The following is a 57017-nucleotide window of genomic DNA, read 5'->3' on the forward strand; positions in this document are numbered from 1 at the left end:
CCGCCGTGGCGCGCGCCGGGGGCCGGTTCGTCGCGAACGACTGCAAGCTGTCCGAGGACTCGCGCCTGTGGCTCGTCACCGGGCCGAACATGGGCGGCAAGTCCACCTTCCTGCGCCAGAACGCGCTGATCGCGGTGCTGGCGCAGGCGGGAAGCTATGTCCCCGCCACCCGCGCGACGCTGGGGCTGGTCGACCGGCTGTTCAGCCGCGTCGGCGCGTCGGACAATCTCGCCCGCGGCCGCTCGACCTTCATGGTCGAGATGGTCGAGACCGCCGCCATCCTGGCGCAGGCCACGCCGCGCAGCTTCGTGATCCTCGACGAGGTCGGCCGCGGGACCTCCACCTATGACGGGCTCGCCATCGCCTGGGCGGTGGTGGAGGCGATCCACGAGGACAATCGCTGCCGCTGCCTGTTCGCGACGCATTATCACGAACTGACCCGGCTCGCCGAGCGCTGCGACGCGCTGACGCTCCACCATGTCCGCGCGCGCGAATGGAAGGGCGAGCTGGTGCTGCTCCACGAGGTGGCGGAGGGGCCGGCCGACCGCAGCTACGGCATCGCCGTCGCGCGGCTGGCCGGCATGCCGCCCGCGACGGTGAAGCGCGCCAAGGCGGTGCTCGACAAGCTGGAAGCCGGCCGCGCCAAGACCGGCGGACTGGCAGCGGGGCTCGACGAGCTGCCCCTCTTCGCCGCCGCCGCGCATGCCGAGGAGGAAAAGGTCGATACGCTGCGCCACGCGCTCGACACGCTCGATATCGACGCGCTCAGCCCGCGCGAGGCGCTCGACCAGCTCTATCGGCTCAAGCAGCTCGCCGCCGAATAGCCCGGCGCCCCAAATGAAAGAGGCCGCCGGACCCCAGCCAAGGGATCCGGCGACCTCCGACATGGTCAGCGGCCGGAAGCTCCAGCACGGGAGACCATGCGGGCCGCAGAGCCTGGAAGCGGACGGGCGTTGACTGGAGGGGGATACCTCCCGCCCGGCGCGCGGACGGCGATGGGCCGTCCGGCCTCAGCTCAGCGGCGCGTCTCCCGAACGAACTGAACCGACCTCATTGCTGAACCATGAGACATCGGATCACCTCCTTTCGCTGGTTGAAGAGCCATGTGCCACCCGGGGCACGACTCGAGAGTGAATCAAGCCGAGTCGCAGAACAAGTCTTGTTCTTTCCCCTATTCGGTGCGATTCTCACGACCCTCGCCGAAACCGGCCGCGCCGCCCCTTTCGCGGCGTTGCAGCACGCGCCCGGCGGCGTCAGCCCCGGCAATCCTCGATCACCCTCGACACCTCGGCCCAGGCCGGGATCACCAGCCGCGGCGCGCCCGCGGTTTCGATCACGAACCGCCCGCGGCTGAACGCCATCGCGTCGAGCAGCGGGTCGCGCACGTCGAATTCGGCCACCCAATAGGCGGGGGTGCCGCTGCCTGCCACCGCCGCCACCGCGCGCACGACGCTGCTCGTCCGGATCGACAGCGTAGCCGAGGCCGCAGGCACCGCCGCGCCGGGCAGCCGCGACAGATAGACGCGCCGCCGCGCGACGTCGCAACGCAGCATCGCCTGCGCCGCGGTTCCGCCGACGCCGAACAGCGCCAGGCTGCCGCGCGCGTCGCGGCGGTACGACCAGTCGCCCGGCGTCAACGGCCAGTCACGCCAGTCGCTCGAAGGCGCCGGCGCGGGCGGCGGGGTGACGACGGGCACCGGCACCGGACGGGCGGGGATCGGGGGTGCGGCGGTCGGCACTGCGGTACATGCCCCGAGCACGGCCGACAGCGCCGACAGCAGCGCGGCGGAACGGCGGGCGGGAAGGGAAACGGGCGATCGGCGCAACATCCGCGCCTTATGGGCGAACTGGCCGATCGGCTCAACCGCGGCTCAGGCGGCCCGGCGCGCGCCCAGCACCCTTTGCGCCTGCGGATAGAGTTCGCGCTCCTCGGCTTCGATTCGCGCCGCGATCAGCCCCAGCGTCGCGCGCGTCGCCGCGCCGAAACCCGCCCAGTCATGCGCGATCCGCCCGATCGGCCAGTCGGCGACATAGTCGCGGAACGCCTGCGCGACCTGGCCGAAATCCTCGTCGCAACGCAACGCGATCCCGCTCGCCACCGCGTCGCCCGATCCCATCAGCGGCTGATAGACTTGGCGCTGCTCGCGCACGCAATGATCGTGAAGCAACTGGACGAAACGCCAGCGCAGCGCCGCGACCGCCGCCGGATCGGGCACCGGCGCGCTCACGACATGACGCAGATAGGCCGCATGATCCGCCAATTCGCGATGTTCATCGCTCAACTCGACGATCAGCTGCATACGCGATACCCTACCATCGGCCTATCGCAGCACAGGCGCCACGCAATTACTCTACGCGAATCTCCGAAATATTCCAGAAAAACACGCACCCGAAACGGCGCTGCAATGAATTAACCATCTATTATCGTTAATGCGGCCGACCGCGTGCCATCCGGGTTTTCTGAACCTTGCCGTATCTGGTCTTGCGCGTCCCCGGCTTTCCTTCGTTCGAACGACCCATGACTGGCGCCTTGCGCTCGGCGTCTGGCAGGCCGAGCTCCTCGGCCTCGAGCGCGCGGATCTCGTCGCGCAGCCGGCCCGCCTCCTCGAACTCCAGGTTCGCGGCGGCATCGCGCATCTTCTTCTCCAGCTCCTCGATGTACGCGCGCAGGTTGTGGCCCACCATGTGCGGCCGATCGGCGTCGATCTCCACCGTCACCTGGTCCTTCGACGCGACGTGCGCGATGATGTCGCCGATATTCTTCTTCACCGTCTCCGGCGTGATGCCGTGTTCGGCATTGTACGCCAGCTGCTTCTCGCGGCGCCGGCTGGTCTCGCCCAGCGCGCGCTCCATGCTCCCTGTCATCCGGTCGGCATAGAGGATCACGCGCCCGTCCACGTTGCGCGCGGCGCGGCCGATCGTCTGGATCAGCGAGGTCTCGGACCGCAGAAAGCCTTCCTTGTCGGCATCGAGGATCGCCACCAGCCCGCATTCGGGGATGTCGAGCCCCTCGCGCAGCAGGTTGATGCCGATCAGCACGTCGTACACGCCCATGCGCAGGTCGCGGATCAGCTCGATGCGCTCCAGCGTCTCGACGTCGCTGTGCATATAGCGGACCTTGATCCCCGCCTCGTGCATATACTCGGTCAGGTCCTCGGCCATGCGCTTGGTCAGCGTGGTGACGAGCGTGCGATAGCCCTTGGCGGCGGTCGCCTTGCACTCCTGGATCAGGTCCTGCACCTGCTCCTCGACCGGACGGATCTCCACCGGCGGGTCGACCAGCCCGGTCGGGCGGATCACCTGCTCGACGAACACGCCGCCGGTCTGCTCCATCTCCCACCCGCCGGGCGTCGCCGAAACGCACACCGTCTGCGGCCGCATCGCGTCCCATTCGTTGAAGCGCAGCGGCCGGTTGTCGATACAGCTCGGCAGGCGGAAACCATATTCGGCGAGCGTGATCTTCCGCCGATGGTCGCCGCGCGCCATGCCGTTGATCTGGCCGATCGTCTGGTGGCTCTCGTCGACGAAGAGCAGCGCGTTCTCGGGCAGATATTCGAACAGCGTGGGCGGCGGCTCGCCGGGCAGGCGGCCGGTGAGGAAGCGGCTGTAATTCTCGATGCCCGCGCAACTGCCCGTGGCCGCGATCATCTCCAGGTCGAAATTGGTCCGCTGCTCGAGCCGCTGCAGCTCCAGCAGCTTGCCCTCGGCCTCCAGCTCCTTCAGCCGCTCGGCAAGTTCGTGGCGGATCGCCTCCATCGCCTGCTTCAGCGTCGGCCCCGGCGTCACATAGTGGCTGTTGGCATAGACGCGGACATAATCGAGGCTCGCCACCTTCTTGCCGGTCAGCGGATCGAACTCGACGATCTCCTCGATCTCGTCGCCGAAGAAGCTGATCCGCCAGGCGGTATCCTCATAGTGCGACGGGAACAGCTCGAGATTATCGCCCCGCACCCGAAACGCGCCGCGCCCGAAGGCTGCATCGTTGCGCTTGTACTGGAGCGCCACCAGCTTGCGGATGATCTCGCGCTGGTCGACCACCTGCCCCTTCTTCAGGTCGAAGATCATCGCCGAATAGGTCTCGACCGAGCCGATACCATAGAGGCACGAGACCGAGGCAACGATGATCACGTCGTCGCGCTCCAGCAGCGAGCGGGTCGCCGCGTGGCGCATCCGGTCGATCGCCTCGTTGATCGAGCTTTCCTTCTCGATGTAGGTGTCCGAGCGCGGCACATAGGCCTCGGGCTGGTAATAGTCGTAATAGCTGACGAAATACTCGACCGCGTTCTCGGGAAAGAAGCTCTTGAACTCGCCATAGAGCTGCGCGGCGAGGATCTTGTTGGGCGCGAGGATCAGCGCCGGGCGCTGCAGCTCCTCGATCACCTTGGCCATCGTATAGGTCTTGCCCGATCCGGTGACGCCGAGCAGCACCTGGTCGCGCTCACCCGCGCGCGCCTGCTCGACCAGTTCGGGGATCGCGAAGCGCTGGTCGCCCGAGGGTTCATAGTCCGAGACGAGCTTGAATCGCTTGCCCCCCTCGGCCTTGTCGGGCCGCTGCGGGCGGTGCGGAACGAAACTCTGGCCGGTTTCCGGCTCGGCGAGGCTGGTGCGAATCTGGATTGCCATCGCCGACAATATGGGGTGTGAGCGCAGCCGCGAAAAGCATTTGGGGAAAGCCGTTGATGCGCCGTTCGATCCTGATTGCCCTGGCCGCACTTCCGGGGCTCGCGCTGGCCGGTTGCCAGTCGGCGGCCGAGCGCCGCGCCGCCCAGACCGGCGAGATCGATGTCGCCAACGCCTCGACCGACGAGGTCGCCGGCCTGATCAAGGCGGCGCAGTCGCACGCGCCGATGCAGCCGGGTAAGTGGCGCTTCCGTTCGGACGTGCTCGCCGCCGATCTTTCGGGGCTGCCCGAGGCGCAGCGCGCGCCCACCCAGGCCGCGCTCGAAAAGCAGAAGATCGACCGGACGAGCTGCCGCACCGCCAAGGAACTCAAGCCCGTCGATCTCGACGCGCTCACCCGCGTCGCGGGAACGTGCACCTTCGAACGCTATACGGCGCGCGGCGGGCGCATCGACGCGCGGCTCGCCTGCACCCAGGGCGCGACGACGACGCGGATCGGGCTTCAGGGGACCAGCGGCACGACCGGCTTCGACGTCGCGATCGACCAGCAGACGGGCCAGCCCGGCACCCCCGGCGCAATGTCGATCCGGATGCGCGCCCGCGGCGAACGCGTCGGCGACTGCGGCTGATCCGGGAGGCGGTTCGGGGCTGATCCGGACGGCGGTCAGCCGCCGGTGACGCGGCGATAGGCGATCCGCCACATCACCAGCGCGATCGCCGCCGCAAGCAGCGCGAGCAGCGCCGCGTTGCCCAGCGTCGCCGCCGTCCGCACGATCCAGTCGCGCGTGTCGATCAGCGGCGCGCTGCCCAGCCCCTGCACGCCCGCCAGCAGCACGAACAGCGGCACCGCCCCCACCAGCGCGGCATGCCACGGCCGGCGCAGCCCGGCCAGGTGCATCACCAGCCAGATCGGCCCGCCAAAGGCCGTCATCCCGATCGCGACGAAAACGCTGCCGATCGCCCAGCTCAGCACCAGCGCCATCGGCGAATGCTGCCCGCCCCACGCGGTCAGCACCGCGACGATCAGCCCGCCCAGCAGGCTGCCGGCGCCCAGCGCCAGCCCGACGCGGTCGATGCTCGTGTCATAAAGGCGCGTCGCAGACAGCGCGCGGTCGTTCATGGCGGGCGCGGCCCCTCCCCAATCGGCCGCGTGGTGCTTAGGCGAGCCGCCGCCTCGCCTCAAGTTCCCGCCGCGCGCCGCCCCACCCGTTTTGATACGGAGGGACGCGGGTCGTTACGCCTGCGTCACGCGCGCACGGCAATCGGCGCACGACGGCAATCAGCGCAGCCCGGCAAAGCGCCCCGCCCGCCCGCATGCCGCGATCGCGGCCAGGTCGGGCGGCGTCGGCCGCCGCGCAGCGTCGATCGCGGGCACGTCGAACCCCGCACCGATCCGGTGCGCGGCAAAGCGCTGGCCGTCGGTCCGCGCGCAGACCAGCATCGCCGCAAGCAGCCGCGGCGGCGTCTCATAGCCTTCCCACGACAGGCGGAACGTTCCCCAATGGATCGGCAGCGCCTCGGGCTGGCCCAGCCCCTGCCACACGCGGATCGCGTCATACGGGCCGACATGGCTGTCGATCCCCATCTGGCCCGGGCGAAAGCGGAACGCGCCGATCGGCAGCGCGGCAAAGCGCACCGGCCCCAGCGCGGCGGCCTCGGCGGGCCAGCGCAGGTCGCCCGCGCCGGTATCGCCGGCAAAGAAGAAATTCCCCCCGGGCAGCCGCACGACGAAGCTCGACCACAATGCGCGGTTGCGGTCGGTGAACCAGCGGCTGCTCCAATGGTGGTTGCGCGTCACCGCCACCTCGATCCCCGGCCGCACCGCCAGCTGCTGCCCCCAGTCGAGCGCGCGTGCGGGCACGCCCGCCTGCGCGATGACGTGGTCGTTGCCCAGCGCGGTGACGATCCGCGGCCGGTCGCGCTTCCACAGCGCCTTCAGCGTCGCCAGGTCCATATGGTCGTAATGATTGTGGCTCACCAGCACCAGGTCGATCGGCGGCAGGTCGGCGATCCGCACCCCGGGCGCCGCGACGCGACGCGGGCCGATCCCGAACGGGCCGGCGCGGTCGCTCCACACCGGGTCGGTCAGGATGTTGAGGCCCTGCGTCTGCACCAGCACGGTCGCATGGCCGATCCAGGTGACGTGCATCCGGTCGCCCGCCACCCGCGCGGGGGGCCGCGTCGGCGTCACCGGCACCGTCTCGGGCCAGGTCGGGCGCTCGCGATCGCCGAACAGGAACCGCGCCGCCATGTTCGCCCGCCCGCCGGTCCCGCGCGCGCCGCCATTGTCCTCGCCGTCGGGATTGAAGAAGCGCGCGCCGTCGTAATGCGCGCTTTCCGGCCCGCGATAATAGATGCGGTCGAGGAAGAACGGCACCACCGTCGCGGCAAGGCAAATCAGGACGACCAGCCACAGCAGGGCGGCACCGAGCAGGCGGATCAGACGCATCGCTGCTTGATTGCGGATGACGGCGCCGCGATCAAGCCGGTCGCGCGGCCGTGCCGGTGCGGTTGCGCCGGAGCGGTGGTGCGCGCCGTCGCGCCGGGCGGTGCGCGAGACGCTTGATCACGCCGCCGCGGCTTCCTAACGCCTGGGGCATGACCGAACGCGCCGCCGACCTGCCCGACACGCCCCTCGACGCCGCCGCCGAGCTCGAACGCCTCGCCGCCGCGATCGCGCACCACAACCGCCTCTATCACAGCGAGGACGCGCCCGAGATCAGCGACGCCGATTTCGACGCGCTCGTCCGGCGCAACGCCGCGATCGAGGCCGCTTTTCCCGATCTCGTCCGCGCCGACTCCCCCTCGCGCCAGGTCGGCGCCGCACCCGCGGGGCATCTCGCCAAGGTCGCGCATGCGCAGCCGATGTTCAGCCTCGACAACGGCTTTTCGGACGAGGACATCGCCGACTTCCTCGGCCGCGTCCGCCGCTTCCTCAAGCTGGCCGACGACGCGCCCGTCGAACTCACCGCCGAACCCAAGATCGACGGCCTGTCCTGCTCGCTTCGTTATGAGGACGGCGTGCTCGTCCAGGCGCTCACGCGCGGCGACGGCCGGGTGGGCGAGGACGTGACCGCCAATGTCCGCACGATTGCCGACATTCCGGCGCGGATCGCCGGCGCCCCCGCGGTCTGCGAGGTGCGCGGCGAGGTCTATATGGCCAAGGCCGATTTCGCCGCGCTCAATGCCCGGCTGCTCGCCGAGGCCGAGGCGGCGGGCAAGGAGGCGCGCCGCTTCGCCAATCCGCGCAACGCCGCGGCGGGCTCGCTCCGGCAAAAGGACGCCGCGGTCACCGCCACGCGCACGCTGCGCTTCCTCGCCTGGGGCTGGGGCGAGCTCAGCGAACCGCTCGCCGAGACCCAGTTCGCCGCGATCGCGCGCATCCGCGACTGGGGCTTCCCCGTCTCCGACCTGTTCGTCCACGCCGCCACGCTCGACGATGCGCTTGCCCAGTATCGCGCGATCGAGGCGCGCCGCGCCGACCTGCCGTTCGACATCGACGGGGTGGTCTACAAGGTCGACCGGCTCGATTGGCAGGCGCGGCTCGGCTATGTCGGCCGCGCACCCCGCTGGGGGCTCGCGCACAAATTCCCCGCCGAGCGCGCGCAGACGACGCTCGAGGCGATCGACATCCAGGTCGGCCGCACCGGCAAGCTCACCCCCGTCGCACGGCTCGCGCCGGTGACGGTGGGCGGCGTCGTGGTCAGCAACGCCACGCTCCACAATGCCGACGAGATCGCGCGGCTGGGCGTGCGCCCCGGCGACCGCGTCGTGCTCCAGCGCGCCGGCGACGTGATTCCGCAGATCGTCGAGAACCTCACCCGCGACGCGCCGCGGCCCGACTGGCACTTCCCCACCCACTGCCCGATCTGCCAGTCCGAAGCGGTGGCCGAGGAGGGCGAGGTCGATGTCCGCTGCACCGGCGGGCTGATCTGCCCGGCGCAGCGGCTCGAACGGCTCAAGCATTTCGTCAGCCGCGGCGCGCTCGACATCGACGGACTGGGCGAGAAAACGCTGATCGAGCTGCTCGACCTCGGCTGGATCGTCGAACCGGCCGACATCTTCCGCCTCGGTCGCTACCGCGACGATCTGCTCGGGCGCGAGGGCTGGCAGGAAAAGTCGGTCGACGGCCTCATCGCCGCGATCGAGGCCAAGCGCGCGCCCGATGCCGCCCGGCTGCTGTTCGGCCTCGGCATCCGCCACGTCGGCGCGATCACCGCGCGCGACCTGCTCAAGCGCTATGTCACCCTCCCCGAGATCGAGGCGCTCGCCGACGCGCTGATCGCGTTGCGCGACGCCACGCCGCCCGCGCTGGGGGAGACCGAGGCGAAGCACCGCACCCGGCTCGACAAGGCGATCGCCGAACGCATCGGCGTCGAGAATGTCGGCGCCGCGGTGGGCCACGCGCTCGCCGACTTCTTCCACGAACCGCACAACCGCAGCGTCTGGGCCGACCTGCTGCGCGAAGTGTCGCCGCCGCCCTTCGTCGTCGAATCGCGCGACTCGGAAGTCACGGGCAAGACGCTGGTTTTCACCGGCACGCTCGAAACGCTCAGCCGCGACGAGGCCAAGGCCCAGGCCGAACGCCTCGGCGCACGCGTTGCCGGGTCGGTATCGTCCCGGACCGACCTGGTGATCGCCGGCCCGGGCGCCGGCTCCAAGCTCAAAAAGGCCGCCGAGCTGGGCATCCGCGTCATCACCGAAGCCGAATGGCAGGCGATCGTCACCGCCGCCCGGTGATGCTTTTTTGCAACGCGGCGAAACTGAATCGCAGGTTAACAGGGGGTCGCCACAACACCCCTGTTGACTGTCATCCAAACGCAATAATTAGCTCGCATGGGCGGCCGGGACGGTGAATGCACCGCGTTGCCGCGTGCAAAACTGAGCACTCCAAAGGGGACTACCTTAACCAATGCGCACGATGCTTTATGCTGGTGTGGCTGCAGCCGCGCTTGTGATTCCTGCCGCCGCCATGGCGCAGCAGACGACTTCCACCATCCAGGGTACGGTGACCGCCGACGGCGTTCCCGTGGCCGGCGCCCAGGTGACGATCACGCACGTCCCCTCGGGCACCAAGACCACCACGGTGACGAACTCGGACGGCGGCTTCAGCTCGTCGGGTCTCCGCGTCGGCGGCCCGTTCACCGTCGAGGTGACCTCGGCGAGCGGTAACACCAGCGTCACCGACGTGTTCACCGTCGTCGGCCAGCCCTATAACCTGCCGATCGAGATGAGCAGCAGCGCATCGGGCGACATCGTCGTCACCGCCAGCCGCATCCGCGGCGCGGGCGTGAGCTCGGACGGTCCGCAGAGCGTGTTCAACCGCGAGGACATCCGCAAGGTCGCGTCGATCAACCGCGACATCCGCGACATCGAACGCCGCGATCCGTTCGCCACGCTCGACCTCAGCAACAGCCGCGCCGTTTCGTTCGCGGGCGTCAACCCGCGCTTCAACCGTTTCACGATCAACGGCGTGACCGTCGGCGACACCTTCGGCCTCAACCCCGACGCCAGCCCGACCGGCCGCGGCCCGATCCCGTTCGACGCCATCGCGCAGGTCTCGGTTTCGATCGCACCGTATGACTTCCGCCAGAGCGGCTTCCAGGGCGGCGCGATCGACTCGGTCCTGCTGTCGGGCAGCAACAGCTTCCACGGCACGGGCTTCTATTCGCAGAGCCGTGACAACTGGCAGGGCAAGCGGATCGGCAGCACCCGCTTCGTCGTTCCCGACTATAACAGCGAAACCTATGGCGCGACCCTCTCGGGTCCGATCATCAAGGACAAGCTGTTCTTCATGATCTCGGGCGAACGCAACACCGATCCCCGTCCCTTCTCGACCTCGTCGATCAGCCAGATCCCGAACCTGACCGCCAGCGCGGTGTCGGCGATCCAGGCGACTGCGAAGAGCGTTTACAAGTACGACACCGGCGACGTCCTCTCGGTGAACAACCAGAAGGACGAAAAGGTCGTCGCGCGCATCGACTGGAACGTCACCGACGGCCAGCGCCTCTCGCTGTCGTACATCAACGCCTATGACAGCTCGACCAGCCTTCAGAACACCAGCACGTCGAACACCGGCCCGACGCTGGGCCTGGCGTCGAACGCGTACACGCTGACCGAACTGCTGCGCGCCGGCATCGTTCAGCTGAACTCGGACTGGAGCGACAAGTTCTCGACCGAAGCCCGACTGATCTATCGCTACACCAAGCGTGGCCAGGATCCGGTGCTCGGCCGCGGCTTCGGCCAGTTCGGCGTCTGCCTCGACCCGACCGGCGCCACGACGCCGGGCGGCGCTGCGAACACCACCAACAACACCACCTGCAGCACCGGCACGCCGCGCGTGTTCTTCGGTCCGGACGTCAGCCGTCAGACCAACGAGCTGTTCTTCGACACCTGGGCAGGCTCGCTGCTCGGCCGCTACACGGCCGGCAACCACCAGATCCAGGCGCTGTTCGAGTTCGCCGAGAACCGCACCTACAACAACTTCCTTCAGAACAGCTCCGGCTCGTTCTATTTCGACTCGCTCGCCGACTTCCAGGCGGGCCGTGCCAGCCAGCTGACCGTCGCGCTCCCGCTCAACGGCCAGGCAGACGGCGCTGCCGCCAACTTCCACTATGACCAGTGGTCGTTCGGTCTGCAGGACGAATGGAAGGTCAACGACGAACTGACCGTCACGGCCGCTGTGCGCTATGACCTCTACGGCATGCGCGACAAGCCGGCGCTCAACCCCTATTTCACGTCGCGCTACGGCTTCTCGAACCTCAAGACGTACAAGGGCCTGGACAACTTCCAGCCGCGCCTGAGCTTCGACTATCGCCCGATGAGCAACCTGAAGTTCCGCGGCGGCGTGGGCATCTTCGGCGGCGGTTCGCCCGACATCTATCTGTCGAACAGCTTCTCGAACACGATCCTCGCCAACCAGGTTTCGATCATCCGCAACGGCAATGGCGACACCTGCACCAACGGCGTGCCGAACGCGATCTGCACCGCAGCACTCAACGGCGTCGCCGGCTCGTCGATCCCGTCGTCGGTGACGCAGTATGTCACCAACGCCACCAACGGCGGCACCGTGGCGGCGACGCGCACGGGCGCGCTTGATCCCAACTTCAAGCTGCCCTCGTCGTGGAAGGCGACGCTGTCGGCCGACTATTCGGTCTTCGGGATCGATTTCGGTGCAGACTATATCTTCACCCGTACCCGCAACGCGGTGGTGTTCCAGGACATCCGCTCGGTTGCGGTCGGTACGCTGCCCGATGGTCGTCCGCGCTACAACGGCGCGATCAGCTTCGGCGACAACAACTACGACATCCTGCTGACCAACACTTCGAAGGGCCGCAGCCACATCTTCGACGTGCGCTTCAGCAAGACGTTCGACTGGGGCCTGTCGTTCGGCGGCAGCTACACCTGGCAGGACGTCAAGGACGTGTCGAACGCGACCTCGTCGACGATCAACTCGAACTACGGCAACCAGGTCGTGTCCGACCCGAACTGGCCGGCCTATGGCACGTCGAGCGATCAGACCAAGTGGGCGTTCAAGTACAATGTCGGCTTCGACCACGCCTTCTTCGGCGACTACAAGACGACGATCCAGCTGTTCGGCGAAACCCGCGCGGGACGCCCGTACAGCTTCACGATGCAGGACAACAACAGCAACCGTTCGCCGGTGTTCGGTACGCTGAACAACGTCGGCAGCAATGCCCGCGAACTGCTGTACGTCCCGACCGGCACCAACGACCCGCTGGTGAGCTATGACTCGGCGGCGACCCAGACGGCGCTGGATGGCCTCATCAACGCGACGCGCCTGAAGGACTTCCGTGGCCGTATCGCGCCGAAGAACATCGCCCGCGCCCGTGCCTTCACCCGCATCGACCTGCATCTCGAGCAGGAAATCCCGACCTTCGTCGGCAAGTCGCGCATCTCGGTCTTCGCCGACATCGAGAACCTGCCGAACCTGATCAACCACAACTGGGGCGGCCTGCGTCAGCTCGGCTTCCCGTACCAGTCGGCGGTCGTCCAGGTGCAGTGCCTCAGCGCGGCGGTCCCGACGGGTTCGGCGCCGGGCTCGGCGAACCCTGCGGGCGGCACGTTCGCTCCGGTCAACACCGCGCCGACCCAGACCTGCGCCCAGTACCGCTATTCGTCGTACAAGAACCCGAACGACTCGGTCGTCTCGACGTCGAACTCGCTGTACCTGATCCGCATCGGCGCGCGCTTCACCTTCTGATCCGCGCCGAACTGACAGTCCTTGATGTGCCGGGCGGCCCAACCGCCCGGCACTTTTTTTACGCCCCCCGCCCCCCGCCGCCGCGCGCATCGCAACCCTCTTTGCCGCCCCCCGGCGGCGATGGTAGAGGGCAAGGCGTGCCGACTCCTGCTCCTCCCGCGCGGCTGATGCCGCAGCCGAACGACAAGCCGGGCTTTCTCTCGCGCCCCTTTTTCGAAGACAAGGCGCGTGCCTTCTGGATCCTCCAGGCCTCGGGCTGGACGGGCTATCTGCTGCTGCGCGCGGTCGTCAGCATCTCGAACGGCTTCAATCTCGACGGCATCATCGCGGTCATCATCGAGGCGATCGTGGGCTATTGCCTCACGCTGCTGCTCTCGACGCTGTACGGCGTGTATCGCCAGATGCCGCGGATCACGGGCATCCTGCTCACGCTGGCGACGCTCGCCTCGGCGACGATCGTCTATTCGACGCTCGATGCCTTCACCTACTCGTTCATCAAGAATGCCGAGCCGGGGATCACGCTGCCGCTCGTGGTGGGCACGGTGTTCATCAACTTCACCGTGCTTGCGGGCTGGTCGGCGCTCTATTTCGGGATCAACTTCTACCTGATCGTCGAGCGCCAGATCGACCAGATGCAGGTGCTCGAGAACCAGGCGAGCCATGCCCAGCTCGCGATGCTGCGCTATCAGCTCAACCCGCACTTCCTGTTCAACACGCTCAACTCGATCTCGACGCTCGTGCTCCTCAAGCAGACCGAGCGCGCCAACGTCATGCTGTCGCGGCTGTCGTCGTTCCTGCGCTACACGCTGGCGAACGAGCCCACCGCGCACGTCACGCTCGCGCAGGAGGTCGAGACGCTCAAGCTCTATCTCGAGATCGAGAAGATGCGATTCGAGGAGCGGCTGCGCCCGCATTTCGACATTGATTTGCGCTGCGCCAAGGCGCGGCTGCCGTCGCTGCTGCTCCAACCGCTCGTCGAAAACGCGATCAAATATGCCGTGACCCCGCAGGAGGAGGGGGCCGACATCACCGTCACCGCTCGGCTCGTCGGCGATAGGGTGCAGATCGCCGTATCCGACACGGGCCCAGGATTGATCGAAGCAAAGCCGCGGCCGACGCTCTCCACCGGCGTGGGGCTCGCCAATATCCGGGAACGGCTGGCGCAGGCTTTCGGGCCTGACCATCGTTTCGAGACGCGAACGAAACCCGGGGAAGGTTTCAGCGTTGAGATCGAGATACCGTTCCAGCTTGAGGAACCGAACCGAGAGGCCGCATGACCATCCGCACCATCCTCGTTGACGATGAACCCCTGGCAATTCAGGGGTTGGAGCTGCGGCTCCAGGCCCATGAGGATGTCGAAATCATCGACAAATGCTCAAACGGCCGCGAGGCCATCCGCTCGATCAAGACGCACAAGCCCGACCTCGTCTTCCTCGACATCCAGATGCCCGGCTTCGACGGCTTCTCGGTCGTCCAGGGGCTGATGGAGGTCGAACCGCCGCTGTTCGTCTTCGTCACCGCCTATTCGGACCATGCGATCCGCGCGTTCGAGGCGCAGGCGGTCGACTATCTGATGAAGCCGGTCGAGGACGCGCGCCTCGCCGACACGCTCGATCGCGTCCGCCAGCGGCTCGCGCAGAAGCGCGGGGTCGAGGAGGTCGAGAAGCTCAAGGAAGTGCTGGCCGAGGTCGCGCCCGACGCGGTCGAGGAACTGGGCACCGCCGAAGCGCCCGAGGTCGCCGCCAACCGCTTCGAAAAGCTCATCAACATCAAGGATCGCGGCCAGATCTTCCGCGTCGACGTCGACACGATCGAACGGATCGACGCGGCGGGCGACTATATGGTGATCTACACCGGCGAGAATAATCTCGTCCTGCGCGAGACGATGAAGGACCTGGAAAAACGCCTCGACCCGCGCCGTTTCCAGCGCGTCCACCGTTCGACGATCGTCAATCTCGACCTGGTGCGCCAGGTCAAGCCGCACACCAACGGCGAATGTTTCCTCGTGCTCGATTCGGGCGCGCAGGTGAAGGTATCGCGTTCGTATCGCGACGTCGTGGCACGCTTCGTCCACTGATCGCGTTGTCGGCCGCTGCGTCGCCGGGCTGACCGGCGAACGCGGCGCCCGGCGTCCGGTCCGCCCGCCGCGGACCTCCTGCAAAAAAGCGGAAATATCCCCGCACCCGGCGCCGCGCTCCTTCTAAAAAGGGGAGATGCAACCGGATGCAGCGCCCCGGCGACGGGGCCGACGAACGGCGTTCGGCCCCGCCGTGCTCGCACAGCTCATGCTCGTCCTCGCCGCCGGCGCGCTCGCCTTCGCGCCTGCCGAACACGGGCCGATGCTGCTCGTGCCGCTGGGACCGATCGCCGCGCCGCTCGATGCCGACGCGCTCGGCATCGGCGCCGCGCGCGCCGGCCCCGGCCCGCTGCCGGGCTCCTTCTATGCGGTCGGCGAACGCTGGCCGCTGGTCGGGGCGGCGCTGCGTCACGGATTTTTGCCAATCAACGGCCGGCCGCGCCTGTGCGCACCGGCACAAAAGGGTGCGCAATGAACCAGGTTTCACTCGAGATGCTGCGCCGCACCGGCATGCGCCTGCTGGCGGTGCTGATGGCGGCGATGATGATCGCCTCGCTCGCAGGCGCGCTGTTCGTTCAGGTCGACAATCAGGCGGTGGCGATCCTGCTCACGCTCGCGCTGCCCGCCTATCCCCTGTGGGTCGCCGCGCACGGGCGCACCGATGCCCAGGCGCGGATGGTGGTCAGCACCGCGGTCGTCGCCCAGCCGGCGCTGATGCTGTTCCTGTTCCAGGGTCAGCTCTGGCAGACCGATCTGCACATGCTGTTCTTCGCGGCGCTCGCGGCCAGCGCGGTGCTGTGCGACTGGCGCGCGCTCATCGCCGCCGCCGGCGTGGTCGCGGTGCATCACCTCGTGCTCGGCATGGCGATGCCGCAATGGGTGTTCCTCAACGGCGGCAGCTTCGCGCGCATCCTGCTCCATGCGGTGATCCTGATCGCCGAAACCGTCGCGCTCGTTTACCTCACGCACGCGATGGCGGCGCTGCTCGACGCGCTCCAGCGCGAATCGGACGAACGCGCCGCCGCCGAACATGCGACCGCCCAGTCGCGCGCGGCGCAGGCCGCCGAGCTCGAATCGGTCGTCTCGACGATCGGCGACAGCCTCGGCGCGCTTGCCGCGGGCGACCTCACCTTCTCGCTGCGCGGCCGGTTGCCCGCGGCCTATTCGGTGCTCGAGGCGCATTTCGAAACCACGCTCGCCCGGCTGCGCGAGCTGCTCGGCGCGGTCAGCGAAAGCGCCCGCGCGATCCGCACCGGCGCGACCGAGATCAGCGCCGCGTCGGAGGATCTGGCGCGCCGCACCGAAACCACCGCGCACCGGCTCGACGAGACCAACCAGGCGACGGTGCGGATGGACGGCCAGCTCAAGACGACGGCGGGCGCCGCCGAAACGCTCGTCGCGCGCGCCGACGAGGCGATCGGGACGGTGCGCGAAAGCCGCGCGGTCGCCGATGTCGTCGTCCAGGCGATGCGTCGCGTCGCCGAAAGCGCGCGCGGGATCGACACGGTGATCGAGGGCGTCGACAAGATCGCGTTCCAGACGCGCGTGCTCGCGATGAACGCCGCGGTCGAGGCCGGTCGTGCGGGTGAGGCGGGCCGCGGCTTCGCCGTCGTCGCCGACCTCGTCTCGGCACTCGCGATGCGCGCCGAGGAAGAGGCGAAGCGCGCCCGCGAACAGCTCACCGTCACCCAGGGCGATATCGGCCATGCGGTCGAGGCGGTCGGCAATGTCGATACCGCGCTCGATTCGATCGCGCACAATGTCGGCGAGGTGCATCGCGAACTCGGCGCGATCGCCCAGGCCAATCAGGAACAGGCGTCGGCGATCGGCGCGATCAGCGGCAACGTCGCCGCGGTCGATCAGGCGACGCAGCAGAATGCGGCGATGGTCGAACAGGCATCGGCAACCGCGCGCACGCTGATGCACGAGGTCGAGGCGCTGGTGTCGCGCGCCGAACGCTTCCAGGTCGAACCTGCCGCGGCGGCCGCGCGCGTTCCGCAACGCCTCGCGGCCTGATCGCGCAACGCCCGGCCCGTCACGGCGCGCGGCGGCGTCGTCGGCGGACGGGGCGGGCGGGCGCCGGTTGGCGGCCCGCGGCGCCGGGGGATCAGCCCTCGGCGCCCTCGTCGGTGGCGGCGGCGTCGGCGGCGTGTTCGAACCATGCCTCGACCGGGCCGTTCAGCTTGACGGTCAGCGGCTGGCCCTTGCGATCCACCTTCTTGCCCAGCGCGACGCGCACCCAGCCTTCGGAAATGCAATATTCCTCGACATCGTGCCGCTCCGCGCCCTTGAAGCGGATGCCGACGCCGCGCTGGAGCAGCGCTTCGTCATAAAAGGGGCTCTTCGGGTTGACCGACAGGCGGTCGGGAGGGGTATCGCTCATGCCCCGCGCCTTTGCCGCCAACGCGCGCCGCTGGCAAGTCGCACATCGCCCCGCCGCGCCCGCTGCGCCTGCGCGCGGCGCCACCAGCCGCATTGAAATCGGGGGGCGGGTGCGGGTATCGCTCGCGGCGATGCAATACTGGATCCTGCGCTCCGAACCCGATGTCTATGGCTGGGACGATCTCATCCGCGAGGGTGCGACCGAATGGAACGGGGTGCGCAACTATACCGCGCGCAACTTCCTCAAGACGATGCAGCCGGGCGACCAGGCGATCTTCTACCATTCGAACAAGGAAAAGGCCGCGGTCGGCGTGATGGAAATCACGCGCGCGTGGCAACCCGACGGCGACGACGGCAAATGGGCCAGCGTCTCGGTGCGCCCCGTCGCCCGGCTCGTGCGCGCGGTGCCGCTCGCCGACATCAAGGCCGAACCCCGGCTCGCGACGCTCGAAATGCTGCGTCAGTCGCGGCTGTCGGTCACGCCGGTCCGCGCCGAGGAATGGGCGGTGCTGCTCGAAATGGCGGGCGGGCTCGCCGACTGATCGCGGCGGACCCGCGCCGGCGCGGCCTTGCGGGCATGGGCACGATCCCCATATGTTCCGGACCGCTCTTTGACGCCGTCCGTTTCCTCCGAACGCGCGCCTGCGTGCGCCGCGCCGCTTGGCCGGCTCACGCGCGGAGACCCTAAACTTCATAAACTTCGCCGCATTCGCGCCCGAAAAGCTTCAGGGGCCGCGCCCCCGCCCGCAAGCCGCGAAAAAGGCGCCGGGGCCTGCGCCCCGACGCCTTTTCGATCCGCTCACGTTGCCGGACGCCGCGCGGCGCCCCGGCCTCAATGGCGGAAGTGGCGCATCCCCGTGAACACCATCGCCAGCCCGGCCGCATCGGCGGCGGCGATGACTTCCTCGTCGCGGATCGACCCGCCCGGCTGGATCACCGCGGTGGCCCCCGCCTCGACCGCGGCGAGCAGCCCGTCGGCAAAGGGGAAGAACGCGTCCGACGCCACCGCCGAACCGATCGTCCGCGGCGTCGTCCATCCGGCCTTTTCGGCGGCGTCCTTCGCCTTCCACGCCGCGATGCGTGCGCTTTCCAGCCGGTTCATCTGGCCCGCGCCGATCCCGGCGGTGCTGCCGTCCTTGGCATAGACGATCGCGTTCGACTTGACGTGCTTGGCCACCGTCCACGCGAACAGGCAGTCGGCAAGCTCCTGCTCGGTCGGCGCGCGCTTGGTGACGACCTTCAGCTGGTCGCGCGTCACGCGGCCATTGTCGCGCGACTGGACGAGCATCCCGCCCGCGATCGACTTGAGCATCAGCCCGGGCCGCGCCGGATCGGGCAGCTCGCCCGTCAGCAGCAGGCGCAGGTTCTTCTTCGCCGCGAACACCGCGCGCGCGTCTTCATCGGCATCGGGCGCCGCGACGACTTCGGTAAAGATGCCCGCGATCGCCTCGGCGGTCTCGCGGTCGAGCTTGCGGTTGACCGCGATGATGCCGCCGAACGCCGATACCGAATCGCACGCCAGCGCCGCCTGATAGGCTTCGAGCAGCGTCGCGCCGGTCGCCACGCCGCACGGATTGGCGTGCTTGACGATCACCACGGTCGGCGGGCCGTCGCGGAACTCGCTGACCAGCTCCAGCGCCGCGTCGGCGTCGTTATAGTTGTTGTAGCTCAGTTCCTTGCCCTGAAGCTGCTCGGCCTGGGCGATGCCGCGCGCGCCGCCCTGCGGCAGGTAGAGCGCGGCCGACTGGTGCGGGTTCTCGCCATAGCGCAGCGTCTGGGCGCGGGTGAGCGCGACGGGCAGCGTGGCGGGAAACGCCTCGCCCTGGTCGGCAAAGGCGAACCAGCTCGCGATCGCCGCGTCATAGGCGGCGGTGGCGGCATAGGCCTTGGCGGCGAGCCGGCGGCGGTCGGCCAGCGTCGTCGTGCCGGTCATCACCAGCGCATAGTCGGCCGGGTCGGTGACGATCGCGACCGAATCGTGGTTCTTGGCCGCCGAACGGACCATCGAAGGCCCGCCGATGTCGATATTCTCGATGATCTCGTCGCGCTCGGCGCCGCGCGCCACGGTCTGCTGGAACGGATAGAGGTTGACGACCACCAGATCGATCGCGCCGATCCCGTGCGCTGCCATCGCCGCGACATGCTCGGCATTGTCGCGCACCGCCAGTAACCCGCCATGGACGATCGGGTGCAGCGTCTTGACGCGCCCGTCCATCATCTCCGGAAAGCCGGTGAGGTCCGAAATGTCGCGCACCGTAAGCCCCGCATTGCGGAGCGCGGTGGCGGTGCCCCCGGTCGAAACGAGTTCGACTCCGAGCGCGGCGAGCGCCTGTCCGAGTTCGACGATCCCGGTCTTGTCAGAGACCGAGAGAAGGGCGCGCTTGATCGTTACCTGGTCCATGGCCCGCCCCCATCCCGAATCGGCGCGGCCACGGCAAGTCCAAAGTGCGTCGGTCCCGCATGCGCGGGCGTCACTTGCCGCGGTGGAAGATCCAGCTCACCGTGGCGCCGCCCGGCGGAGTCTCGCCGTTGATGACAAGCTGCTGGCTGACCAGCGGCTGGCCGTCGGGGTCGATCCACAGGCTTTCCTCGATCGCCAGCGTGCCGCCGCGCGCGCGGAACTGCCACAGTTGCCCGCTCGCCGTGCGAAGGATCGCCGCCTGGCCGTCGGCGGTCGGCGTCGCTTCGACCCCGGGATGCAGGTGGAAGCGCGCGGCAAAGGGCTGGCTGCCCTTTTGGCGGCGCTTGCCGACCGGCAACAGCATGTCCTCGCCGCGCAGGTCGCGCCCGTCGTGCGACAGCGCGAGCAACCGGCGATGGACGAAGCCGAACCGCCGGGCATAGCCGTCGTGGCTGGCCTCGATCCGGCTGGCATTGTCGGCCTCGACGCGCGAGACCTCGACCTCGGTGACGCCGCGCCCCAGCGTGCCGTCGGCATGGATCGCGGTCGAATTGGTGTCGTGCAGCACCAGCGTCGAATGCGCGGCACTCGCCCGCAGCGCCTTGGCAAGCGCCGCCGGCATCCGCGCATCGGCGGCACGCCCGCCGCCGCAGTTGACAACGATCCGGTCGGGACCGTCGGAAAGCTCGAACGCCAGCGTCGAGGCGCAGCCCCCGGCGATCAGCCGCGCCAGCGGCGGCGGCGCGCCGTCGAGGACGGCGACCGTCTTGGCGGCAGACAGCCGCTGATAGCCCCATTCGCGCGACTGCTTGAGCGGCCGGGTACGCACGCCGCTGGCCTCGACGATCTGGCCGATCCGCTCGGCATCGAGCGGTGCGGCGCCCTGCCAGCTCGAAAGCCCGTGATCGGCATGGCACAGCCCCAGCAGCGCGCTCACCAGCCGCGTGCGCGTCGCCTCGATGAACTCGGGGAGTTCGGCGCGCCGCGCGGCATAGGTTTCCGCGACGAGCGTGAGCAGCTGGATCGCCTCGACCTGCGCATCGGGTGCGCGCGAGACGACGCCCCCTTCCTCGAACACCGACTGCTCGATCGCGCGGCGCAGCACGGCTTCATGGGCGGACCGGCGCGCGTCGCCGCCCGGCAGCACCAGCCCAGCCACCACCACCCCGGCCGCCGCGGCCAGCCGCGGGGCACCGATCGGGGCCCGCTCCCAGCTCCGGTCGAGATGCCGCGCGGTCCGGGCGAGCGCGTGCATCAGCGACGAACGATAGACCAGGTCGCTGCTCGAAAGGATCAACGGCGCGTGCGCCGTCCAGGCGAGCAGCCGCCGGCCGCAATATTCGGGCCGCCACGCCGCCTCGCTGACCTTTTCGCCGTGCACGGCGAGCCAGCGCTGCATGATTGCCTCGGCGATCGGCACCCCGACCGCACGCGTGGTCACGCTCGACAGGTCGCGAAGCCAGCCGAAGCCCTGAAGATAATCGTCGAAGCGCGCCGACCAGTCGGGCCGCGCGAAATCGAGCGTCGCGAGGATCCGCTCTTCGCCCTGGTGCCAGATCACGCCGTCGAGCAGCGCGTTGCCGCCCTCGAGGTCGCCGAGGAAGGGGTCGTCGGGAACCGCGATCAGCTTCAGCGGGTGGCGGCCGCGCAGCCGCATCGCCGGCAGCGGCGTCAACCAGGCGAGCCGTTCGAAATGGCGCGCCAGCCGCTCGGCAAGGCTGATGCCCCGCTCGCCGGCGACGCGGATCAGCCGCTTGCCTTCCTCGACCCCGTCGGCGGCGGGGCCGCGGGCGTTATCGGTCATCCGGCACGCAGTGCGGCGATATTGTCGGCATAACAGTCGGGGCCGCCCTGGAAGGTCGCGGTCCCGGCCACCAGCGCATCGGCGCCCGCGGCGATCACCTGCGGCGCGGTCGTGCGGTCGACACCGCCGTCGACCTCGAGGTCGATCGCGCGCCCGGTGGCTTCGATCATCCGGCGCAGCGTCGCGATCTTGGGAAGCTGGCTGGCGATGAACTTCTGTCCGCCAAAGCCCGGGTTGACGCTCATCACCAGGATCAGGTCGACAAGGTCGAGCACATGCGCGACCGCATCGACCGGCGTGGCCGGGTTGAGCACGACGCCGGCACGCTTGCCGAGCGCGCGGATCGTCTGAAGCGTGCGGTGCAGATGCGGCCCGGCCTCGGGGTGAACCGAAATCGTATCCGCGCCCGCATCGGCAAAGGCGGCGAGCAGCGGATCGACCGGAGCGATCATCAGATGGACGTCGAACGGCTTGGCGGTGTGCGGGCGCAGCGCCTTGATCACCGCCGGGCCGATGGTGATGTTGGGAACGAAATGGCCGTCCATCACGTCGACATGGATCCAGTCGGCACCCGCGGCGTCGATGGCACGGATTTCCTCGCCAAGCCGGGCAAAATCGGCCGAAAGGATCGAAGGGGCGATGCGGACCTGAGACATGGCCTCCGTCCTTACGCACCGCGCGAATCACGCGCAACGGGTGGGTGACGAATCGTCGCCGCCGGACATCCGAATGACGCGTCCGGCGGCGAGGTTGAGCGCCTCAGAAGGTGCCGGGGGCCTCACGCTGCACCGGCGCCGGTCGCGTCGGCATCAGCAACACGCGCTCGGCAAAGCTGAGCTTGGTCGACTGCGCCGAACGGCCGCCCGCCTCGGCGGCGCTTGCCGTGATCGGCGTGCAGCTGCGCCCGGCAAGGAAGTCGAGCGCGCTCCTGACCGAAGCCTCGCGCGGGTCGCCGAGCGGATAACCGAGATCGTCCACCGCCTGGCAGCTCGCCTCGACCTTGTTCGCCAGGCCGTTGTAATAGTCACCGACGCGCGCCGCATTCTGGAGCGAAAAGGCGATGACGCGCAGCCGGTCGTCGCACGCACTGCGATCGATCGCGATCTGTCCGACCGGCTTGCCATAGGTGTTGGTGCCGATCAGCGCGGCGTTGCTGTGCAGATAGGGGACGAACGCGTTGATGACGAGTTCGCTCGCCGAAGCCGACGCGCCGGTGCCGATGAACGCGATGCGGGTCGGGGCGATCGACTGGGGCAGCGCCTGGAAGCTGTGGCTGCTGTTCTCGCTGGTCTTTTCGGGGCGGAACGAGACATAGTCGAAAATGTCGCCGGCGCTGCGGCCGCCGCTCATCAGGTCGCCCATCAGTTCGGCGATCGAAAGCAGCCCGCCGCCATTGTAGCGCAGGTCGACGATCACCTGGGTCACGCCATTGGCGCGGAAATTGGCGAATGCGTCGCGCAGCTGCGGGTCGGCTGTGGAAATGAAGGTGCGCAGGTTGACATAGCCAACCTTGGTCCCGCCATTGTCGAGGATGCGCGCGCCATAGCGGTTCGAGACCGGGCTGATCGCGTAATCGGCCTTGGCGAGGTTGACGTCGCGCGTGCCCGTGGCGTCGGTGATGCGCAGCACGCGCGTCGTTCCCACCGTCGACGGCCCCAGCGCGTTGGTGACGCCGTCGAGCCCCTCGCGCGACACGATGTCGCTGACGGTGCGCATCGTTCCGGCGCTGGTGCCGATCGCGACGATTTCGGCACCGCGGTCGACCCCGGCCCGAAGCGCCGGCGTGTCCTCATAGCTTTCGATCACGAAGACGCGGCGGCCGGTCGCGTCCGAGGCGAGGCGGAAGCCGAAGCCGGCGCTGGCGCCCGAATTGTAATAGGCATTCTCTTCGGCGATCGAGGTCAGATAGGTGAAGTAGCGATCCTTGTTCTGCCCCCGCGCCGTAGCGGTGAGCGAATCGAGATAGTCGCTGACGTTCGAATAGGCGCCCGGATTGGGATTGGCGGGAAGCGTATCGGGGAAGAGATACCATTCGCGCATCTGCGCGGTGACCCAGTCCTGGCGTTCGCGCAGCGTACAGCCGGCGGTGGGCGTCGGCGTTGCGGTGCCGCCGGGCGTATTCGAACCGCCCGTACCGCCGGGAACAGCCGTATTGCCACTGCTGCCGCCGCCCCCGCTGCACGCGGAAAGGACCATGGCGAGGCTGGTCAATACACCCAAAGACTTGCGCATCACGGATGATATCCCTCTGTTTTACTTGAGGCTAGCACAGCCGCGAAGGCGATGTCATCCCATGGGATCGGCGGGCAGCGCCCAGTCGATCGGCGGTTGGCCGATGCTTTCGAGAAAGGCGTTCGCCTTTGAAAAATGGCGGCAGCCGAAGAAGCCCGAATGCGCCGACAAGGGCGAGGGATGCGGGGCCTTGAGCACCAGATGGCGGCCGCCGCGGTCGATCGAATCGACGAAAGCGGCCTTTTTCTGCGCGTAGCTGCCCCAGAGCATGAACACGACGGGTTCGGGGCGGGCGTTGACGAGGCGGATCACGGCGTCGGTGAAGCGTTCCCAGCCGCGGCCCTGGTGCGAGGCGGCGGCGCCCATCCGGACGGTGAGGACCGAATTGAGGAGGAGAACCCCCTGGCGGGCCCAGGGTTCGAGGAAGCCGTGGCGCGCCGGGGGTATGCCAAGATCGGCCTGCAACTCCTTGTAGATATTGACCAGGCTCGGCGGGATACGGGTGCCGGGGCGCACCGAGAAGCACAGCCCGTGCGCCTGGCCCTCGCCATGATAGGGATCCTGGCCGAGGATCACCACGCGCACCCGGTCGAGCGGGGTCAGGTCGAGCGCGCGAAACCACTCGCTTCCGGCCGGAAATATCCGTTTTCCCTCGCTTTTTTCGGCCAGCAGGAAGGAACGCAGCGCCGCCATGTACGGGCTGTCGAATTCGTCCTGGAGCGGCGCGCGCCAGCTCGGATGCAGCTTGATCTCGCCCATCGGCCCGTCTTTTCGCAAGCCGCGAGGGCTGTCAACGGCGGCACGAAAGCCGCATTCCGCGCGCAATCGGCGCCGTTCGGCGGCAATCGGGCGACGAAAACCGCCATGAACGCGCGCAATCGCGCCGTTCGGCGGAACGCGGTGACGGCGTAGGAAATCGCCCCCCGCGCCTCAATCCTTCACATGCTCGGGCTTGCCCTTGCGACGGGTGTGGGCGAGCGATTCGAGTTCCTTTTCGCTCATCGAATCGACCATCTGCTTCGAGGCGCCCCTGAGCTTGCCGCGCGGGGTGTCCCCCCGCTTGGCGGACAGGGCGGCCCCGGCGGCCTTTTGCTGGGCGGCGGATCTGGCGGGCATGGCACAACTCCTTGAACGGACTTGACTTGCCGCAACCAACCCCGATGCTGGGCGCCGCGTTCCCGCCCGTCCGCCCGGCGGGGGCACGTTCCCGTCCAGTCGAGCCGCAAGGAGCCGGCAATCCATGCACGTCCACCACGACCCGGCCGCCGAGGCCGCGCCGCAGATCGCCTTTGACGATTTCCTCGCCGTCGACATCCGCGTCGGCACGATCGTCGAGGCGCTGCCCTTTCCCGAGGCGCGCAAGCCCGCCTATCGGCTGGCGATCGATTTCGGCCCGGTGATCGGCATCAAGCGGTCGTCGGCGCAGATCACCGAGAATTACACGCTGGAGGAACTGCCCGGCCGCCAGGTGGCCGCGGTCGTCAACTTCCCGCCGCGCCAGATCGGCAAGACGATGTCCGAGGTGCTGACGCTGGGCTTTCCCGACGCCGAGGGCAAGGTCGTGCTGGTGCAGCCGTCGCAGCCGGTGCCCAACGGCGGCCGGCTGTTCTAGCGCCGAGACGGTCCCGCGCGCGCCGATCCGCACGCGCGGGGCGGGTCAGGCCGGGTCTTCGGGGCGCGGCATGCGGCGGAAGAGCGCGCGGTCGGCGGGGCCGAAGCCGAAGCGGATCATCACGAACAGATAGGTGACGAGGATCGCCGGGATGCCGAACGCCAGTTCGGCCCATTCGTAGCGCGGCGCGAGCGTGGTGAAGGCCGCGCCGACGAGCGCGGCGATCGCGATCGCGGCGAAGAAGCTGGGCCGCACCGTCGCCACCGCCGCGCCGAGCAGCCGGCGGAGCAGCAGCGCCTTGGCCGCCGACCCGATCGTGAGCGACACCGCGAGCGCAAGCGCCGGCCCCGCCGCCTGCCACGGTTCGGGCCAGCCGAAGCCACGCGCGGCGAACACGAACCCGAAGCTGAGCGCCACCTGGAGCATCAGCACCGCGACCGAGATGACGAGGTTGCGATGCCGCGCGATATAGACGAGCGCGCTTTCGCACACCGCGCCGGTCGACGCGAACATCTCTGCCGCGAGCAGCACGCACAGCGCCCCCGCGCCGACGACGAATTCGGGGCCGAGCAGCCCCATGATCCCCTCCGCCGGAATCGCGAACACGACGAACAGCCCCGCCTGGGCGCTGGTGATCCAGAAGCCGACCTGGCGCACCTGGCGCGCCACCGCCTTGCGGTCGCCGACCGCAAGGCTCTGGGTGATGACCGGGCCGAGGATCGGGTCGAAGCTGGACTTGAGCCGTTGCGGCACCGAGGCGACCTGCTGCGCCATGTAATAGACGCCGACCACCCCCGGCGCGAAGAGCAGCCCGAGGATGAAGCGATCGACGTTGCGCGTCGCCCATTCGATCGCATCGGCCCCCGCGAGCGGCGCGTTGCGGCGCGCGAGCGCGGCGATGTCGGCCGGGCGCGGGCGCCAGCCGTGCGGCAGCCCGAATTCGCGGACGAAGGGCACGAGCGAGGCGATCAGCGCCGCCGTCATCGACACGACATAGGCGATGATGAGCCCGTCGCGCGACGAGACATAGCTGAACAGCCACGCGCCGATGCTGATCGTCCAGGGTTCGATCACCGCGCGCGCCGTCACCGCCGCGCCGATATTGTGGCGATAGGCGAGCGCCGAGAGCGCGACGTCGGACGCCGCCGTGGCGAAGATGACGAGCGGCAGCAGCCGTTCGAGCCCCATCACCTCGCTGTTGGGATACATCGCCTGGGGAAAGAGGATGAGCACCGCGCTGGCGACGAGCGAGCCGAGGAACGCGACCACCATCGCGTCCCACACGACATGCGCGTGCGGCCGGTCGGTCGCGGCGAGCGCCTGCGCCAGCCCGCGCTTGAGCCCCAGCGTCGCGATCAGCGCGGCGAATTCGATCACCAGCACGACGATCGCGTAGCGGCCGACGATTTCCGGCCCATAGGCGCGCCCGGCGATGAACAGGAAGGGCAGCCGCGCCGCGAGGCGAAGGATGAACCCGAGGATGTTGGTGCGCCCGCCCTTGGCGAGCGTGTGGATATCCTGCCCCTCGCTCACGGACGCACGCACTCCCGCCGCGCCGCCGACCCGACGATCAATGCGCCGCCCCCCAACTGGGACCGACGCCGATTTCGACCGCGAGCGGCACGCTGAGCCGGACCGCGGGTTCGGCCGCGCCGGCCATCACCGCCTCGATGATCGGGCGCGCGCGCGCGACATCGCCCTCGGGCAGTTCGAACACGAGTTCGTCATGCACCTGGAGCAGCATGCGGACGTCGGGCAGCCCGGCTTCGGCCAGCGCCGGCCCCATGCGCACCATCGCGCGCTTGATGATGTCGGCGCTGGTCCCCTGGATCGGCGCGTTGATCGCGGCGCGCTCGCTGCCCGCGCGTTCGTTGGGATTGGACGATTTGAGCCGCGGGAAATGCGTTTTGCGCCCGAACAGCGTCGTGGTGTAGCCGCGTTCCTTGGCCTCGCGCAGCGTGTCGGCGATGTAGCGGTTGATCCCCGGAAAGCGTTCGAAATAGCGGTTGATCATCGCCTGCGCCTCGTCGGGCGTGACGTCGAGCCGCCCCGCCAGTCCCCAGCGCGAGATGCCGTAGAGGATCGCGAAGTTGATCGTCTTGGCGCGGCCGCGCGTGTCGCGGTTGACCTCGCCGAACAATTCCATCGCGGTCATGCTGTGGATGTCGTCGCCGCGCGCGAACGCCTCGCGCAGCGCGGGAACGTCGGCGATGTGCGCCGCCAGCCGCAGCTCGATCTGCGAATAGTCGGCGGCGAGGATGACATTGCCCGGCTCCGCCACGAAGGCGTCGCGGATCTGGCGCCCCACCTCGGTCCGGATCGGGATGTTCTGGAGGTTGGGATCGGTCGACGACAGCCGCCCGGTCTGCGCGCCGGTGAGGCTGTAGCTGGTGTGGACGCGGCCGGTATCGGGATTGATCTGGGCCTGGAGCGCGTCGGTATAGGTCGATTTGAGCTTGGTGAGCTGGCGCCATTCGAGCACCTTTTCGGCCATCACCCGCCCCGGCGAATCGCGGTCGGCGGCAATGCGTTCGAGCTCGTTGACGTCGGTCGAATAGACGCCCGACTTGCCCTTGCGCCCGCCCTTGATCCCCATTTTCTCGAACAGCACGTCGCCGAGCTGCTTGGGGCTGCCGATGGTGAAGGCGAAGCCGGCGATTTCGTGGATCTGCGCCTCGAGCGCGGCGATCTGGCCCGAAAAGCTTTCGGACAGCCGGGCGAGCGCGGCGGCATCGACCTTGACGCCCGCGCGCTCCATGCCCGCGATCACGCCGACGAGCGGACGGTCGACCATCTCGTACACCGTCGTCACCGATTCGAACGCCAGCCGCGGCTTGAACCGGCGCCACAGCCGCAGCGTGACATCGGCATCCTCGGCCGCGTAGCGCGTCGCGGCGCGCAGATCGACCTCGTGGAAGCCGAGCGCCTTCTTGCCGGTGCCGACCACGTCCTTGAACGCGATGCAGGCGTGCGACAGGTGCGTCGCGGCGAGTTCGTCCATGCCGTGCCCGTGCAGCCCGGCATCGAGATCGAAGCTCATCACGATCGTGTCGTCATACGGCGCGACCGCGATGCCGCGCTGACCCAGCACGGTCATGTCGTATTTGAGGTTGTGCCCGATCTTGAGCACCGCCGGATCCTCGAGCAGCGGCTTGAGCCGCGCGAGCACGGCGTCGGGATCGAGCTGTTCGGGGCGTTCGGCGAACATGTCGGTCGAGACATGCGCGAGCGGGATGTAGCAGGCGCGGTTGGGCGCGAGCGCGAGGCTGACGCCGCACAGCCCGGCGCGCATCGCGTCGAGCTCGGTCGTTTCGGTATCGACCGCGACGAAGCCCTGCCGCGTCGCATCGGCGATCCAGCGATCGAGCGCGTCGAGCGTGACGACGGTTTCATAGCCGTCATGGTCGCACGGCGGATCGTCGGGGAGCGCGACCGGCTGGGGGCTTTCGACCGGCGCGTCGGCGACGCTCGACAGGCGGTTGACGAGCGACTTGAAGCCGTGATGTTCGAGAAAGGCGCGCAGCGGCGCCTCCGGGATGCCCTGAAGCACCATTTCCTCGAGCGGGTGCGGCAGCGGCACGTCGCAGGCGAGCGTGACGAGCCGGCGCGACAGCCGCGCGAGATCGGCATTGGCGATCAGGTTCTCGCGCATCTTGGACGGCTTCATCGTCGGGGCGGCGGCGAGCACCCCCTCGACCGTGCCATATTCCTGGATGAGCTTGGCCGCCGTCTTCGGCCCGATGCCGGGGACGCCGGGGACGTTGTCGACGCTGTCGCCCATCAGCGCGAGCACCTCGCCGAGCTTGTCGGGGCCGACGCCGAACTTCTCGACCACCGCCTCGGCACCGAGGCGGCGGTTGTTCATCGTGTCGTAGAGGTCGAGCCCCGGCTCGATCAACTGCATCAGATCCTTGTCCGAGCTGACGACGGTGACGAGCCAGCCCTGGGCGAGCGCGGCCTTGGCATAGGAGGCGATCAGATCGTCGGCCTCCCACCCCGCCTCCTCGATGCAGGGCAGCGAGAAGGCGCGCGTGGCGTCGCGGATCATCGGGAACTGGGGGACCAGATCCTCGGGCGGCGGCGGCCGGTTGGCCTTGTAGCGATCGTAGAGATCGTTGCGGAAGGTCTTGGACGATTTGTCGAGGATGACCGCCATGTGCGTCGGCCCGTCGGCCTTGTGCAGCGCATCGGCGAGCTTCCACAGCATCGTCGTATAGCCATAGACGGCGCCCACCGGCTCGCCGTGCCGGTTGGTGAGCGGCGGAAGCCGGTGATAGGCCCGGAAGATATAACCCGAGCCGTCGACCAGATAGAGGTGGTTGGGCATCGCGCCGGGCTTAGCAGCGCGATGCGCGGCGGGCGAGAGGGCTTGTCGCCCCCGCGCGCAGGGCGGCGGCGATCAGCGCGTCAGGACGAATGGTTGGCGACGACCGCGCCGACGACGCGCTGCATCAGCGCCTGACGTTCGGGGATCGGGCGGCGGGTGTCGCCGATCATCACCACCACGGCATAGGAGCGGCCGTCGGGCGCGGTGAGCACGCCGACGTCGTTATAGCCCGCGGTGCGCGCGCCGAGATCCTGCCCGGTGCCGGTCTTGTGCCCGAAGAACCAGCCCGGCGGCACCGCGCCGCGCAGCCGCTGGCGCCCGGTGTGCGAGCTCTGCATCGTCGCGATCAGCCAGGCGGTCGACCCCGCCGAGAGCAGCTCGCCACGCTTGAGCCGGGCGAGCGCCTGGGCGATCGCGACCGGCGCCGCGCCGTCGGGCGGATCCTTGACATAGGCGTCGAGCGCGGCGCGCCGCACCTCGGGCGCGAGGCGGGCGCGGGCGACGGCAAAGGCGTTGCCCATCGAATATTCGGGTTTCCACACCAGCCCGGCGGTGCCGGCCTGGAGCAGCTTTTCGCCCGGGCCGAAGCGGATCGCGCCGAGCTGCTTGCGCGCGATGAAGGCGCGGACCGCATCGGGGCCGCCGACGAGGCGCAGCAGCTTGTCGTTGCAGGTATTGTCGCTCATCGTCAGCGCGCGGCGCATGATCTCGCCCACGGTGCTGGTATAGCCGCGATCGTCGCGGACGAGCGCCGCCACCGGCTGATGGAACAGCGTGAAATCGGCGCGGGTGATGGTGAGCGGATCGTCGAGCCGCAGCTCGCCGCGATCGACCGCGTCGAGCACGGTGAGCGCGACCCACAGCTTGCTGACGCTCTGTTGCGGCAGGCGGCGCTGTGCGCTCGCGGCGGTGGCGACCCAGCCGTCGTCGATGCTGACCACCGCGACGCCGAACACGCCGTCGAAACCGCGCGTCGCGGCATCGAGCCCGGTGACGAGGCCCGCCGGGGCGGGCGGAGCGGGACGCGCCGCGGCGAAGGCCGGGAGCGGGAGCAGCGCGGCATAGGTGGGGGCGGGCAGATAGGCGGCGAGTCGCGCATCCTCGTGCACCGCACATCCGAGCAGAAGCGCGGGCCCGAGCCCCGCGACGGTCAACGCGCGCTCAATCGGCGAGAAACCCACGACTTTATTCACTGCACCCGGCCTTTTGCCCATGCCCTGAAGCATGGGCCGCAGGGCACGGCGGAACAAACCCGCGACGCGGCAAATGCGACGAACGATCCCGCAAATGCGACGAACGGCGCAACGCCCGCGCCCCGGACAAGGATCGCGCGCCGCACGGTCACGGCACCAGCACCGTGTCGGCGGCGACGCCGTGCGTTTCGGGATAGTCGAGCGTGTAGTGGAGCCCGCGGCTTTCCTTGCGGTGCAGCGCCGAGCGGACGATCAGGTCGGCGCTTTCGAGCAGGTTGCGCAGCTCGATCAGGTCGGGCGTGACGCGGAAATGGCCGTAATAGTCGTTCACTTCCTCGCGCAGCATCTTGATGCGGTGCGCGGCGCGCTCGAGCCGCTTGGTGGTGCGGACGATGCCGACATAGTTCCACATGAAGCGGCGGATCTCGGTCCAGTTCTGCTTGATGACGACTTCCTCGTCCGAATCGGCGACGCGGCTTTCGTCCCACGGGCGGATCGCCGGCGGCGGCGCGAGATCGCCCCAGTTGGCCGCGATGTGGTTCGCCGCCGCCTCGCCGAACACGAAACATTCGAGCAGCGAGTTCGAGGCGAGGCGATTGGCGCCGTGGAGCCCCGACTGGCTGACCTCGCCCGCGGCATAGAGGTGCGGCAGGTCGGTGCGGCCGTCGCGGTCGATCACCACGCCGCCGCAGGTATAATGCTGGGCGGGGACGACGGGAATCGGTTCCTTCGTCATGTCGATGTCGAGATCGAGCAGCCGCGCGTGGATCGTCGGGAAATGCTGGCGGACGAAATCGGCGCCCATGTGGCTGATGTCGAGATGGACATAATCGAGCCCCAGCCGCTTGATCTCGTGGTCGATCGCGCGCGCCACGATGTCGCGCGGGGCCAGTTCGGCGCGCGGGTCGAAATCGGGCATGAAGCGGTGGCCGCTGCCCGGGATGCGCAGATGCCCGCCCTCGCCGCGGACCGCCTCGGTAATCAGGAAGTTCTTGACCTCGAGATCGTAGAGGCAGGTCGGGTGGAACTGCATGAACTCCATGTTCGAGACGCGGGCGCCCGCGCGCCACGCCATCGCGATGCCGTCGCCCGTCGCGCCGCGCGGCGCGGTGGAGAAGAGATAGGTGCGCCCCGCCCCGCCCGTCGCCAGCACCGTCGCGCGCGCGGTGAACAGCTCGACGCGGTTGGTGCGGCGGTTGAAGGCATAGACGCCCCAGACATTGCCCGCGCCCGAATAGCGGCGTTCGTGGCGGCTGGTGGCGAGGTCGATCACCACCATGTCGGGCACCAGCGTGATGTTCGGATGCGCCTGGGCCGCGCGGAGCAGCGCGGTCTGGACCGCAAGCCCGGTCGCGTCGTCGACATGGACGATGCGGCGGTGGCTGTGCCCGCCCTCGCGCGTCAGGTGGAGCGCCTTGCCCTCGGTGTTGAACGGCACGCCGAGCCGGACGAGCCGCTCGATCGCGGCGGGCGCGTTTTCGACGACCATCTCGACCGTCGCGCGGTCGTTGAGGCCGACGCCCGCGATCATCGTGTCCTCGATATGGCTTTCGAAGGTGTCGCCTTCCTCGAGCACCGCGGCGATGCCGCCCTGTGCCCAGGCGGTCGAACCCTCGGCAAAGCCGCCCTTGGCGAGCACCGTCACGCGGAAACGCGCGGCGAGGTTGAGCGCGGCGGTGAGCCCGGCGGCGCCCGAACCGATGACGAGGACGTCGCTGCGATGATCAGTGTCGGACAAATGCTGCTCCTTCGCCGCGCTTAAAGCGCGCATGCCGCCCGTTTCGCAATCCCCGGCCTTCGGCCATAACCGGGCGCGAGAGGAGAAAGCGGATGCGAAAGCGGATGCGGTGGCACTGGCTGATGGGCATGGCGACGCTGATCGGCGCTAGCGGGACGGCGCAGGCGGCGGGGTGCCGGCTGGGCACGCCCGGCACGACGGCGACGGTGGCGATCGCGGGCACGGGACGGTCGATGCTGGTGCATGTGCCCGCCGCACGAGGCACGGCCCCGCGCCCGCTGGTGTTCGTGTTCCACGGCAGCACCGGCGACGGCCGCGCGATCCTGGCGCAATCGAAGCTGGCGGCGACGGCCGATCGCCACGGCTTCCTGCTCGCCGCGCCCGACGGCGGCATCGCGGCGCAAGGCGGCTTCGTGTGGAACATCCCCGGCGTGCCGACGGTGACGGGCAAGGTGCCCGGTCCGGACGATGCCGACGACGTCGCGTTCGTGACGGCGGCGATCGACCGGCTGGCGGCCCGGGGCTGTATCGACCGCAGCCGCGTCTATGCCACCGGCTATTCGGGCGGCGGGCGGATGACGTCGTGGCTCGGCTGCGTCGCGGCGGACCGCTTTGCCGCGATCGCGCCGGTGGTCGGCCTGCGCGCGGGCAATCCGCGCAAGGACCAGCCGCGCGTCCCCGATCCCGCGACCTGCACGCCCGCACGGCCGATGCCCGTCCTCGCCTTCGCCGGCGATGCCGACACGACCAACCCGATCCAGGGCGGCGGCGCGGGATACTGGCAGTACACGATGCACACCGCGCTGGGCCGCTGGGCGGACCTGAACGGGTGCCGGGTGGGGCCGGTGGAGCGCGAGGTGTCGGCCGACGTTAAGGAAGAGCGCTTCACCCGCTGCTCGGGCGGCGCGGATGTGGCCGGGCGGGTGAAGCACGGCGCCGGTCATGTCTGGGTGGCGGACAACGAGGCGATGTGGGCGTTTTTCGCCGCGCATCGGCGGTGACTGCCTCCCTCTAAGTGTCGCTGCTAAATGACAACAGCAGAGGGATATTGGCTTCTATAGAGCCATTTGTTCTATCACACTGCTGGCTGCAAACATGAGGATGTTCGCGTGATCGAGTGGCTGGAAGCTCATGACAAACTTGCAGGTTGGGCTCAGTTTGCTGGCGCGCTTTTGGCTTTTGGCCTCGCATACTTCACTGCCTTCATGCCAATTTGGCGCAGGAAGCGACAGTTGGAAGCGAGTGGAAAGCGCATTCTCGAAAATGGGCACGAGGTCATAGAAAGTTTTTACCGAACCTCGGCCTATCTGCCACTCATATCTATAAATTTTCGTACTGCCGCGCTTTCTATATTGTCCGTAACGGACGAGATAAGTCGTTTTCCAATTTACGAGCTTGACAATCAGGGGAGCCGATCAACAGCTCGCCACCTCGTCGCGATGAATTTTATATTGTCGCACACACGTGCAATGCTCGATTCGATGGCCAACAATGTCGAAGGAAGGTCGGCAACTGAAGAAGAGCGTAATGATCTGCGCAATTTCCTCGCCGAGATCATGAAGTCGATCATCGACATACTAAGCGGCGCAGAGTTGAAAAGTCCCAAATGGCCAAGCACATCGCCGCCTAGTGCGCCACCTAAATCCTAACATCGAAAGCGAAGCTCCCCCCCCTACGCCGCCCGCGTCAGATTCAGGAACACATCCTCCAGATCCGCCTCGCGCGTCGAGACGTCGACGATGCCGAAGCCCGCGCCCTGGACCGCGCCGAGCACCTCGCCCGCATTCGCCTGATCCTTGCGATAGGTGATGACGAGCGTGCGCCCCTTGGCCTCGACCTTCTGGAAGGAGGCATGGGGGGGCATGTGGTCGATGTCGCGGTCGACGGTGATCGCCACCGCCTTTTCCTGCGCCATCGCGAGCAGCTCGCGCGTCGGCTTGTTGGCGATGAGCCGGCCGTGGTTGATGATCGCGATGCGGTCGCACAGCGCCTCGGCCTCTTCGAGATAGTGCGTCGTGAGCACCACCGTGACGCCCTGGGCGTTGAGCTGCTTCACATAGGCCCAGAGCTGTTGCCGCAGTTCGACGTCGACGCCCGCGGTCGGTTCGTCGAGGACGATGATCGGCGGCGAATGGACCATCGCCTTGGCCACCATCAGCCGCCGCTTCATGCCGCCCGACAGCGTGCGCGAATAGGCGTCCGCCTTGTCCTCGAGATGCACCGCGCGGAGCAGCGCCATCGGATCGAATCGGCGGCGGTCGACGCCGTAGAGCCCCGCCTGGATCGCCAGCGTCTCGCGCGGGGTGAAGAAGGGATCGAACACGATCTCCTGATTGACGATGCCGATCGACGCCTTGGCGTTGCGCGGATGCGCGTCGATGTCGAAGCCCCAGATCGAGACGCTGCCCGCGCTTTTGTTGACCAGCCCGGCCAGGATGTTGATCAGCGTCGATTTTCCGGCGCCGTTCGGCCCGAGCAGCCCGAAGATCGAACCGCGCGGCACGTCGAAGCTGACGTCGTCGAGCGCGCGCTTGCCGCCCTGATAGGTCTTGCAGAGTTGCTGGATCGCGATGGCAGCCTGGGTCATGTCCCGGCCAATAAGGCGGTGCGCCCGCGATTGCGAGCCCCCGCGCGCTTTGCTAGGGCGCATGGCATGATTGCGCCGCCCGAAGTGATCCGCACCGAAACCGCCCGTGTCGCATGCGACGGCACGGGGGAAGGATTGCCGCCCCAGCTCGGCCATCCGCGCGTCTATCTCCAGATCGACGAGCATGGCTATGTCGACTGCGGCTATTGCGACCGCCGCTTCGTGCTGATCGGCGGTCCCGCCGACGGCGCGGACCAGTCGCAACTGCCCGACCACCCGGCGGGCGCGAGCGCCTGATCCCCCCTGCCCCGGCCGCCGCACGCGGCCGGGCGACCGCAACCGCCGCCGCCCCGTCGCGGGCGGACCGGCGGCGTGCGCCCCCTTGCACGCGATCTTGCACGCGATGCGCACGGCCCCCGCGGCGCGTCCCGTCGCCGCCGGCTTCCGCAAAAGCCCGCAATCGGCCTGTCCCGTAGCGGAGACGCGCGGAGCCCCCCGGTCATCTTTGCCTAAGCCCCCGTCGCGCACCATCGCCCGCGGCGCAGCGTATCGCGCCGGTACCAGCGGACATGGAGGCCATGGCAATTCCACCCCCCGAATCCCCCTGTTGGCAGCGACTTGCCGGCGGCGGGCTGGCACGCATCCGGACGAGCAACCTGGGCGTGCAGATGATGGTCAAGCGGCTTGAACGAAGCCCGGCGCCCGTGCCCGAAAAGGCGCGCGAAGTTCACGAATTCTTCCTCAAGTGGGAACGGGGTCTGGCCGATGAAATCTCCCAATTCGCATAATCTGGAGCATCGCCAGATCAACACGCTGATGTCGATCGCCGATGCCGCCGCGCTGATCCGCGCGGGCGCGCCGCTGAGCATCGCCGGGCGTCCGGCGGCGCTCGACCGGCTGCCGACCGGCAACTGGATCGGCGGAACGACGCCCTATTTCATGACCGAGGACGGCGGCACCGTGATCGGCGACGACCGCGTGTTCGTCACCGATTTTTCGGCCGCGCCGCAGGTTTCGGTCGCAAGCTATGCCGCCGACGAGCTCGAGCGGATTTCGGGCGAGGCGCCCGACAACGGCTTTGCGCTGGCGATCCTGCCCGCCGAATCGGAATGCCATCGCCGGTTCGCGACCGAGGCGGCGAGCTATCCCCAGGCGTTCCTGCGCCCGACGGTGGGGTGGATCGCGGGTTTCGACCTGGACGAGCCGGGCGCCCATGCCCGCGTCTATGACGGGCGCACCGGCATCGCATCGCGCGACCGGGCAGTCGTGCTGCACGTCGGGCTGCCCGCCGACGCGCTGGTGTCGGTGGAGATCGTCAACCTGTTCACCCCCGACGACGGCGACGTCATCCATTTCGACGAGACGTCGTTCACGCCCGGCGCGTGCGAGGTGAACGGGGTGCGCACCAACTTTGCCGATTATGTCGCGGCGCGCGGACGGGCCGACGGCCAGTTGCCGCTGATCGGCGATTTCGGCGGCGCGCACGTCAATGCGTCGATCCGGTCGATCGACGCCGCCAGCCGCACGGTGACGCTCTATGCCCCGGTGTTCCCGGGCGTCGACTATCGCTTTGCCGCGCCGGTGGCGGACTATGCCGGGCGCTTCCGCGACGCGCTGGCGGCGCGCCCGGCGGAGGGGACGCTGTGGTCGTGCAACTGCATCCTCAACTTCCTGTTCGGCGAGCTGGCGGGCAAGGCGATCGGCGGCACCGCCGGGCCGATCACCTTCGGCGAGATCGCCTACCAGTTGCTCAACCAGACGCTGGTGCGCGTGCGCGGACTGTAAGGACGGGCGGCGGGACGGGCGGCGCGCCGGGGTTGCGCCGCCCGCATCCCGCCGATCAGCGCTCCGGCGACACGGATTGGACGACACAGGTTAGACATCGCGCGCGACACGCCTATATCAAGGCCATGACGTCCAGCACCGACCCCCGCGCCTTCCTGTACCGTGACGGGCTCGACCCCGACGAGGCCGTGCGGCTGACCGCCCGGGCGCTTGCCGCGGCCGAGGACGGCGAGCTTTACCTGCAATATCGCAAGACCGAGGCATTCGGGTTCGACGACGGGCGGCTGAAGACCGCGTCGTTCGACACCCAGTCGGGATTCGGGCTGCGCGCGGTTTCGGGCGAGACCACCGCCTTTGCCCATGCCAACGAGATTTCCGCCGCCGCGATCGGGCGCGCCGCCGAGACGATGGCGCTGATCGACCCCGCGCGCCAGGGCAAGGCGCCGCCGCCGCGCGGCAACAACCGCCACCTTTATACCGATGCCGACCCGCTCGACCTGGTGCCCTTTGCCGACAAGGTGAACCTGTGCCAGACGGTCGACGCCGCCGCGCGTGCGCGCGACCCGCGCGTGGCGCAGGTTTCGGTGAGCCTGACCGGCCAGTGGAGCGTGGTCGAGATCGTCCGCCCCGACGGCTTTGTCGCGACCGACGTGCGGCCGCTCGTGCGGCTGAACGTCTCGATCGTGGTCGAGGCGAACGGGCGGCGCGAGACGGGCAGCTTCGGCACCGGCGGGCGCACGCTGTACGACGGGCTGTTCGAACCGGCGACCTGGAACCGCGCGATCGACGAGGCGCTGGCGCAGGCGCTGGTCAACCTGGAGGCGGTCGACGCGCCTGCGGGCGACATGACCGTGCTGTGCGGCCCCGGCTGGCCCGGCGTGCTGCTGCACGAGGCGGTCGGCCACGGCCTTGAGGGCGATTTCAACCGCAAGGGCACGAGCGCCTTTTCGGGCCGGATCGGCGAGCGCGTCGCGGCGCCGGGCGTCACCGTGGTCGACGACGGATCGATCCGCGACCGGCGCGGTTCGCTGTCGATCGACGACGAGGGCACGCCGACGCGCGAGACGGTGCTGATCGAGGACGGCATCCTGAAAGGCTATATGCAGGACCGGCTCAACGCCCGGCTGATGGGCGTCGAGCCGACCGGCAACGGCCGCCGCGAATCGTTCCAGCACGCGCCGATGCCGCGGATGACCAACACCTTCATGAAGGGCGGGCACGACGATCCCGCCGAGCTGCTGGCCCGCGTGAAGAAGGGCATCTATGCCAAGAGCTTCGGCGGCGGACAGGTCGACATCGTGTCGGGCAAGTTCGTGTTTTCGTGCACCGAGGCCTATGCCGTCGAGGACGGGCGGCTGGCGCACCCGATCAAGGGCGCGACGCTGATCGGCGACGGGCCGAGCGTGCTGACGCGCGTGATCGGCATCGGCAACGACTTCGCGCTCGACGAGGGCGTCGGCATCTGCGGCAAGGGCGGCCAGTCGGTCCCCGCGGGCGTGGGCCAGCCGACGCTGCTGATCGACGGACTGACGGTGGGCGGAACGGCGGCGTAACCGCCGCCGCGCGCGGCGACACACCGGGACACACCGGGACTCACCGGAACAGGGGGGGGCGGAATGGCGCTTGTGGAACTCGGCCGGTTCGACCGGCAGGAAGCCTTTATCGTCCAGTCGCGGCTGGAGGCCGAGGCGATCCCGAGCTTCGTCTTCGACGCGGGCGCGAGCATCGCCGACGGAAGCTGGCTGTTGATCCCGGTGCGCGTGATGGTCGACGACGAGGATCTGGACGCCGCGCGTGCGGCGATGCAGCGCGAGGACTGACGCGCCGGGCGGCGCGCGTGCTGCCCGTTTTTTGGGCAGACATTCGCATCTGCACAAATTTTTAACGCTTCGCGACATTTGATTGCGCGCTTTTGCGGCGCCGCACGGCCGTGCGGATGTTGGCACGCCCCTTGCGTTATCGTCCTGCGGGACAATCGCCAAAGGGGGCGGCATGAAACTGGTCATCGCCATCATCAAACCCTTCAAGCTCGACGAGGTCCGTGAGGCGCTGACGCAGGTCGGCGTGACGGGGATGACGGTTTCCGAGGTCAAGGGCTTCGGTCGTCAGAAGGGCCAGACCGAAATCTATCGCGGCGCCGAATACAGCACCAACATGGTGCCCAAGATCAAGCTGGAGATCGCGTGCAGCAGCGACATCGCCCCGCGCGCGGTCGAGGCGATCCAGGCGGCCGCGAGCACCGGCGCGATCGGCGACGGCAAGATCTTCGTGCTCGACCTTGGCCAGGCCGTGCGCATCCGCACCGGCGAAACCGACGAAACGGCGCTGTGATGAAGGGGGTCCAGATGAAGCTGCTTAAAGGATTTGCCGGGACGGGCGCGTTGGGCGCGCTGCTCGTCGCGGCGCCGGCCTTTGCCCAGGCCGCGCTGATCAAGGCGCCCGACGCGGCGCACCAGCTGGCGATGCAGAACAAGGGCGACACGAGCTGGATGCTCGTTTCGTCGGCACTGGTGCTGATGATGTCGGTGCCCGCACTCGCGCTGTTCTATGGCGGGCTGGTGCGCACCAAGAACATGCTGTCGGTGCTGATGCAGGTGCTGACGATCGTTTCGGTCGCGGCGGTGCTGTGGGTCACCTATGGCTATTCGCTGAGCTTCACCGGGGGGAGCCCGTTCATCGGCGGGCTGTCGAAGGCGTTGCTGCAGGGCGTGAGCGCGACGACCTCGTCGGCCACCTTCTCGAACAACGTCTATATCCCCGAATATGCCTATATCTGCTTCCAGATGACCTTTGCCTGCATCACGCCGGCGCTGATCGTCGGGGCGTTCGCCGAGCGGGTGAAGTTCACGCCGCTGATCCTGTTCGTCGTCGCGTGGCTGACGATCGTCTATTTCCCGATCGCGCACATGGTCTGGTACTGGGCCGGCCCGGACTTCCTGGCCGACGCGCCGAACGACGCGGGCTATCTCTACCATCTCGGCGCGCTCGACTTCGCGGGCGGCACCGTGGTGCACATCAACGCGGGCATTGCGGGCCTTGCCGGCTGCCTCGTGATCGGCAAGCGCATCGGCTACAAGGCCGACCCGATGCCGCCGCATTCGCTGACGATGACGATGATCGGCGCGTCGCTGCTGTGGGTGGGCTGGTTCGGCTTCAACGCCGGATCGAACCTGGAAGCGAACGGCGTCGCCGCCACCGCGTTCATCAACACCTTTGTCGCCACCGCCGCCGCGGCGGTGAGCTGGGCGGTGATCGAGCAGTTCGTCCACGGCAAGCCGTCGCTGCTGGGTGCCGCGACGGGCGCGGTCGCCGGGCTGGTCGCGATCACCCCCGCCTCGGGCTATGGCGCGCCGATGATGTCGGTGGTGCTGGGGCTGCTGGTGTCGCCGCTGTGCTTCTTCTTCGTCACCACGGTGAAGAACAAGCTGAAATATGACGACACGCTGGACGTGTTCGGCGTCCACTGCGTCGGCGGGATCTTCGGGGCGCTGGCGACCGCGGTGGTCGCCGACCCCAAGCTCGGCGGGCAGGGCTATTTCGACTATACCAAGTTCCCCGCGGTCGCGGTGACGCCCGAGGCGTACAGCATCGGCGCGCAGCTGTGGATCCAGCTCCAGGCGGTGGCGATCACGCTGGTCTGGTCGGGGCTGGTTTCGGCCGTGCTGTTCCTGGCGCTGAAATACACGATCGGCATCCGCCCGTCGGCCGAGGTCGAGCGCGAAGGGCTCGACATCAACGAGCATGGCGAGCGCGCCTACAATTACTGACGCAATTCGGGTGCCGCCGGGCGCGGCACCCAACCGATGTTCCTCCTGCGGACAGCCTGGGCCGGTGGTTTCGACCACCGGCCTTTTTTTCGTCGCGGGCGTAGGCGTCAGCCGCGCAGATCCTCGGCGACAAAGGCGGCGCAGCGTTCGCCGATCATGATCGTCGGCGCGTTGGTGTTGCCGCCGATCAGCCGCGGCATCACCGAGGCGTCGGCGATGTAGAGACGATCGACCCCGCGCACGCGCAGCCGCGGATCGCACACCGCATCGGCATCGCTGCCCATGCGCGCGGTGCCGACGGGGTGGTAGACCGTGTCGGCGCGATTGCGCAGCATCGTTTCGAGCGCGGCATCGTCGGCCAGATCGACCGGATAGCGATCGCGCCCGCCATAATCGGCGAGCGGCGGCGTTTCGAGGATGCGGTACATCGCGCGCACGCCGCGCTTGAGCACCGCCATGTCGCGCGGATCGGCGAGGAAGGCGGGATCGATCAGCGGCGCGGCAGCCGGATCGGCGCCCGCGAGCCGGACGGTTCCGCGACTTTCCGGACGCAGCACGCAGGCATGGCAACTGAAACCATGCGCCGACACGGGCGCGCGGCCGTGATCCTCGACCAGCGCGATGACGAAATGGAGCTGGACGTCGGGGCGCGGATCGGCCGGATCGGTGCGCAGAAAGCCCCCCGCCTCGGCAAAGGGCGTCGTCATCCCGCCGCGCCGCATGAACATCCAGCGCAGCATGTCGCCCGCGACGCGCAGGCTGCCGCCGAGCGACCGGCCGACAAAGGCGTGCGGCCCGGTTTCGAACGCCGCGACATAGTCGATATGGTCCTGAAGGTCGGCGCCGACCGCCGGCCGGTCGAGCCGCACCGCGATGCCGTGTTCGGCGAGGTGCGCCGCCGGGCCGATTCCCGAAAGCATGAGCAGTTGCGGCGTCTGGAACGCACCCGCGGCGAGCACGACGCGGCCCGCGCGCACGCGGTGCAGCCGGCCGCCGCGCCGATAGACGACGCCGGTGGCGCGGCCGTCCTCGATCTCGATCCGTTCGACGAGCGCGTCGCAACGCACCGCGAGGTTGGCGGGCGCGGGGCCGTCGCCCAGATAGGCGCGCGCCGCGGTCCAGCGTTCGCCGCCGCGCTGCGTCACCTGATAGAGCCCCACCCCCTCCTGGCGCGGGCCGTTGAAATCGGGATTGACCGGGATCTGGAGCGCGGCGGCGGCGTCGATGAACGCGCGGCTGCCCGCATAGGCATCGGCCTGATCGCTGACCCAGAGCGGCCCGTCGGCGCCGTGCAGCGCATCGCCGCCGCGGACGTTGCGCTCGCTGCGCCGGAACCAGGGGAGGACATCGTCCCAGCCCCAGCCGGTGCAGCCGAGATCGCGCCATTGATCGTAATCGGCGGGATGGCCGCGGATATAGAGCATCGCGTTGATCGCGCTCGACCCGCCCAGCCCGCGCCCGCGCGGCTGATAGCCGCGGCGGCCGTTGAGCCCCGGCTGGGGCACCGTTTCGAAGGCCCAGTTGGTCGTCGGCGTCTGAAACGGCATCATCCCGGGCATGCGCGTGCGCACGCCGGTGTTGCGGCCCCCCGCCTCGATCAGCATCACGCGATGGCGGCCGCCCTCGCTCAACCGGCCCGCGACCGCGCTGCCGCCCGAGCCCCCGCCCACGACGACGATATCGACCTGTTCTTCCACCGTTTTCCTCTCCCCACCGCCGGGTTGATCCCGGTCGTTCCGGCGCGCGCGACGGCGTGCGACCGGCGCTGATTGCTCCAGTTGCTTACGCCAATGTCAATAGAAGAATGGAAAGGCCGGTGCGCGGCGGTGGATCAGCCCGCGGCGAGCGCCTGAAGCGCGGGACGCATCGGCGCGAGATCATAGCCCGCGCCCGCCGCCTTGGCGATCAGCGCGTCGGCATCGGCGCCGCGGATCGCCTGTCCCAGCGCCCAGAGCGTGCACGAGCGCGTTCCCGAACGGCAAAAGGCGAGCACCGGCCCCGGCGCCGATTCGACCGCGGCGGCCATCGCCTCCGCCAGCTCGCGGGTGAACTGCCCCGGCGTTACCGGCAGCGCGACATAGCCGAGCCCCGCCGCCTCGGCCGCGGCGCGGATCCCCGCCCCGTCGGGCTGGCCGGGTTCCTCGTCCTCGGGCCGGTTGTTGATGATCGTCGTGAAGCCCGCCCCGGCCAGCGCCGCCAGCGCTTCGGGCGCGATCTGGGGAGCAACCGAAATCGTTTCGTCGATGGTGCGGATCATGACGCCTCGCGGATCACCTGAAGGAATTCGGCACCATAGGCCTCGAGCTTGCGCGCGCCAACGCCCGAAAGCTCGCCCAGCGCCGAGAGCGTGGCGGGGCGGACGAGCGCCATGTCGCGCAGCACCGAATCGTGGAAGATGACATAGGGCGGCACGCCGGTTTCCTGCGCGATCTCGCGCCGCTTGGCCCGGAGCGCCTCGAACAGCGGATTGCCGACCGGGTTGACGCCCGCCGCGCGAGCCCGCTTGCCGCGCCGCGGGCGGGCGGGCGGCAGCACCAGCGACAGCGGCTCCGCGCCCTTGAGCAGCGCGCGCGCCTCCGGCCCCAGTTCGAGCCCGCCATGCGCGTTGGTGCGCAACGCGTCGCGCACGAGCAGCGCGCGCGTGACGGGGCGCAGCAGCGCCGCCTCGTCGCCCGTCACGATACCGAATACCGACAGCGCATCGTGCCCGTTCTGGCGGCTGCGGTCGCTCGACTGGCCGGTGAGCACGCTTTCGATATAGCCCGCGCCGAACATCTGGCCGGTGCGATAGACGGCCGACAGGAATTTCTGGGCCGTGACGGTGGCGTCGACCGCCGCGGGCGGGTGCAGGCAGTTGTCGCAATTGCCGCAGCGTTCGGGCGCATCCTCGCCGAAATGCCGGAGCAGCAGCCGGCGCCGGCAGCCGCCGGTTTCGACGAGCGCGCCGAGTGCGGCGAGCCGGGCGCGCTCGCCCGACTGGCGCGCGGGTTCGACCTCGCCGATGCGCTGGCGCGCGCGGGCGAAATCCTCGGCGCCCCAGAACAGGTGCGCGACCGCGGGATCGCCGTCGCGTCCGGCGCGGCCGGTTTCCTGATAATAGCCCTCGATCGACTTGGGCAGCGCGGCGTGCGCGACGAAGCGGACATCGGGCTTGTCGATCCCCATGCCGAACGCGACGGTGGCGACGACGACCATGTCCTCCGACGCGACGAACGCGGCCTGGTTGCGCCGCCGCACCTCGGCATCGAGCCCGGCATGATAGGGGAGCACCGGCCGTCCCGACGACGCCGCGAGCCGTTCGGCCAGCTTTTCGACGCCCATCCGCGTCGGCGCATAGACGATCCCGGGGCCGGGATGTTCGGCGACGAGATCGAGGATCTGGCGCGTGGGATTGTCGCGCGGCGTGATCGTGTAGCGGATATTGGGCCGGTCGAACCCGGCGACGATCAGCCCGTCGGCGGGGATGCCGAGCTGATCGAGGATGTCGGCGCGGGTATGCGCGTCGGCGGTGGCGGTGAGCGCGAGCCGCGGCACCTGGCCGAAATGATCGAGCAGCGGCCGCAGCAGCCGGTAATCGGGCCGGAAATCATGCCCCCATTCGGACACGCAATGCGCCTCGTCGATCGCGAACAGGCTGATGGGCGCGGCTTCGAGCAGCCGCCGGAACCCCTCGCCCGAGGCGCGTTCGGGCGCGATGTAGAGCAGGTCGAGCGCGCCCGCGCGGAAGCGCGCGATCGTTTCCTCGCGATTGTCGTCGACCGAGGTGAGCGTCGCGGCGCGGATCCCCACCGCCTCGGCCGCGCGGAGCTGGTCGTGCATCAGCGCAATGAGCGGCGAGACGACGATGCACGTCCCCGGCAGCGCGAGCGACGGCACCTGGTAGCACAGCGACTTGCCCGCGCCCGTCGGCATCACCGCAAGCGTGTTGCGCCCGGCCAGCACCCGGTCGACGACCTGGCGCTGGACGCCGCGAAAATCGGCAAAGCCAAAAGTCTTGCGAAGAATGTCGCGGGGATCGATCACGGCGCCTCTATCCGCGCCGCGCCGCCGCTCCGCAACCCCCGCCGGGCGCCGCGGGGCAAACCATCCACAGCCTTGCGCCATCGCGGTCTTGCCCCCGGCCCGATCCGTCCCCAAAAGCAGCCGCGATGACCGTCAGCGTGGAAATGGGAAGGGACTCGGCCGGCAACCCCGTGTCGATGGACCTTGAGGAGTTGCTTGCGACCCGACTGCTCGTCCAGGGCAATTCGGGATCGGGCAAGTCGCACCTGCTGCGGCGGCTGCTCGAGCAATCGGCGGGCCAGGTCCAGCAGGTGGTGATCGACCCCGAGGGCGATTTCGTCACGCTGGGCGACAAATACGGCCATATCGCGATCGAGGCGGCCGAGCACAGCGAGCGCGACGTCGCGCGGTTTGCGACGCGAATCCGCGAGCATCGCGCATCGGTGGTGCTGAGCCTGGAAGGGCTGGAGGCCGAGGGGCAGATGCGCTGTGCCGCGACCTTCCTCAACGCGCTGTTCGATGCCCCGCGCGAGCATTGGTATCCCGCGCTGGTGGTGGTGGACGAGGCGCAGCTGTTCGCGCCGTCGGGCGGGGGCGAGGTGGCCGAGGAGGTGCGCCGCGCCTCGCTGTCGGCGATGACCAACCTGATGTGCCGCGGGCGCAAGCGCGGGCTGGCGGGCGTGATCGCGACGCAGCGGCTGGCCAAGCTGGCCAAGAATGTCGCGGCCGAGGCGTCGAACTTCCTGATGGGGCGCACCTTTCTGGACATCGACATGCAGCGCGCCGCCGACCTGCTGGGGATGGAGCGGCGCCAGGCCGAGGCGATCCGCGACCTGCAGCGCGGCACCTTCCTGGCGCTGGGGCCGGCGGTGGCGCGGCGACCGGTGGCGATCCGCATCGGCGCGGTCATCACCTCGGCGCGCAGTTCGAGCCCCAAGCTGACGCCGCTGCCCGAGGCGCCGAGCGAGGAGATCAAGGACCTGCTGCTCGCGCCCGCCGAGCCGAGCTGGCAGCCGCCGGTGCCGCCCGCCCCGACGGTGGCGCCCGCCGCCGCATCCGAGCGGATGATCGAGGCGCTGGCGCGATCGGCCGCGCAGCCGCAGGTCGACGCGCCGCCCGAGATCGACCCCGAAGAGGCCGAGGCGCGCGTGACCGAGGTGCTGCGCGCGATCACCGAGGATGCCGATTCGGCGTATCGGCCGCCGTCGGTGCTGTACCAGGACTTTCTGGTGCGGTGCCGGATGGTGGGCCTTGCGCGCCCCGCGCTCGACCTGTCGGGCTTTGTCCGGCGGCTGTCGGCGGCGCGCGCCGGCATCCACGGCAACCCCGACGCCGACTGGGCCGAGGCGCTGGAGGCGGCGCGCGCGCTGCCCGACGACATGCTCGGGCCGTTCCTGCTGATCGCCCGCGCCGCGCGCGAGGGGCTGCCCTGCCCCAGCGACATGGAGATCGCCGCGACCTATGGCACCAGCTCGCTGGGCCGCGCGCGGCGGCTGGTCGCCTATATCGAAAGCCGCGACCTGATCGTCACGCGCATCGACCTGGCGGGCAAGCGGTCGATCACCATACCCCGGCTCGGCTGGACGACCGAACCCGCCGACGCGAACTGAGCCGTCGCGTCAGAGCTGCGCGAGCAGCCATTCGGCGGTGCGATCGGGGTGCGCCACGGGAAGCATGTGCCCGCCGTCGACCAGCGCGAGCGTCGCATTGGGGAGCGTGGCCGCGGTGCGTTCGCCATGCACCGCGGCGTCGAGCACGGCGTCGTCGCGGCCGAACAGGATGGAAACCGGAAGCGTCATGCCCGGATAGCGCGGCGCGAGCGCGGCCATTTCGGCGCGCGCGGTCGACAGTTCGAACGACCCGGCGAGATAGCTGCGCGGACGGATCGCGAGCGCGCCGCCGCCGCGGATCGCGAAATCATCGGGCACCGGATCGGGCGCGAAAATCTCGGCGGCGACGCGCCGGCTGTTCGCCATCCCCGCCGGGACCGCCACCGTCCAGGCGAGCAGCGGGCGCAGCAGCGACGGCGCCATCAGCCCGGCAAAGGCGGGCGGCGGCCGGTCGACCGGCTGGGTGAGCGGCGCGATGAGCGCGAGCCCGCGCACCAGTTCGGGATGCTCGGCCGCGAGCGCGAGCGCGATCGCGCCGCCGAGCGAATGGCCGACAAGCAGCGGCCGGTCGAGCTTGAGCGCGGCGATCAGTTCGGCCAGGATCTCCGCCTGGCGCGCGATGCCGGGGCGCGGCCCGTCGACCGACGACCAGCCCCAGCCGGGGCGATCGACCAGGATGACGCGCGCATGCGCCGACAGGCGTTCGGCGAGCGCATAGGTGAAGTTGCGCAACTGCCCCATCAGCCCGTGGACGAGCACGATCGTCGGCACGCCCTCTTCGCGCGCGCCGAGATCGACATAGTGGATCCGTGCGCCGGGCAGGTCGATGCAGCCGCCGTCGGCGGGCACGCGCTCTTCGGCCGCACGCGCGACAAAGGCGGACCAGCCGGCCAGGCCGATGCCCAGCGCCCCCACCATACCGATCGGAACAAGCAAAACCATAGGAACCGCTTCCCTCGTGCTCTTCCCGGACTATGATTGCCCGAGCCCGCGGGCATAACCAGCCCGGCGACGAAAAGGTGCCCGATGAACAACGTCCGCGATAATGTCGAAAAGCTGCGCTACGAACTGGTCGTCGACGATATGCTGGCGATCGCACAATATACGCTCGATCGCGGCATCCTGACGTTCACCCACACGGTGATGCCAAAGGCGCTGCAAGGCAAGGGGGTCGGCAGCCGGCTGATCGCCTCTGCCGTCAAGGATGCGCGCGCGCGCCGGCTGAAGGTCGTGGTGCGGTGCCCGTTCGTGAAGGCGTGGTTCGCCAAGCATCCCGAGGCACAGGACCTGTTGCAGCACTGACCGCCGGCCGGGCGGCGACGCCCGCCATGGCGCGACGCCGGCGGCCGCGGATCATTGCGCGGCGACGCCGTCCCCGTCCTCGCGCTCCTGCGCCTGGCGCGCCCACATCTCGGCATAGAGGCCGCCGCGCCGCAGCAGTTCGGCGTGCGTTCCCTGTTCGGCGACGCGCCCGCTTTCGAGCACGACGATGCGATCGGCATGGACGATCGTCGACAGCCGGTGCGCGATGACGATCGTCGTGCGCCCCTGTTCGATCGCCTGGAGCGTCGCCTGGATGTCGGCCTCGGTCCGGCTGTCGAGCGCGCTGGTGGCTTCGTCGAGGATCAGGATCGGCGGGTTCTTGACGAGCGTTCGCGCGATCGCGACGCGCTGTTTCTCGCCCCCCGACAGCTTGAGCCCGCGTTCGCCGACGCGCGTCTCCATGCCGTCGGGCAGCGACTGGATGAAGCCCGCGATCGCGGCACCGCGCGCGGCGGCGGCGACCTCCTCGGGCGTCGCGCCCTCGCGGCCATAGGCGATGTTGTAGCCGATCGTATCGTTGAACAGCACCGTGTCCTGGGGGACGATGCCGATCGCGGCGCGCAGGCTGGCCTGCTGGACCGCGGCGATGTCCTGCCCGTCGATCGTGATGCGGCCCGCGCTGGTATCGTAGAAGCGGTAGAGCAGCCGCGCGAGCGTCGACTTGCCCGCGCCCGACGGCCCGACGACGGCGACGGTGGCGCCGGCGGGAATGTCGATGTCGATGCCCTTGAGGATCGGGCGCGCGGGATCATAGGCGAAGACGACGTTTTCGAGCCGGATATGCCCTTCGCGCACCGCGAGCGCCGGGGCCCCCGGACGATCGGTGACTTCGGCGGGGGTGTCGATCAGGTCGAACATCGCCGCCATGTCGATCAGCCCCTGGCGGATCGTGCGATAGACCATGCCGAGCAGGTCGAGCGGGCGGAAAAGCTGCGAGAGCAGCGTCGAGACGAGCACGACGTCGCCGGGACGGAAGCGCCCGTCGGCCCAGCCGAACACCACCAGCGCCATCCCCGCCGCGAGCATCGCGTTGGTGATCGCCGCCTGGCCGATATTGAGCCAGGCCAGCGAGTTCTCCGACGCGACGGCGGCGTTCATATAGGCCGTCATGCCGCGGTCATAGCGTTCGGATTCGCGGCGTTCGGCGTTGAAATACTTGACCGTTTCGAAGTTGAGCAGCGAGTCGACCGCGTGCGCGACCGCGCCGGTATCGAGATCGTTCATCCGCTCGCGCAGCTTGGCGCGCCAGTCGGTCACCCAGCGCGTGAACGCGATGTAGACGACGACCATCGCGACGGTGCCGCCGACCAGCCACACGCCGTAGCGCGTCCAGAAGATGCCGAGCACGAGCGCGAGTTCGAGTACGGTCGGCGCGATGTTGAACAGCAGGAAATAGAGCATCGTGTCGATGCTCTTGGTGCCGCGTTCGACGACCTTGGTGATCGCGCCGGTGCGCCGTTCGAGGTGGAAGCGCAAGGACAGCTGGTGGAGATGGCGAAACACGTCGGAGGCGAGTCGCCGCGTCGCATCCTGGCCGACGCGTTCGAACACCGCGTTGCGCAGATTGTCGAAGAGCACCGAGCCGAAACGGGCGGCGGCATAGCCCGCCACCAGCGCGACGACGAGCCACACCGCGTCGCGGCTGCCCAGCGCCATCCGGTTGACCGCGCCTTCGAGCGCGAAGGGCGCGCCATAGACCTGGACGAGCTTCGACGCGACGACGAGCGCCATCGCGACGACGATTCGCAGGCGCAACCCCGGCGCGTTGCGCGGCCAGAGATAGGGGAGGAAGCGCCGAACGGTCGCGATCCAGGGACGTTCGGTGGCGGACGGGGACGTTTCGGGAGGCATTGGGTGCTGATCTGGGGAACGCGCCGACGGCTTGCAAGCCGCGGTCAGCGCGGGCGCGTCCACAGCGCCGGGTCGCGCGGGACCGCGGCATAGCGGCGCGCACGCCCGGCGGCCTGGCCGAAGGCGCGCAGCATCCAGCCGAGCTTGGCCGCGCCCGAGGTCGCGACGCGGCGATCCCAGGCGTGCGGGCCACGCGCGGCGACGGTGCGCGCGATGTCGCCATAGATGCCCGCCGCGGCGAGCACCGCCCAGGCCGAGCGGAAGCCGAGCGCGGGGGTGCCGCCGCGCGCGCTCGCCTCATAGGCGGCGGCGCGATCGGCCAGCCGCGCCCCGATCGTCGCGAGCGCGGCGCGATCGGCGAGCGGATCGGCGGCGGTGAGCCCGGCATCGGCCAGCCATTGCGCGGGCAGGTAGCAGCGCCCGGCAGCGGCATCCTCGCCGATGTCGCGCGCGATGTTGGCGAGCTGGAAAGCGAGGCCGAGGTCGCACGCACGATCGAGCACGGCATCGTCGTCGGGCGCGACGCCCATCACCACCGCCATCATGCAGCCGACCGCGCCGGCGACATGATAGCAATAGCGCATCAGATCGGCCTCGGTCGCGGGGCGCCAGCCCGCGGCGTCGAGCGCGAAGCCGTCGATCAGATCCCAGGCGAGCCGCGCGGGCATCGCCGTTTCGGCGACGACGAGCCGCAGCGCGTCGAAGGCCGGATCGCCCACCCATTCGCCCGCGAGCGCCGCAGCGGTGCGCGACCGGATCAGCGCCAGCCGTTCGGCGGCATCGTCGACCGCGTGCATGCCGTGGCCCATATCCTGCCCGTCGGCGAGATCGTCGCACGCGCGGCACCAGGCATAGAGCAGCCAGGCGCGTTCGCGCACCGGCCGCGCAAACAGCCGGCTGGCCGCCGCGAAGCTTTTCGAGCCGCGCGCGATCCGTTCGGCCGCGGTCGCGACCAGCGCGTCGCGGCTGGGCGTCAAAGCTGTTCGCGCCGCATCTGGACGATCGTGGTGATCGGCTGGTGCGCCGCCATCTGCGCGAGCAGGCCGTCGACGTCGCTGTCGACGATCAGCAGGTCGCGATGCTGCGGCCGGACGAAGCCGACGGTCGCCATGTGGTGCCAGAAATCGACGAGCTGGTCGTAATAGCCCGCGACGTTGAGCAGCCCGACCGGATCGGTGTGGTAGCCGAGCTGTGCCCAGCTGAGCGCTTCCCACAGCTCGTCCATCGTGCCGGTGCCGCCGGGCAGGTTGATGAAGCCGTCGGCAAGCTCGGTGAAGCGCGCCTTGCGCTCGTGCATCGTCTCGACCACCTCGAGCCGGGTGAGACCGCGATGCGCGACCTCGGCATTGACGAGCAGCGTCGGGATCACGCCGATCACCTCGCCCCCCGCGTCGAGCGCAGCATCGGCGACCGCGCCCATCAGCCCGAGCCGGCCGCCGCCATAGACGAGCCCGATCCCGCGCTCCGCCAGCGCCCGCCCGACCGCACGCGCCGCATCGATGTAAACCGGGTCCGACGGCGTGGCCGAGCCGCAATAGACCGCAATCCGCTTCATTCGTTCCATTCCCCTGCCCGGCGGGCGGGAAATCCGCACGCCTTCACTTGGCGTCATCCAGCATCAGCCCCGCGGTCGCCTTGGCGCTGCCGACGACTCCGGGGATGCCGGCGCCGGGATGCGTCCCCGCGCCGACGAAATAAAGGTTCTGAATCGCGTCGTCGCGATTGTGGACGCGGAACCACGCGCTCTGCGTCAGGATCGGTTCGAGGCTGAAGGCCGAGCCGAGATGCGCGTTGAGATCGCCGACGAAATCGGTCGGCATGTACGAGAAGCGCGTGACGATCCGATCGTGAAGGTCGGGGATCAGTCGCCGCGCGACCTCGTCGAGGATGCGCTGTTCGAGCACCGGCCCGACCTGGTCCCAGTCGGCGGGGAACTTGCCGAGATGCGGCACCGGCGCGAGCGCATAGAAGGTCGAATGGCCTTCGGGCGCCATCGACGGATCGGTCGCGGTGGGGTGGTGGAGATAGAGAGAGAAATCCTCGGACAGCACGCCGTGGTCGTAAATGTCCTCGAGCAGCCCGCGATAGCGCGGGCCGAACAGGATCGAATGGTGCGGCACGTTGGGGAAGGTGCCGCGCACGCCGAAATGGACGACGAACAGCGAGGGCGAGAAGCGTTTCTTTTCAAGCCGCGCCGCGCTGCGCTGGGCACTGCGCGAACCGCCGAGCAGGTGGCGATAGGTGTGGACGATGTCGGCATTGCTCGCCAGCGCATCGACCGGCATCGAAAAGCCGCTGGCGGTGGTGACGCCGGTGACGCGCTCGCCCAGCGTTTCGATCGCGGTGACCGGATCGCCGAGCCGGATCACCCCGCCCAGCCGTTCGAACAGCCGCACCATCCCCGCAACGAGCCGGTTGGTGCCGCCCATCGCGAACCAGACGCCGCCGTCGCGTTCAAGCTTGTGGATCAGCGCATAGATCGCGCTGGTCGCCATCGGATTGCCGCCGACGAGCAGCGTGTGGAAGCTGAGCGCCTCGCGCAGCTTTTCGTTCTGAACGAAGCTGGAGACGATCGAATAGACCGAACGCCACGCCTGATACTTCATCAGCGACGGCGCGGCGCGCAGCATCGACTGGAAGTCGAGGAAGGCGACGTGGCCGAGCTTTTCGTAACCCTCGTGATAGACGCCCGCCGAATAGTCGAGGAAGCGGCGATAGCCGGCGAGGTCGTGCGGGTTGAGCCGGGCGATCTCGTTCGCGAGCACCGCCTCGTCATTGGTATAGTCGAACTGGGTGCCGTCGGGCCAGGACAGGCGGTAGAAGGGCGAGACGGGCACCAGCTCGACATCGTCGGCCATGCGGTGTCCCGACAGCCGCCAGAGCTCATCGAGCGCCTCGGGCGCGGTGATGACGGTGGGGCCGGCATCGAAGGTGAAGCCGTCGCGTTCCCAGAAATAGCCGCGCCCGCCGGGCTTGTCGCGCGCCTCGAGGATCGTCGTGTCGATCCCCGCCGATTGCAGGCGGATGGCGAGCGCCAGCCCGCCGAACCCCGCCCCGATGACTGCGACGCGTTTCATGCCCCATCCCCCATCAATGCCCGGACCGCGCGACCGATCGGCACGGGCGGCCGGCCGCTCAAGACCCGCACGCGATCGGATAGCGTGCTGCGCGCCGCATAGAAGCGGGCAATTAGGTCAGGGTCGAGGCGGTAGAAGCGTTCGAGCACGCGATAGCGCGCGGCAGGTTCGGCAGCGCGGAACAGCATCCGCGCCAGCATCCGGTAGAAGCCGCGGCGGCGCCACGTGGCGCGCGCATGGCGATGGAGAAGGTCGTGGAGCGCCGCACCCGAGAAATCGCCGCCGTCGGCGACCAGCGCGGCGGTGCGCACGGCGTCGGGCAGCGAATAGCTGGTGAGCGGGTGGAACAGCCCGGCCGCGACCCCCGCCTTGGCGATCCCCGCGCCGCCCGCGCGCCAATAGGCGTCGAAATCGCCGCCCATCACCACCGGCAGCGCGCCCGCCTCCTCGCGCACGATGCGACCGCCGCGCCAGCCTTGCTGATCGGCATAGGCCGCGATCCGCGCGCCGAGCAGGTCGACGTCGATCTCGGGCGTGTCGCTGTAATAGGTATCCTCGACGAACAGCCGCGACGGCGTGAAGGGGAGCGCATAGACGAACCGATAGCCGTCGGCCTGATCGACCGTCGCATCCATCACGATCGGGCGCGGCAGCGGCTGGGGCATGTCGAACGCCAGTTCGCGGCCCATGAATTTCTGCCAGCCGAGCTCGAGCACGTCGAGCGCGCCCGCGCCGCGGCAGTCGATCACCCCGTTCGCCTCGACCAGCCCGCCGTCGGCGAGCACCACCGCGGTCGGCGTGACGTCGACCACGTCATGACCGGTCATCCGCGCGGCATCGGGAAGCGTCGCGGCGAGCACGCGGTCGAAATGATCCGATTCGATCGCGTAATAGGTCGCGCGCAGCGTGCGGGCGTGCGCCGGGAAGGCGACGTCGTAGCGCGGCCAGCCGAAATTGACGAAGGGCGCGACGATCCAGCGATGTTCGGGCGCGATGTCGGTGACGAAGAACGACCAGAGATGGTTGCCGCCCAGCCGCGCTCCCCGCTCGACGATGCGCACGTCGAGCGTCGGATGGCGGACCTTGAGCGCATGCGCGATCAGCCCGCCGGCCAGGCCGCCGCCGACGATGGCGACGTCACAACTGATCGTTCCCGTCATCATCGCGACCTAGCCCAACCCCCGGCCGCGTTCCACCCCCAAGGGCTTGGACAAGCCACGCCCGATCGGATTAAACAGCGCGCGTGCCGATGACCGCCGCCCTGATGCTTTCCGCGCTTGCGATGACGCTGATCGTCGGCGTGCGCTATCTGATCACCTCGGGCGCGTTCGCGCTGGCGACGCGGGCGCGCCATCCGGGACTGTACCGCGGGCTCGACCGCCAGATCCGCCGCGAGATCGGCTGGAGCCTGCTGAGCGCGGCGATCTTCGGCATTCCCGCCGGGCTGGTCGCCTATGCCTGGCAGCATTGGGGCTGGACGCGCATCTATGCCGATGTGAACGCCTGGCCGCTCTGGTACCTGCCGGTATCGGTGCTGATCTACCTGTTCGCGCATGACAGCTGGTTTTACTGGACGCACCGCTGGATGCACATTCCGCGCGTGTTTCGCGTCGCGCATGCGGTCCACCATGCCAGCCGCCCGCCGACCGCCTGGGCGGCGATGAGCTTTCATCCGGTCGAGGCGCTGACGGGCGCGGTGGTGATCCCGGCGCTGGTGTTCGTCGTCCCGATCCATGTCGGCGCGCTGGGAACGGTGCTGGCTATCATGACGGTGATGGGTGTAACCAACCACATGGGGTGGGAGGTTTTTCCCCGGTTCGTCACGCACGGCCCGCTGGGCGGATGGCTGATCACGGCCAGCCACCATCAGCGGCACCACGATCGTTATGGATGCAATTATGGGCTTTATTTCCGCTTCTGGGATCGGTTGTGCGGGACGGACGGCGGGCTCGGCGATTTTGCGCATCGCCGCCGCCGCGGGGTGCCTGGCGACGCTTCCGGGCGCGACGCTCGTCTCGACGCTTGAGATCGACGTGGTCGGACTGCGTTCGACCAAGGGCCTGTTGCAGCTCTGCCTGACGAGCGACCCGCACAGCTTTCCCGATTGCCGCAAGGGCGGCAACGGCGTGCGACGGAGCGTGCCGGCAACCAATTCGCGCATCCGCCTCGACGGGCTGCCGGTGGGCACCTATGCCGCGGCGATCATCCACGACGCCAACGGCAACGCCAAGCTCGACACCACGCTGGGCATCCCGCGCGAGGGTTTCGGCTTTTCGCGCAACCCGACGATCGGCTTCGGCCCGCCGCGCTTCGATGCGGCGCGGTTCGCGCTGGGCACCGATGCCCAAGTGCAACAGGTGCGGATGCGTTACATCCTGTGACGCATCGCAGCGGCGATGGGGGGAGCCATTTGCACGGCGCAGCGTTCCGCGCCCGTAACCTCGTTGTTCGGAGTTCCCAAGTGAAGCCAATCCTTTGCCTTGCGGCGGCCATGACCTGCCTTGCCGCCTCCCCCGCATTTGCCCAGCAGGACCGCCAGTCGGCGCAGATCGACCCCGCCGAACTCAACCGCGACACGGTGACAGTGGCGCTGGGCGCCGCGGTCGCCCCGCGATACGAGGGCAGCAAGGACTATCGCGTCGTGCCGGGCGCGATCGTGCGCGGGCGCGTTTCGGGCATCAACTTTTCGACCGAGGGGCTGCGGCTTTATGCCGACGTCATCGCCGACAAGGGCGCCGGCCCCGGCTGGGACCTGATGCTCGGCCCCGTCGCCGGGCTCAACCTGACGCGAACGGGCAATCCGGGCGACCGCCGCGTCGACGCGCTGGGCCGGCGCAAGGCCGCGCTCGAGGTCGGCGGCTATGCCGGGATCGGCAGGACGGGCGTGATCACCAGCGATTACGACCGGCTGTCGTTCAGCGTGACCTATGTCACCGACGTCACCGGCATCCACAACAGCGACCTGATCTCGCCCGAGATCAACTACAGCACGCCGCTGAGCCGTTCGGCCTATGTCGGGCTGTCGCTTTCGGCCGAGCGCGTGGGCCAGGGCTATGCCGACACCTATTTCTCGGTGACGCCCGCGGGTGCGGCGGCGAGCGGCCTGCCCGCCTATCGCGCGCGCAAGGGGTGGAAGAGCTGGTCGCTGGCCGGCTTTGCCGCCAAGTCGCTGACGGGCGACCTGACGCACGGCCTGGCCGTGGTGGCGGGCGGCGGGTACAAGCGCATGCTCAACGACTTTGCCGAAACGCCGATCGTCAGCGTCGCCGGATCGCGCAACCAATGGTTCGGCGCGCTGGGTCTGGCCTATACTTTCTGATCCGAGGCGCTAGAGTCGCCGCTATCCCCGGGGGACCGCTGACGCGCGGTTGAGAGGGGGGCTGCAGCCCCCGACCCGCTGAACCTGATCCGGTTGATACCGGCGGAGGGAGGGAAGCGGCTTTCGATCCGGGAACCGTGCACCCCTCGCCCTCCGACACGAGAGGAGTGCGCGTTGATGGCCGACATCCCTGCCAAATCCGAAATCGGCGTGACCACCGGCCCCATCCGGGGTTCACGCAAGATCCATGTCGGCCCGCACCGCGTGGCGATGCGCGAGATCGCGCTCGAGCCGACGAGCGGCGAGCCGCCGGTGCGCGTCTATGACACGTCGGGCCCCTATACCGATCCCGACGCGCGGATCGACATCATGGCGGGCCTGCCCAAGCTGCGCGACGCGTGGATCCGGGCGCGCGGCGATGTCGAGGACGTGCCCGCCCGCGCGGTCCGCCCCGAGGACAACGGCCAGCTCGGCCCCGACCGTTCCGGCGGCGTGCGCCCCTTCCCCAATGTCGTCGCGCGGCCGCTGCGTGCGCGCGCGGGGATGAACGTCACCCAGATGCACTATGCGCGGCGCGGCATCGTGACGCCCGAGATGGAATATGTGGCGACGCGCGAGAATCTGGGCCGCGAGCGGTTGCGGGACCTGGTCCGCGACGGGCAGGATTTCGGCGCCGCGATTCCCGATTACGTGACGCCCGAATTCGTCCGCGACGAGATCGCGCGCGGCCGGGCGATCATCCCGAACAACATCAACCACCCCGAAAGCGAGCCGATGGCGATCGGCCGCAACTTCCTGGTCAAGATCAACGCCAATATCGGCAATTCGGCGGTGGCGAGCGACGTCGCGGCCGAGGTCGACAAGATGGTGTGGGCGATCCGCTGGGGCGCCGACACGGTGATGGACCTTTCCACCGGGCGCAACATCCACGACACGCGCGAATGGATCCTGCGCAATTCGCCGGTGCCGATCGGCACGGTGCCGATCTATCAGGCGCTGGAGAAGGTGGGCGGCATCGCCGAGGACCTGACCTGGGACATCTTCCGCGACACGCTGATCGAGCAGGCCGAGCAGGGCGTCGACTAT

General features: G+C 69.0%; 51 protein-coding genes and 1 riboswitch (2 of these 52 running past the window's edge). Of the genes, 25 read left to right on the forward strand and 26 right to left on the reverse strand.

Annotated elements, in window-relative coordinates; translation table 11 throughout:
• On the forward strand, positions 1–824 hold the end of the coding sequence (gene mutS, locus ACT3CF_RS12990; RefSeq protein WP_478423505.1) for a DNA mismatch repair protein MutS. It extends 1753 nt beyond the left edge of the window; only the last 824 of its 2577 coding nucleotides appear in the window; its start codon lies beyond the left edge, outside the window; it ends in the stop codon at positions 822–824.
• A gap of 429 nt (positions 825–1253) precedes the next feature.
• On the opposite strand, the gene ACT3CF_RS12995 is transcribed toward mutS, so the two are convergent.
• The 3 genes from ACT3CF_RS12995 to uvrB all read right to left on the reverse strand — a co-directional run bounded on the left by ACT3CF_RS12995 (position 1254) and on the right by uvrB (position 4623).
• A complete protein-coding gene (locus ACT3CF_RS12995; RefSeq protein ID WP_478423382.1) occupies positions 1254–1826 on the reverse strand; it encodes a hypothetical protein in 573 nt (190 codons plus the stop codon).
• 45 nt (positions 1827–1871) lie between these two features.
• A complete protein-coding gene (locus ACT3CF_RS13000; RefSeq protein WP_478423384.1) occupies positions 1872–2300 on the reverse strand; it encodes a hemerythrin domain-containing protein in 429 nt (142 codons plus the stop codon).
• Between the two features lie 127 nt (positions 2301–2427).
• Complete coding sequence (gene uvrB / locus ACT3CF_RS13005) at positions 2428–4623, reverse strand: excinuclease ABC subunit UvrB (RefSeq protein ID WP_478423385.1); 2196 nt, start codon at positions 4621–4623, stop codon at positions 2428–2430.
• 56 nt (positions 4624–4679) lie between these two features.
• On the opposite strand from uvrB, the gene ACT3CF_RS13010 reads away from it, so the two are divergent.
• Positions 4680–5249: a DUF3617 domain-containing protein gene (locus ACT3CF_RS13010; RefSeq protein WP_478423387.1), complete on the forward strand. Its 570-nt coding sequence runs from the start codon at positions 4680–4682 to the stop codon at positions 5247–5249.
• A gap of 35 nt (positions 5250–5284) precedes the next feature.
• On the opposite strand, the gene ACT3CF_RS13015 is transcribed toward ACT3CF_RS13010, so the two are convergent.
• Both ACT3CF_RS13015 and ACT3CF_RS13020 read right to left on the reverse strand, forming a co-directional pair.
• Positions 5285–5740: a hypothetical protein gene (locus tag ACT3CF_RS13015; protein ID WP_478423389.1), complete on the reverse strand. Its 456-nt coding sequence runs from the start codon at positions 5738–5740 to the stop codon at positions 5285–5287.
• 159 nt (positions 5741–5899) lie between these two features.
• Complete coding sequence (locus tag ACT3CF_RS13020) at positions 5900–7069, reverse strand: MBL fold metallo-hydrolase (protein ID WP_478423391.1); 1170 nt, start codon at positions 7067–7069, stop codon at positions 5900–5902.
• Between the two features lie 149 nt (positions 7070–7218).
• Between ACT3CF_RS13020 and ligA the strand changes: the two genes are divergently transcribed.
• From ligA to ACT3CF_RS13050, 6 genes are all read left to right on the forward strand, one after another.
• Positions 7219–9360, forward strand: a complete 2142-nt coding sequence (gene ligA, locus ACT3CF_RS13025; RefSeq protein ID WP_478423392.1) for an NAD-dependent DNA ligase LigA — start codon at positions 7219–7221, stop codon at positions 9358–9360.
• A 172-nt stretch (positions 9361–9532) separates the two neighbouring features.
• Positions 9533–12844 carry a TonB-dependent receptor gene (locus ACT3CF_RS13030; protein ID WP_478423393.1) on the forward strand — a complete coding sequence of 1104 codons (3312 nt, stop codon included), beginning with the start codon at positions 9533–9535 and terminating at the stop codon, positions 12842–12844.
• Positions 12845–13011: 167 nt separating this feature from the next.
• On the forward strand, positions 13012–14121 hold the full coding sequence (locus ACT3CF_RS13035; protein ID WP_478423507.1) for a sensor histidine kinase: 1110 nt from the start codon (positions 13012–13014) through the stop codon (positions 14119–14121).
• Positions 14118–14921, forward strand: coding sequence for a LytR/AlgR family response regulator transcription factor (locus ACT3CF_RS13040; protein WP_478423394.1), 804 nt, complete (start codon positions 14118–14120; stop codon positions 14919–14921). Before ACT3CF_RS13035 ends, ACT3CF_RS13040 begins: the two co-directional genes overlap by 4 nt.
• A 193-nt stretch (positions 14922–15114) precedes the next feature.
• Positions 15115–15396 carry a hypothetical protein gene (locus ACT3CF_RS13045; RefSeq protein ID WP_478423396.1) on the forward strand — a complete coding sequence of 94 codons (282 nt, stop codon included), beginning with the start codon at positions 15115–15117 and terminating at the stop codon, positions 15394–15396.
• A complete protein-coding gene (locus tag ACT3CF_RS13050) occupies positions 15393–16937 on the forward strand; it encodes a methyl-accepting chemotaxis protein (RefSeq protein WP_478423398.1) in 1545 nt (514 codons plus the stop codon). Before ACT3CF_RS13045 ends, ACT3CF_RS13050 begins: the two co-directional genes overlap by 4 nt.
• 91 nt (positions 16938–17028) lie before the next feature.
• On the opposite strand, the gene ACT3CF_RS13055 is transcribed toward ACT3CF_RS13050, so the two are convergent.
• On the reverse strand, positions 17029–17304 hold the full coding sequence (locus ACT3CF_RS13055) for a DUF3297 family protein (RefSeq protein ID WP_478423400.1): 276 nt from the start codon (positions 17302–17304) through the stop codon (positions 17029–17031).
• Positions 17305–17434: 130 nt separating this feature from the next.
• Here ACT3CF_RS13055 and ACT3CF_RS13060 point away from each other — a divergent pair, with 130 nt between their 5' ends.
• Positions 17435–17845 carry an EVE domain-containing protein gene (locus ACT3CF_RS13060; RefSeq protein WP_478423509.1) on the forward strand — a complete coding sequence of 137 codons (411 nt, stop codon included), beginning with the start codon at positions 17435–17437 and terminating at the stop codon, positions 17843–17845.
• Between the two features lie 290 nt (positions 17846–18135).
• Here ACT3CF_RS13060 and purH read toward each other — a convergent pair whose 3' ends face one another.
• The 6 genes from purH to ACT3CF_RS13090 form a co-directional block, all read right to left on the reverse strand.
• Positions 18136–19704 (reverse strand): bifunctional phosphoribosylaminoimidazolecarboxamide formyltransferase/IMP cyclohydrolase, encoded by a 1569-nt coding sequence (gene purH / locus ACT3CF_RS13065; protein ID WP_478423402.1) that lies wholly within the window; start codon positions 19702–19704, stop codon positions 18136–18138.
• A gap of 70 nt (positions 19705–19774) precedes the next feature.
• Positions 19775–21508: a heparinase II/III family protein gene (locus tag ACT3CF_RS13070; RefSeq protein ID WP_478423404.1), complete on the reverse strand. Its 1734-nt coding sequence runs from the start codon at positions 21506–21508 to the stop codon at positions 19775–19777.
• Positions 21505–22164 carry a ribulose-phosphate 3-epimerase gene (rpe, locus tag ACT3CF_RS13075; RefSeq protein ID WP_478423406.1) on the reverse strand — a complete coding sequence of 220 codons (660 nt, stop codon included), beginning with the start codon at positions 22162–22164 and terminating at the stop codon, positions 21505–21507. Before rpe ends, ACT3CF_RS13070 begins: the two co-directional genes overlap by 4 nt.
• 103 nt (positions 22165–22267) lie before the next feature.
• Positions 22268–23740, reverse strand: a complete 1473-nt coding sequence (locus ACT3CF_RS13080; protein WP_478423408.1) for a S41 family peptidase — start codon at positions 23738–23740, stop codon at positions 22268–22270.
• A 54-nt stretch (positions 23741–23794) separates the two neighbouring features.
• Positions 23795–24499, reverse strand: coding sequence for a uracil-DNA glycosylase (gene ung / locus ACT3CF_RS13085; protein ID WP_478423410.1), 705 nt, complete (start codon positions 24497–24499; stop codon positions 23795–23797).
• Between the two features lie 171 nt (positions 24500–24670).
• Positions 24671–24856, reverse strand: a complete 186-nt coding sequence (locus tag ACT3CF_RS13090) for a DUF3008 family protein (RefSeq protein WP_478423412.1) — start codon at positions 24854–24856, stop codon at positions 24671–24673.
• 124 nt (positions 24857–24980) lie between these two features.
• Here ACT3CF_RS13090 and ACT3CF_RS13095 point away from each other — a divergent pair, with 124 nt between their 5' ends.
• Complete coding sequence (locus tag ACT3CF_RS13095; protein WP_478423414.1) at positions 24981–25352, forward strand: tRNA-binding protein; 372 nt, start codon at positions 24981–24983, stop codon at positions 25350–25352.
• A gap of 45 nt (positions 25353–25397) precedes the next feature.
• On the opposite strand, the gene ACT3CF_RS13100 is transcribed toward ACT3CF_RS13095, so the two are convergent.
• From ACT3CF_RS13100 to nadB, 4 genes are all read right to left on the reverse strand, one after another.
• Positions 25398–26885, reverse strand: coding sequence for a lipopolysaccharide biosynthesis protein (locus ACT3CF_RS13100; protein ID WP_478423416.1), 1488 nt, complete (start codon positions 26883–26885; stop codon positions 25398–25400).
• Between the two features lie 37 nt (positions 26886–26922).
• Positions 26923–29679, reverse strand: a complete 2757-nt coding sequence (gene polA, locus ACT3CF_RS13105) for a DNA polymerase I (RefSeq protein ID WP_478423418.1) — start codon at positions 29677–29679, stop codon at positions 26923–26925.
• 80 nt (positions 29680–29759) lie between these two features.
• Positions 29760–30893, reverse strand: a complete 1134-nt coding sequence (locus ACT3CF_RS13110) for a serine hydrolase (protein ID WP_478423420.1) — start codon at positions 30891–30893, stop codon at positions 29760–29762.
• Between the two features lie 127 nt (positions 30894–31020).
• Complete coding sequence (nadB, locus tag ACT3CF_RS13115) at positions 31021–32610, reverse strand: L-aspartate oxidase (protein ID WP_478423422.1); 1590 nt, start codon at positions 32608–32610, stop codon at positions 31021–31023.
• A gap of 92 nt (positions 32611–32702) precedes the next feature.
• On the opposite strand from nadB, the gene ACT3CF_RS13120 reads away from it, so the two are divergent.
• The gene (locus tag ACT3CF_RS13120; protein ID WP_478423424.1) at positions 32703–33611 is read left to right on the forward strand and encodes a CE1 family esterase; all 909 of its coding nucleotides are present in this window, start codon (positions 32703–32705) and stop codon (positions 33609–33611) included.
• A gap of 108 nt (positions 33612–33719) precedes the next feature.
• Entirely contained in the window at positions 33720–34259 is a 540-nt protein-coding gene (locus ACT3CF_RS13125) for a hypothetical protein (RefSeq protein ID WP_478423426.1), read from the forward strand.
• A gap of 23 nt (positions 34260–34282) precedes the next feature.
• Here the strand turns inward: ACT3CF_RS13125 and ACT3CF_RS13130 are convergent, their stop codons facing one another.
• Entirely contained in the window at positions 34283–35197 is a 915-nt protein-coding gene (locus ACT3CF_RS13130) for an ABC transporter ATP-binding protein (protein ID WP_478423428.1), read from the reverse strand.
• 66 nt (positions 35198–35263) lie between these two features.
• Here ACT3CF_RS13130 and ACT3CF_RS13135 point away from each other — a divergent pair, with 66 nt between their 5' ends.
• From ACT3CF_RS13135 to ACT3CF_RS13165, 7 genes are all read left to right on the forward strand, one after another.
• Complete coding sequence (locus ACT3CF_RS13135) at positions 35264–35494, forward strand: zinc-finger domain-containing protein (RefSeq protein WP_478423430.1); 231 nt, start codon at positions 35264–35266, stop codon at positions 35492–35494.
• Between the two features lie 281 nt (positions 35495–35775).
• Positions 35776–35985, forward strand: a complete 210-nt coding sequence (locus tag ACT3CF_RS13140; RefSeq protein WP_478423432.1) for a hypothetical protein — start codon at positions 35776–35778, stop codon at positions 35983–35985.
• A complete protein-coding gene (locus ACT3CF_RS13145) occupies positions 35963–36982 on the forward strand; it encodes a DUF6976 family protein (RefSeq protein WP_478423434.1) in 1020 nt (339 codons plus the stop codon). Before ACT3CF_RS13140 ends, ACT3CF_RS13145 begins: the two co-directional genes overlap by 23 nt.
• 125 nt (positions 36983–37107) lie before the next feature.
• The gene (tldD, locus tag ACT3CF_RS13150) at positions 37108–38535 is read left to right on the forward strand and encodes a metalloprotease TldD (protein ID WP_478423436.1); all 1428 of its coding nucleotides are present in this window, start codon (positions 37108–37110) and stop codon (positions 38533–38535) included.
• A 63-nt stretch (positions 38536–38598) separates the two neighbouring features.
• Positions 38599–38802, forward strand: coding sequence for a putative signal transducing protein (locus tag ACT3CF_RS13155; RefSeq protein WP_478423438.1), 204 nt, complete (start codon positions 38599–38601; stop codon positions 38800–38802).
• A gap of 172 nt (positions 38803–38974) precedes the next feature.
• Positions 38975–39313, forward strand: a complete 339-nt coding sequence (locus ACT3CF_RS13160; RefSeq protein ID WP_478423440.1) for a P-II family nitrogen regulator — start codon at positions 38975–38977, stop codon at positions 39311–39313.
• 14 nt (positions 39314–39327) lie between these two features.
• Positions 39328–40749 (forward strand): ammonium transporter, encoded by a 1422-nt coding sequence (locus ACT3CF_RS13165; RefSeq protein WP_478423442.1) that lies wholly within the window; start codon positions 39328–39330, stop codon positions 40747–40749.
• Between the two features lie 107 nt (positions 40750–40856).
• Here ACT3CF_RS13165 and ACT3CF_RS13170 read toward each other — a convergent pair whose 3' ends face one another.
• From ACT3CF_RS13170 to recQ, 3 genes are all read right to left on the reverse strand, one after another.
• Entirely contained in the window at positions 40857–42446 is a 1590-nt protein-coding gene (locus ACT3CF_RS13170; RefSeq protein ID WP_478423444.1) for a GMC family oxidoreductase, read from the reverse strand.
• A gap of 134 nt (positions 42447–42580) precedes the next feature.
• Positions 42581–43006 carry a TIGR01244 family sulfur transferase gene (locus ACT3CF_RS13175; RefSeq protein ID WP_478423446.1) on the reverse strand — a complete coding sequence of 142 codons (426 nt, stop codon included), beginning with the start codon at positions 43004–43006 and terminating at the stop codon, positions 42581–42583.
• Entirely contained in the window at positions 43003–44772 is a 1770-nt protein-coding gene (recQ, locus tag ACT3CF_RS13180) for a DNA helicase RecQ (protein WP_478423448.1), read from the reverse strand. The genes ACT3CF_RS13175 and recQ overlap by 4 nt, the downstream gene beginning before the upstream one ends.
• Before the next feature lie 125 nt (positions 44773–44897).
• Here recQ and ACT3CF_RS13185 point away from each other — a divergent pair, with 125 nt between their 5' ends.
• Complete coding sequence (locus ACT3CF_RS13185; protein WP_478423450.1) at positions 44898–46361, forward strand: ATP-binding protein; 1464 nt, start codon at positions 44898–44900, stop codon at positions 46359–46361.
• Between the two features lie 9 nt (positions 46362–46370).
• On the opposite strand, the gene ACT3CF_RS13190 is transcribed toward ACT3CF_RS13185, so the two are convergent.
• Entirely contained in the window at positions 46371–47303 is a 933-nt protein-coding gene (locus ACT3CF_RS13190; RefSeq protein WP_478423452.1) for an alpha/beta fold hydrolase, read from the reverse strand.
• An 84-nt stretch (positions 47304–47387) separates the two neighbouring features.
• On the opposite strand from ACT3CF_RS13190, the gene ACT3CF_RS13195 reads away from it, so the two are divergent.
• A complete protein-coding gene (locus ACT3CF_RS13195; RefSeq protein ID WP_478423454.1) occupies positions 47388–47663 on the forward strand; it encodes a GNAT family N-acetyltransferase in 276 nt (91 codons plus the stop codon).
• 51 nt (positions 47664–47714) lie between these two features.
• Here ACT3CF_RS13195 and ACT3CF_RS13200 read toward each other — a convergent pair whose 3' ends face one another.
• The 5 genes from ACT3CF_RS13200 to crtY are packed head-to-tail and all read right to left on the reverse strand — an operon-like array spanning position 47715 to position 53772.
• Complete coding sequence (locus ACT3CF_RS13200) at positions 47715–49535, reverse strand: ABCB family ABC transporter ATP-binding protein/permease (protein ID WP_478423455.1); 1821 nt, start codon at positions 49533–49535, stop codon at positions 47715–47717.
• A gap of 44 nt (positions 49536–49579) precedes the next feature.
• Positions 49580–50512: a phytoene/squalene synthase family protein gene (locus ACT3CF_RS13205; protein ID WP_478423457.1), complete on the reverse strand. Its 933-nt coding sequence runs from the start codon at positions 50510–50512 to the stop codon at positions 49580–49582.
• Positions 50509–51090: an LOG family protein gene (locus tag ACT3CF_RS13210; protein ID WP_478423459.1), complete on the reverse strand. Its 582-nt coding sequence runs from the start codon at positions 51088–51090 to the stop codon at positions 50509–50511. The genes ACT3CF_RS13205 and ACT3CF_RS13210 overlap by 4 nt, the downstream gene beginning before the upstream one ends.
• A 43-nt stretch (positions 51091–51133) precedes the next feature.
• The gene (locus tag ACT3CF_RS13215) at positions 51134–52612 is read right to left on the reverse strand and encodes a phytoene desaturase (protein WP_478423460.1); all 1479 of its coding nucleotides are present in this window, start codon (positions 52610–52612) and stop codon (positions 51134–51136) included.
• Positions 52609–53772 (reverse strand): lycopene beta-cyclase CrtY, encoded by a 1164-nt coding sequence (gene crtY / locus ACT3CF_RS13220; protein WP_478423462.1) that lies wholly within the window; start codon positions 53770–53772, stop codon positions 52609–52611. Before crtY ends, ACT3CF_RS13215 begins: the two co-directional genes overlap by 4 nt.
• Positions 53773–53861: 89 nt before the next feature.
• Between crtY and ACT3CF_RS13225 the strand changes: the two genes are divergently transcribed.
• The 4 genes from ACT3CF_RS13225 to thiC form a co-directional block, all read left to right on the forward strand.
• Positions 53862–54638 carry a sterol desaturase family protein gene (locus ACT3CF_RS13225; RefSeq protein ID WP_478423464.1) on the forward strand — a complete coding sequence of 259 codons (777 nt, stop codon included), beginning with the start codon at positions 53862–53864 and terminating at the stop codon, positions 54636–54638.
• A 7-nt stretch (positions 54639–54645) separates the two neighbouring features.
• Complete coding sequence (locus ACT3CF_RS13230; RefSeq protein ID WP_478423466.1) at positions 54646–54993, forward strand: DUF2141 domain-containing protein; 348 nt, start codon at positions 54646–54648, stop codon at positions 54991–54993.
• 80 nt (positions 54994–55073) lie between these two features.
• On the forward strand, positions 55074–55931 hold the full coding sequence (locus tag ACT3CF_RS13235; protein ID WP_478423467.1) for a MipA/OmpV family protein: 858 nt from the start codon (positions 55074–55076) through the stop codon (positions 55929–55931).
• Between the two features lie 18 nt (positions 55932–55949).
• A riboswitch (TPP riboswitch) is annotated at positions 55950–56059 on the forward strand.
• 49 nt (positions 56060–56108) lie between these two features.
• Positions 56109–57017, forward strand: partial view of a phosphomethylpyrimidine synthase ThiC gene (gene thiC, locus ACT3CF_RS13240; RefSeq protein ID WP_478423469.1) — the beginning only. The gene runs 954 nt beyond the window's last position; the window shows 909 of its 1863 coding nt (coding positions 1–909); the start codon lies at positions 56109–56111; the stop codon falls past the right edge of the window.

The organism is Sphingomonas chlorellae, assembly GCF_056485145.1.

Bases quoted from the DNA above. Each gene is read 5' to 3' on its own strand.
- ACT3CF_RS13215 (WP_478423460.1), bottom strand. From the start codon at position 52,612: ATGAAACGCGTCGCAGTCATCGGGGCGGGGTTCGGCGGGCTGGCGCTC.
- crtY (WP_478423462.1), bottom strand. From the start codon at position 53,772: ATGACGGGAACGATCAGTTGTGACGTCGCCATCGTCGGCGGCGGCCTG.
- ligA (WP_478423392.1), top strand. From the start codon at position 7,219: ATGACCGAACGCGCCGCCGACCTGCCCGACACGCCCCTCGACGCCGCC.
- purH (WP_478423402.1), bottom strand. From the start codon at position 19,704: ATGGACCAGGTAACGATCAAGCGCGCCCTTCTCTCGGTCTCTGACAAG.
- ACT3CF_RS13210 (WP_478423459.1), bottom strand. From the start codon at position 51,090: ATGAAGCGGATTGCGGTCTATTGCGGCTCGGCCACGCCGTCGGACCCG.
- ACT3CF_RS13040 (WP_478423394.1), top strand. From the start codon at position 14,118: ATGACCATCCGCACCATCCTCGTTGACGATGAACCCCTGGCAATTCAG.
- uvrB (WP_478423385.1), bottom strand. From the start codon at position 4,623: ATGGCAATCCAGATTCGCACCAGCCTCGCCGAGCCGGAAACCGGCCAG.
- ACT3CF_RS13190 (WP_478423452.1), bottom strand. From the start codon at position 47,303: ATGGTTTTGCTTGTTCCGATCGGTATGGTGGGGGCGCTGGGCATCGGC.
- ACT3CF_RS13165 (WP_478423442.1), top strand. From the start codon at position 39,328: ATGAAGCTGCTTAAAGGATTTGCCGGGACGGGCGCGTTGGGCGCGCTG.
- ACT3CF_RS13195 (WP_478423454.1), top strand. From the start codon at position 47,388: ATGAACAACGTCCGCGATAATGTCGAAAAGCTGCGCTACGAACTGGTC.
- ACT3CF_RS13155 (WP_478423438.1), top strand. From the start codon at position 38,599: ATGGCGCTTGTGGAACTCGGCCGGTTCGACCGGCAGGAAGCCTTTATC.
- ACT3CF_RS13175 (WP_478423446.1), bottom strand. From the start codon at position 43,006: ATGATCCGCACCATCGACGAAACGATTTCGGTTGCTCCCCAGATCGCG.
- ACT3CF_RS13035 (WP_478423507.1), top strand. From the start codon at position 13,012: ATGCCGCAGCCGAACGACAAGCCGGGCTTTCTCTCGCGCCCCTTTTTC.
- ACT3CF_RS13060 (WP_478423509.1), top strand. From the start codon at position 17,435: ATGCAATACTGGATCCTGCGCTCCGAACCCGATGTCTATGGCTGGGAC.
- ACT3CF_RS13015 (WP_478423389.1), bottom strand. From the start codon at position 5,740: ATGAACGACCGCGCGCTGTCTGCGACGCGCCTTTATGACACGAGCATC.
- ACT3CF_RS13225 (WP_478423464.1), top strand. From the start codon at position 53,862: ATGACCGCCGCCCTGATGCTTTCCGCGCTTGCGATGACGCTGATCGTC.
- ACT3CF_RS13095 (WP_478423414.1), top strand. From the start codon at position 24,981: ATGCACGTCCACCACGACCCGGCCGCCGAGGCCGCGCCGCAGATCGCC.
- ACT3CF_RS13070 (WP_478423404.1), bottom strand. From the start codon at position 21,508: ATGACCGATAACGCCCGCGGCCCCGCCGCCGACGGGGTCGAGGAAGGC.
- polA (WP_478423418.1), bottom strand. From the start codon at position 29,679: ATGCCCAACCACCTCTATCTGGTCGACGGCTCGGGTTATATCTTCCGG.
- ACT3CF_RS13090 (WP_478423412.1), bottom strand. From the start codon at position 24,856: ATGCCCGCCAGATCCGCCGCCCAGCAAAAGGCCGCCGGGGCCGCCCTG.
- ACT3CF_RS13010 (WP_478423387.1), top strand. From the start codon at position 4,680: ATGCGCCGTTCGATCCTGATTGCCCTGGCCGCACTTCCGGGGCTCGCG.
- ACT3CF_RS13055 (WP_478423400.1), bottom strand. From the start codon at position 17,304: ATGAGCGATACCCCTCCCGACCGCCTGTCGGTCAACCCGAAGAGCCCC.
- ACT3CF_RS13120 (WP_478423424.1), top strand. From the start codon at position 32,703: ATGCGAAAGCGGATGCGGTGGCACTGGCTGATGGGCATGGCGACGCTG.
- ung (WP_478423410.1), bottom strand. From the start codon at position 24,499: ATGGGCGAGATCAAGCTGCATCCGAGCTGGCGCGCGCCGCTCCAGGAC.
- ACT3CF_RS13080 (WP_478423408.1), bottom strand. From the start codon at position 23,740: ATGCGCAAGTCTTTGGGTGTATTGACCAGCCTCGCCATGGTCCTTTCC.
- tldD (WP_478423436.1), top strand. From the start codon at position 37,108: ATGACGTCCAGCACCGACCCCCGCGCCTTCCTGTACCGTGACGGGCTC.
- ACT3CF_RS13050 (WP_478423398.1), top strand. From the start codon at position 15,393: ATGAACCAGGTTTCACTCGAGATGCTGCGCCGCACCGGCATGCGCCTG.
- ACT3CF_RS13140 (WP_478423432.1), top strand. From the start codon at position 35,776: ATGGCAATTCCACCCCCCGAATCCCCCTGTTGGCAGCGACTTGCCGGC.
- ACT3CF_RS13160 (WP_478423440.1), top strand. From the start codon at position 38,975: ATGAAACTGGTCATCGCCATCATCAAACCCTTCAAGCTCGACGAGGTC.
- ACT3CF_RS13185 (WP_478423450.1), top strand. From the start codon at position 44,898: ATGACCGTCAGCGTGGAAATGGGAAGGGACTCGGCCGGCAACCCCGTG.
- ACT3CF_RS13135 (WP_478423430.1), top strand. From the start codon at position 35,264: ATGATTGCGCCGCCCGAAGTGATCCGCACCGAAACCGCCCGTGTCGCA.
- ACT3CF_RS13145 (WP_478423434.1), top strand. From the start codon at position 35,963: ATGAAATCTCCCAATTCGCATAATCTGGAGCATCGCCAGATCAACACG.
- rpe (WP_478423406.1), bottom strand. From the start codon at position 22,164: ATGTCTCAGGTCCGCATCGCCCCTTCGATCCTTTCGGCCGATTTTGCC.
- ACT3CF_RS13130 (WP_478423428.1), bottom strand. From the start codon at position 35,197: ATGACCCAGGCTGCCATCGCGATCCAGCAACTCTGCAAGACCTATCAG.
- ACT3CF_RS13020 (WP_478423391.1), bottom strand. From the start codon at position 7,069: ATGCGTCTGATCCGCCTGCTCGGTGCCGCCCTGCTGTGGCTGGTCGTC.
- ACT3CF_RS13030 (WP_478423393.1), top strand. From the start codon at position 9,533: ATGCGCACGATGCTTTATGCTGGTGTGGCTGCAGCCGCGCTTGTGATT.
- ACT3CF_RS13110 (WP_478423420.1), bottom strand. From the start codon at position 30,893: ATGGGCAAAAGGCCGGGTGCAGTGAATAAAGTCGTGGGTTTCTCGCCG.
- ACT3CF_RS13200 (WP_478423455.1), bottom strand. From the start codon at position 49,535: ATGCCTCCCGAAACGTCCCCGTCCGCCACCGAACGTCCCTGGATCGCG.
- ACT3CF_RS13000 (WP_478423384.1), bottom strand. From the start codon at position 2,300: ATGCAGCTGATCGTCGAGTTGAGCGATGAACATCGCGAATTGGCGGAT.